We start from the raw sequence: 54475 nt of genomic DNA, 5'->3' as shown, positions 1-54475 counted from the left end.
TCCGCTGGTCGGTCGGCGGCTGGCCCGTCAACTCCGAACTTCCCGGTCCTTCCGGCTTCGCGGGCGCCACCCAGTTCGTCACCCGCGAGGACATGGCGAAGCAGGTCCCGTGCGGCGACGACGTCGACACCTTCGTGGACGCCGTACGCCCCTTCGTCGACGCGGGCTTCACGGAGGTCGCCCTCGTCCAGGTGGGCGGCGACCAGCAACGCCCGTTCATCGACTGGGCGGAGAAGAAGCTGCTTCCCGCGCTGCGCGACCTCTGAGCAGTTCGGGTGCCGCCACCGGCCGCCGTTCCGTCCCGGACAGCGGCCGCCACCCCAGATACCTGCCCTCACATCGGGTACCCGTGATCACACATCAGGCCCCGCGACCCCACTGGAGCACAGCGTGAACGACACACCCGACCCGGCAACCCCCACCGCACAGTCCGACTCCCCGGACCTGGTGCAAGTGGTACTCGGCGAGTGCTCCGCGGCCGACGCGGACGCCGTCTTCGGGGTGCTGCGCACCCACTTCCCCTCCGACCGCGGCGAGGACGCGCCCCACCGCACGGAGCAGCCCCGCCCCGCCGTCTGGACCGGCGGCTTCCTCGCCGCCGACAGTCCGGGACCGGTCCGCGGTGTGCTGCTCGCGGGGCCCGTCACCGCCGACCTGCAGGGCAGCCCGGTGGCGGTGGACCGGCTGCGGACCACGCTCGAATCGGCCTTCGTCGTCTCGCCGAAGGGCAACGTGTCGGGCGACCAGGAGGTACAGGTCCAACTGCGCCTGACGGGCGCCGAAGAGGGCGAGCCGCCGCTGCCTGGCCACTGAGCGGCGGCGCGGAGCTCGGCGGGGGCTACTCGCCTCCGTCGAACATGCTGACCAGGCCGTGCGGCGCGTCGGCGCCGAAGAGGAGCTCGTGGAGCTGCGCGCCGTCGGTGGCGGCTGCGGCGCTGCGGGGGAACATGGCCTGCTCGTACGAGGTGAGGGCGGCCTCGATGCCCTCCGGGTGCGTGGCGATGGCCGTGCCGAGTTCGGCGCCGTCGTACATCGCCAGGTTGGCGCCCTCGCCGTTCGGGGCCGCGAGATGGGCGGCGTCACCGAGCAGGGTCACGCCGGGCACGCGCTCCCAACGGTGCTCGGCGGGCAGGGCGTTGAGGGTGCGCAGAACCGGGGCGGTCTCCCCGTCGGTGATCAGTGCGGTGAGTTCGGGCGCCCAGCCGTCGAATTCCCGCGCGATGCGTGCGGCGGCCGACGCGGCGTCGGTGAAATCGATGGCGGCGAACCACTCCTTCGGTTCGGTGAGCGCCACGTAGGTGTGCAGGGTCCCGCCGCTTTCCCGGTGTGCCTGGATCCCCTTTCCCGGCGCGAGCGCGAACAGCGACCCGCCGCCCACCGCTTTCGCGGCGGCCGGGTGCCGGGCGTCGGCGTCGAAGAGGTACGTCTCGACGAAGGATCTGCCGATGTACTCGGGCCTGGCGTCGGAGAGCAGCGGCCGCACCCGCGACCAGGCGCCGTCCGCGCCGATCAGCAGCCTCGTGACGGCGGTGGTGCCGTCGGCGAAGGCCACTTCGTGGCGGCCCTCGCCGAGAGGGCGGACGCCGCTGACCTTGTGCCCCCACCGGACGGTGCCGGCGGGGAGGGAGTCGAGCAGCATCTGGCGGAGTGCCCCGCGCTGTACCTCCGGGCGTCCGCGTGCGCTGTCGTCGTCGTACAGGACGGTGCCGTCCGTGGCCAGGACCCGTGTTGCCTCGCGGCCCTCCAGGATGAGGCCGTGGAACTCGTCCATGAGGCCCGCGGCCCGGAGTGCCGGCTGTCCGGTGTCGTCGTGGATGTCGAGCATTCCGCCCTGTGGCCGGGCCGTGGGTGAGGCCTCCGCCTCGTAGACCGTGGCCGGGATGCCGTGGACGTGCAGGACGCGGGCGAGGGTCAGTCCGCCCAGGCCGGCGCCGATGATCGCGATGTCAGTGCTGTGCGTGTTCATGGTGGCTCCTCAGGTCATGCGCCTCCCGGGTGGGCCCGACGGGCCCCCTCTGGAATGGCGTTCCACAAACACACTGGAACCTCGTTCCAGCGATGTCAAGCTGGAACGAGGTTCCAGAGATATGCCAGGATGTGTGCATGGCAACGAGGACGCGTCGTGCGGAGCGACGAGAGGAACCGCTCTCCAGAGAGCGCATCGTCGAGGCGGCGATCGCCCTGCTCGACTCGGCGGGCGAGAGCGGGCTCACCTTCCGCGTGCTGGCCGAGCGCCTCGCCACGGGGCCCGGCGCGATCTACTGGCACGTCGCGGGCAAGGAGGAACTGCTCAACGCCGCCACCGACGCCGTGATCGCCGAAACCGTGGCCGCCGGCACCACCGACACCACGCCGCAGGAGGCGATCCGCGCCCTCGCGCTCGGCGTGTTCGACGCGATCGAGGCACACCCGTGGGTCGGCACCCAGCTCTCCCGCGCCCCCGGGCAGTCGCCCATGCTGCGGGTCTTCGAACACATCGGGCGCCAGGTCCAGGCGCTCGGAGTGCCCGGGCCGGCCCAGTTCACCGCCGCGTCGGCGTTCCTGAACTACATCCTCGGCGTGGGCGGCCAGAACGCGGCCGACGCCCGCGCACACCAGGCACGCCGACCCGACACGAGCCGCACCGACTTCCTCGACGCCGCCGCGGCAGCGTGGTCCGACCTCGACCCCGGCGAGTACGCGTTCCTCCGCAGTGTCGCGGACCAGCTACGCGATCACGACGACCGGACGGAGTTCCTCGCCGGGATCGATCTCATCCTGACCGGCATCACCGCCGGTCACTGATCGGTCGGGCCGTACCAGACCGTCGTGGCGTTGCAGAACTCGCGGATGCCGTGGCCCGCCAGCTCACGTCCGTAACCCGAGCGCTTGATGCCGCCGAAAGGCAGGCCGGGGTGCGAGGCGGTCATGCCGTTGAAGAAGACGCCGCCCGCCTGGAGGTCCCGTACGCAGCGTTCGATGTCGGCGTCATCGCGCGTCCACACATTCGAGCTGAGCCCGAACGGCGAGTCGTTGGCCAGGGACACGGCCTCGTCCAGATCCGCCACGCGGTAGAGCGTGGCCACCGGGCCGAACGCCTCCTCGCGGTGGATGCGCATCCGCTCGGTGACATCGGCGAGGACGGTGGGGGAGTAGTACCAGCCCCGCTCCTGCTCCTTGGGGCGCTGCCCGCCGCACAGCGCGGTGGCGCCGTTGGCGAGCGCGTCGTCGACGAGCTCCTCCAGATCGGTGCGGCCCTGTTCGGTGGCGAGCGGACCGACGTCCGTCTCCTCGCTCGTCGGGTCACCGACGGTCAACTCCCGCATGCCCGCGACGAAACGGTCCCGGAAGGCGTCATAGACGTCGGTGTGCACGATGAAGCGCTTGGCGGCGATGCAGGACTGGCCGTTGTTCTGCACCCGGGCGGTCACCGCGGTCGCGGCGGCACGCTCGACGTCGGCGCTCGGCAGCACCAGATAGGGGTCGCTGCCCCCCAGTTCCAGGACGGTCTTCTTGATCTCGTCGCCCGCGGTGGAAGCCACCGAGCGGCCCGCCGGTTCGCTGCCGGTGAGGGTCGCGGCGACCACCCGGTCGTCGCGCAGGACGGCCTCGACGGAGCCCGAGCCGATCAGGAGCGTCCGGAAGCAGCCCTCGGGGAACCCGGCTCGGCGGAAGAGATCCTCGAGGTACAGGGCGGTCTGCGGCACGTTCGAAGCGTGCTTGAGCAGGCCGACGTTGCCCGCCATGAGGGCGGGCGCGGCGAACCGTACGACCTGCCACAGCGGGAAGTTCCACGGCATCACGGCGAGCACGACGCCGAGCGGGCGGTAGCGGACGATCGCCCGGGTCGCCCCGGAGTCCGCCACGTCGTCCTGCGCGGGGTGCTCGTCGGCCAGCAGCCCCTCGGCGCGCTCGGCATACCAGCGCATGGCCTTCACGCACTTGGCCGCTTCGGCCCTGGCCGCCTTGATGGGCTTGCCCATCTCGGTGGTCATGGTCCGCGCGATGAACGCGTTGTCCTCTTCCAGCAGGTCCGCGGCCCGGTTCATGAGCCGGGCACGCTCGGAGAAGGCGCTGGTGCGGTATTCGCCGAACGCGGTTTGGGCCGCCGCCACCCGGCGCCGGACCTCCGCGTCCTCAAGCGGCTCGAAGGTTTCGAGCGTCTCGCCGGTGGCGGGATTGACCGTGGCGATGGGCATGCCGTTCCTCCTCGGGACGCCTAGCGCGACTGCGAGGGACCCTCGTGGGGTTCCTGCCAGGAATTCGCGCGCGGCTGGGGCTCCTGCGGTGGGTTGGGGCGTCGGGTGACCTGCCGCCGTCCGAACCAGAAGAGGGCGAGCAGTACGAGGACGATCACCACGCCGATGATCAGCAACAGTGACGAGGATCCGCCTGCGGCGAGGGTCATGTACGGCCTCCGAATTCACCCTAGAGCGACCTGCGCGGGGAAGCATGCGCAGGACTTGCGGGTGCCCTGACATGCGGAGCGCACACTTCCCCCGGCCGGGATGATCAGAGAATCTCCAGGGGCTCCTTGCGCACCGGCGCCGGGAACGCGGCGTCCAGAACCTTGAGGTCCGCATCGGTGAGGCTGACGTCGAGGGCGCCGTGGTTCTCCTCCACGTGCGCCGGGGCGGACGCCTTCGGGATGGCGATGACGTCGTCGTGCCGCAGCACCCAGGCGAGCGCCACCTGCATCGGTGTGCAGCCGTGCGCGGATGCCACGGACTCCAGGGCGCTCCGGCCGAGCAGGCGTCCCTGTTCCAGCGGCGAGTACGCCATCAGGGGCACCGCACGCTCACGGCACCAGGGGAAGAGGTCGTACTCGGGGCCGCGGCGGGTGAGGTTGTAGAGCACCTGGTCCGTCTGCGGAAGGGCGCCGGCGGGGAGTTCCGAGAGGTCGTCGACATCGAGGTTGCTCACGCCCCAGGCGCCGATGCTGCCGCGGCTCACCAGACCTTCGAGGGCCTCGACGGTCTCGGCGAGGGGCACCCCGCCCCGCCAGTGCAGCAGATACAGGTCGATCCGGTCGGTGCCCAGGCGGCGCAGGCTGGCCTCGCAGGCGTCGACGGTGCCGCGCGCGTCGGCGTTCGACGGCAGCACCTTGCTCACCAGGAACACCTCGTCCCGCCGCCCGCGAATCGCCTCGCCGACCAGCTCCTCCGAGGCGCCGCTGCCGTACATCTCGGCGGTGTCGATCAGCGTCATGCCCAGGTCCAGGCCCCTGCGGAGGGAGGCAAGCTCCTCGGCGCGGCGCGCGGGGTCGTCGCCCATGCGCCAGGTGCCCTGGCCCAGGGCGGGCACGCTCACACCGGAGGGGAACGTCACCGTCTTGGCCGCTGTCATCACATGTCCCTTCTCGTGTCCTCGCGTGTACGTCCGCGTGTGCGGACACGGACGTCACGCCGAGAACTTCACACGGCCGTACGCCGACACACAACCGCTCACCACCAGTACGCGGGATAACGCGGCGCGCCGGGCCGGGCGCACGAGGCGGCCCACCCCGCCAGGACGACCACCACGACCGCTCCGGCGAGCAGGGGCACGAAGGTCGCGGGCCGGGGGTGGTGCAGCACGATGACGACCGCGGTGGCGCAGGCCGGCGAGTGCGGGGTGCGTGCCACGGTCATCACGGCGAGGCCGATGCCCGCGGCCAGCGCCGCCGCCCATGGGGCGCTGCCAAGCGCCGCCAGGATCGCGTACCCGACACCGGCGCACAGCAGGTGGCCCGCGATCACGCTGCGCGGCTGGGCCAAGGGCAGCCCGGGGGCGCTGTGCACGATCGCCGCGGAGGCCGCGAGCGGGGGTATGAGCACCGGCTCGTGGACGACGGAACCGACCGCCACCAGGGCCAGCAGCACAGCGGTGACGGCGCTGATGTTGTGCAGGGTGGTGCCCGTCGGCGGCGGGGCGGGGGCGCGGCCCGCGAGGCGGGGCAGGATGCGGGGGCGGACAGGGAGCGTGGGGCTCGGTGGGACAGGCGCGGGCGGCGCCTCGATGATCTCGTCGGTACTCAAGTAAGGACGTTCCGGACTTCAGCCGGCGGGAGACCCCGGACGGCGGGATGACAAAGGGCAGGAGTGGCCACGGCCGCCCCTGCGGTCGGCAGGGGGCGCGGGCAGCATCGGCGGCCCGGGGTCGGGGCGTCCGCGTACTCACCCAAGATCCTACGAAGCCCGGTCACGGGACCTGCGGCCAGGTCCCGTGATCACCGTTCTGACCAGGTGCGACACGGCCTCCCGTGCCAACCGGCTCGGCGGATTCGGGCACAGCGTGCAGATCGCCCGGAAGCTCCGTTCGTCCCAGGCCCCGCAGCCGCGCGAAGGAGAAGAAGCCCGCAGCCGCCATGACGGTGGCCGCCCCGATCGCGGCGTAGCCCATCCCGTGGGTGAAGGCGTCGCGCGCGGCCGACAGCACGCCCTGCGCCGTCTCGGCCGGGAGGCGCGAGGCCACGGTCGTCGCACTGCCGAGGGTTTCGCGCACCGCGTCGGCCTGCGGGATGCCGGCCGGGAGGGCGTCGGCCATGTCGCGGCTGTAGACCGCCGCACCGATGGAGCCCAGGATCGCCATGCCCAGGGCCCCGCCCAGTTCCTGGCCCGACTCCAGGACGGCGGCGGCCGAGCCCGCACGCTCCGGCGGGGCGGCCCCCAGTGCGAGCTCGTTGGCGAGCGTCATGGCGGCGACCAGACCACCCGCGTAGACCGAGGCCGCGGCGAGGGTGACCCAGAGAGCCGTGTCGGTGTGCACCTGGGTCAGCCAGAGGAAGCCGCAGGCGGAGACGAGGAAGCCGCCGCCCATGACATACGCGCGGTCGACACGCTGCGCGAACACCGCCGCGGTCGGAGCCATGACGGCCATACCCGCGGCGGGCACCATGCTCCACAGCGCGGCCTCGAACGGGCTCATGCCGCGGACGGACTGCAGATACTGCGTGAGGAAGACGGCCATGCCCACCGTGGCGAACATGGCGAGGAGATTGGCGACCATCGGGCCGCCGAAGGCGCGGCGGCGCAGCAGACCGAGGTCGATCATCGGGTGCGCCAGGCGCTGCTGGCGGTGCACGAAGACGTAGCCGAGCACCAGCCCCGAGGTGATGCCGAGGGCGGGCAGGGGCTCGTAGCCGTGCTGGGCCGTCTCCTTGATGCCGTAGATGACCGGGAGCAGGGCGGCGAGCGAGAGCACCGCGCTCAGCACGTCGAAGCGGCCCTGCTGCGGCGACTTGAACTCCGGCACCAGGAACGGCACCAGGACGAGCAGCAGCACCATCGCGGGCAGATTGATCAGGAAGACCGAGCCCCACCAGAAGTGTTCCAGGAGCAGACCGCTGACCACCGGGCCGAGGGAGATGCCGGTGGTCATGACGGCCGTCCACACGGTCACCGCCTTGCCGCGCTGCTTCGTGTCCCAGAAGAGGTTGCGGATCAGGGCGAGCGTCGAGGGCATCAGGGCGGCGCCGCCGAGCCCGAGCAACGCCCGTACGGCGATGAGGAGTTCGGCCGAGTGTGCGTAGGCGGCGGCGGCCGAGGCGGCACCGAAGACGGCGGCGCCCGTGAGCACCAGCGTGCGCCGGCCGATCCGATCACCCAGGGAGCCCATGGTGATCAGCAGGCCGGCGAGGACGAAGCCGTACATGTCCAGGATCCACAGCTGCTGCGTGGCGCTGGGCTCCAGGTCCTGGCTGATGTAGGGAATCGCGAAGTAGAGGATCGAGACGTCCATCGAGACCAGCAGCAGCGGCAGCATGAGGACGCCGAGTGCGGACCATTCCTTGCGGCCCGCGCGGGGGCCGGGTGTGTTCTCCATGCCCGACACGGAATCGGGTCCCTGCGTACGCCGCAAACAATGGCCTAGTGCACCTCGTCCGGTGACGCTGCTGAGCTGGGGGAGTGGCGCGGCAGTGCACTAGTACAGTGAGGTCATGACCGCCGACCCGCCCTATCTCCGTATCGCGCGCGACATCCGCCACCGGATCGACTCCGGCGATCTCGCCCCGGGCGACCGTGTCCCCTCCACCCGGCACATCACCCAGGAATGGGGTGTCGCGATGGCGACCGCCACGAAGGCGCTCGCCGCGCTGAAGCAGGAGGGCCTGGTGCGCGCCGTGCCCGGTGTCGGCACGGTGGTGGCGGAGCCCGTACGGGAACACCGTGCCGCGCCGGGGCAGGGGCTGACGCGCGAGCGCATCATCCGCTCCGCTATCGCCTTCGCCGACGCCGAGGGCCTCGCGGCGCTGTCCATGCGCCGCGTCGCGGCCGAGTTCGGGGCCTCCACCATGGCGCTGTACCGGCATGTGCCGAGCAAGGGTGAGCTCGTGCGGCTGATGTCGGAGGCGGTGTTCAGCGAGGAACCGTCGGGTCCGCGGCCCGTCAGCTGGCGCGCCCAACTGGCCCAGGAGGCACGGTGGTTGTGGGGCCGGTATGAACGCCACCCCTGGCTGGGGCGGGCCATGGCCGGACTGACCCGGCCGATGGCCTCACCCCACGCGATGCGGTACACGGAGCGGGTCCTCGGCGCCCTGAGCGGGCTCGGCCTCTCGCCGTACCAGATGATCCATGTCCATCTCACGCTGCTGGGGTACGCCCAGGGCGTCACGCTGGCCATGGAGCTGGAGACCCAGGCGCGGCAGGACACCGGCATGACCCCCGAGGAGTGGATGGCGACGAACGAGCCCCGGATGGACGCGATCCAGTCCAGCGGGGCCTATCCGGTCCTCTTCCACCTTTTCGGCGACGACGACTTCGATCTCGAACTGGGCACGCTCTTCGAGTTCGGGCTCCAGCGCTTCCTGGACGGGGTCGAGGCGCTCATCGCGAAGAGCTGAGCCGTCAACGCACCAGGCAGGGCCGCTTGTTGTCGAACCGCCAGTCGGGGATGAGGTAGCGCATGCCGGTGGCGTCGTCGCGTGCGCCCAGGGCCTTCTCCTGGTAGAGGTCGTGGGCCGCCAGGAGCCGGTCCATGTCGAGCTCGATGCCGAGCCCGGGTGCTTCGGGCACGGCGATCTCCCCGCCGACGATGCGGGGCGGGGTGGTGGTGAGGCGTTCCAGGCCTTCCTGCCAGATCCAGTGGGTGTCCAGGGCGTTGTAGTCGCCGGGGGCCGCGGCACCGCAGTGGGTGACCATGGCCAGGGAGATGTCGAAGTGGTTGTTGGAGTGGCAGCCCCAGGTGAGACCCATCGCGTTGCACAGCTGCGCCACGCGCACGGAACCCTGCATGGTCCAGAAGTGCGGGTCGGCCAGGGGTATGGAGACCGACTGCAGGGCCAGGGCGTGGGTCAGTTGCCGCCAGTCGGTGGCGACCATGTTGGTGGCGGTCGCCAGCCCGGTGGCCCGGCGGAACTCGGCAAGCACTTCGCGTCCCGAGTAGCCGCCCTCGGCGCCGCAGGGGTCCTCGGCATAGGCGAGGGTGTCGGTCAGGGGAGCGCACAGCTCGATCGCCTCGCGCAGGGACCAGGCGCCGTTGGGATCGAGGGTGATGCGGGCCTGGGGGAAGCGGTCCTTCAGGGCGCGTACGGCCGCGACCTCCTGGGCGCCTTCCAGCACGCCGCCCTTGAGCTTGAAGTCGCGGAAGCCATACCGGTCGTAGGCGGCCTCGGCCTGCCGGACGATCGCCTCGGGGGTGAGGGCCTCCTCGTGCCGGATGCGGTGCCAGTCGACGGAGGCGTCGGGCTCGCGGACGTAGTCGAGGTCGGTGCGGTCGGGGTCGCCGACGTAGAAGAGGTAGCCGAGCACGCGGACGGAGTCGCGCTGTTGTCCGTCGCCGAGCAGCGCCGCCACGGGCACCTCCAGGTGCTGGCCCAGGAGGTCGAGCAGCGCGGACTCGACGGCGGTGACGGCGTGGACGGTGGTGCGCAGGTCGAAGGTCTGGGCGCCCCGGCCACCGGAGTCGCGGTCGGCGAAGCGGTCGCCGATCTCGCGCAGGACGCGCTTGTAGTCACCGACGCGGGCGCCGACGACGAGGGACTCGGCGTCGCGCAGGGTCTGGGTGATCTTCTCGCCGCCCGGTACCTCGCCCAGGCCGGTGCGACCGTCGGAGTCCTTGAGGACGACGATGTTGCGGGTGAAGTAGGGGCCGTGGGCGCCGGAGAGGTTGAGCTCCATGCAGTCCCGGCCGGCGACCGGATAGACGCTGAACGCGGTGACGGTCGGCTGCCTGTTCATGATGGGCGATTCCTCAGGTGTGAGAGCGGGTGTGGGATGCACGAGGGAGGTACAAGGGTCAGAGGCTCAGGACGTCCAGCGCCCACTCCACCGCGAGGACGCCGCCGAGGCCGAGGATCGCGAGAACCGTCGTATAGGTGGTGCGGACCTTGATCGCCTCGATGACCGAGAGGTTGAAGTACTCCTTGAACAGCCAGAACCCTGGGTCGTTGACATGGGAGAAGGCGATCGATCCGCAGGACACGGCGAGCACGAGCATCTCGGGGTGGACGCCGCTGCCCGCCAGGAGCGGCAGCACGACACCGGACGCGGTGACGACGGCGACCGTGGCGGAGCCCAGGGCGATGCGCAGGATCACCGCGATCAGCCACGCGAGGATGAGCGGCGAGATGGACCAGCCGTCGGTGGTGTCCTTGATGTGGTCGGAGATGCCCCCTTCGACGAGGACGTTCTTGAAGGCGCCGCCCGCTCCGATCACCAGGAGGATCATGGCCATGGCCTTGGCCGCCGACGCACAGGAATCGCTGACGTCGGAGAGACTGCGGCCGATGCGCGGCCCGAACGCCCAGATCGCCAGCAGCAGGGTCAGGAGCAGGGCGATCGGTGCCGAGCCGATGAAGGTGACGGAGTGCAGGAGCGGGCTCTCGGAGGAGGTGGCCATCTCGGTGACCGAGGCGCCCGCGATCAGCACGACGGGAAAGAGGGCCACGGTCAGCGACCACCCGAGGCCGGGCATCTCCTCGTCGGTGAACTCGTGCTCGCTGACCAGGCCCTTGGGGATGGTGGGGTTCATCGCCCTGACGAACGGAAGCCGGGGCCACGTCAGCGCGATCAGCGCGCCGGCGGGTATCGCGATGAACAGGCCGTAGACCAGGGTCAGTCCGACGGAGGCGTGGAACGTGGCTGCCACGGCGGTGGGGCCGGGGTGCGGCGGCAGGAAGCTGTGCATCGTGGAGAGCGTGATCGACATCGGAAGCCCGATCCACAGCAGCTTCGCGCCGGTGACGCGTACGAGGGTGAACGCGATGGGCACGATGATGATGAAGGCGACCTCGTAGAACATGGTCACGCCGATGAGCATGGACGTGACCACCATGGCCACCTGGACCCAGCGCGGTCCGAACGCGTCCAGCATCTTGTTGGCGATGCGCTGGGCGGCGCCGGAGTCCCCCATGACGCGGCCGACCATGGCGCCGAGCCCGATGACCAGCATCGTGTCGCCGATCTGGCCGCCGATGCCCTCCGAGAGGACGTCCGGGATCGTGGCCACCGGTATGCCCTGCACCAGCGCGACACCGACGGCCACGAGGAGGAGGGCGGCGAAGCCGTTCAGTTTCAGGCGGGTCATGAGGAACAACAGGATCAAGACACTGACCCCGACTACGACGAGCGGCATTTCAGTTCCCCTTTGAACTGTGGGTCAAGTCGGTGTGGGGGGTGGGGAGGTCGGGAAGGGCAGAGCGCTCAGGCCCTGCTGCGAGGGGCCGAGACCAGATCCAGTCCGGCGTTCAGCACCTTCTCCAGGTCGGCGATGTCGGCCGGAGCGGGGTCGGTGAGGGGCGCGCGCACCGGGCCGACCGGCAGGCCGCGCAGCCGGGCGGCGGCCTTGACCAGCGCGACGGCGTATCCCGGCGCGCGGTCGCGCAGTTCGACGAGCGGGACGTAGAACTCCCGCAGCAGCCGGTCCACCGCGGCGTCGTCCCGCTGCCGCAGCGCGGCGAAGAACGCGTCGGCGATCTCGGGGGCGAAGGCGTGCACGGCGGACGAGTAGGCGGGTACGCCGACGGTGCTGTAGGCGCGGGCCTGGATCTCCGCGGTGGCGGCGCCGTTGAAGAAGAGGAAGTCGCCGGGGGCGGCGAGCGTCAGGCGCTGCAGCCGGTCGAGGTCGCTGTGTCCGTCCTTGAGGCCGATGACGGTGGGGATGCCGGCGATCTCGCGCAGGGCGTCGGCGGTGAAGGTGACCTGGCCGCGCTGATAGGCGATGAGGGGCAGCCGGGTGCCGGCGGCGATACGGCGCAACTGCTCCACCAGGCCGTCCTGCGAGGCCTCCACCAGGTAGTGGGGCATCACCAGGAGGGCGTCCGCGCCCTCTTCCTCGGCGATCCGGGCGAACCGCAGCGACTGGGCCCACCCGTATCCGGTGCCCGCAACCACCGGCAGGCGGCCGTCGACGACCTCGACGGTGACCCTGACGACTGTGCGGTACTCCTCCTCGTCGAGTGAGAAGAACTCGCCGGTGCCGCATGCGGGGAACACCGCGCCGGGCTCCGTCGCCAACTGGGCCGTCAGATAAGCCCGGTAGGCCTCCGCGTCGAGGCTGCCGTCGCTGCCCATGCTCGTGAGCGGGAAGGACAGCACGCCACGTGCCATGCCTTCCCGCAGCCGGTGGGCGATGTTCTGGGGCGTCGTACTGAGCTTGTTCATGCGGAGCTCGCTCACGAATCTCATCTCTATATGCAGATGGCGTCCACGTATGAGAATGGAGGCTAGAGTCATGAACGATCGGGGTCAATGGTCAGATCACGCGGATCTACGATGGGCGCATGTCGCAGAGCGAGACGGACCCCGGGAGGGGCCCTGGGGTGGACTCCGGGGCGGGCGCGGGCGTTCGCGGGGTGAAGTCGGCGCTGCGCACCGTGGCGCTCCTGGAGCTGCTCGCCGAGCGCGCCGACCGGCCCGCCCGCCTGGACGAGCTCGCCGAGGAGTTGGGCGTGCCGCGCAGCAGCATGTACCAACTGCTGCGGACCCTCGTCGACTGCGGCTGGGTGCGCACGGACACCACCGGATCCCTGTACGGCATCGGGATCCGCACCCTGCTCACCGGCACGAGTTACCTGGACGGTGACACGCGCGTGCAAGCCATCCGCCCGTATCTGGACGAGGCGTCGGACGCCCTGGGTGAGACGATCCACCTGGCGCGGCTGGACGGCCCGCACGTCGTGTACCTCGCCACCCGTGAGTCGCACGAGTATCTGCGCACCATCAGCCGGGTCGGCCGCCGCGTTCCCGCGCACGCCGGAGCCCTGGGGAAGGCGCTTCTCGCCGAACGCCCGGACGGTGAACTCCCGCTCCCCGAAGGCCTCTTGGAGTCCCGCACCCCGAGCACGCACACCGACCGCGCCGCCCTGCTCGCCGACCTGGGGCGGGTGCGTGAGCGGGGCTACGCCATCGACCGCGAGGAGACGGTGACCGGCATCGCCGGCTTCGGCTTCGCCCTGCGGTACGACGTCCCGGCCGTCGACGCCATCAGCTGTTCGGTGCCCGTGGCCCGGCTCACCGACGTACACCAGAGCCGCGTCGTGTCCGTCATGCGGGAGATCCAGACGAAGGTCGAAAGTCTGCTGTCCCCCGTTTCGGGCGCTCCCGACTGGCGCTGATCGCCCGCCGAGGTCCGTTGGGCGACCGCGGGGATCCGACTTGATAGGCAAGTCGTCACTTGCCTATGGTGGTGGTCATGTCGGAGGATGTGTTCAAGGCGCTGGCCGACCCCACCCGTCGGCGCATCCTTGACGAGCTGGTGGAACGGGACGGCCAGACCCTGTTCGAGATATGCGCCAGGCTGATCAACAAGCACGGTCTCGGGCTGTCGCGGCAGGCGGTCAGCCAGCATCTGGCCGTACTGGAGTCCGCGGGCCTGGTCCGCTCGCGACGCGAGGGCCGCTACAAGTTCCACGATCTGAACACCGAACCGCTTGAGCACATCGTGACCCGATGGCTCAGGCCAAAACCACCGGAGCGCACGCCATGAGGATCCACCTGACCAGCGTTTTCGTCGATGACCAGGAGAAGGCCGCCCGCTTCTACACCGACGTGCTCGGCTTCGTGAAGAAGCACGACGTCCCCGTCGGCGAGGACCGGTGGCTGACCGTGGTCTCGCCGGAGGACCCGCACGGCACCGAACTGCTCCTCGAGCCCTCCGGCCACCCCGCGGTGCAGCCGTACAAGACGGCGCTGGTCGCGGACGGCATCCCGGTGACCTCCTTCGCCGTCCAGGACGTGGCCGCCGAGTTCGACCGGCTGCGTGGGCTCGGCGTGAAGTTCACCCAGGAGCCGCTGGAGATGGGCCCGATCACCACCGCGGTGTTCGACGACACCTGTGGCAACCTGATCCAGATCCAGCACGGCGAGTAAGTCGGTGGCGCGCCGGGCCCGTGCGGACGACCATGTCCCGCATGAGTGACCAACCCGAACGCTGGAGCCAGGCAACCACCTACCCCGACATGTGGGCGGACCCGGAGGACGACCCCCGCAACAGCGACGGGGTCAGCCCGGACGGTGAGCTGGCGACACTGCAGGACTTCCTGACGAGTTACCGCATGACCCTGAAGATGAAGTGCGAGGGCCTTGACGCGGAGCAACTGGCCCGGCGCTCGGTCCCGCCGTCGACGCTCTCGCTGCTCGGCCTGCTGCGGCACCTCGCCGAGGTGGAGCGGGACTGGCGCAACTGGATCAGGGACGGCGAGCCGCTGCCGAAGCTGTACGGCGAGCGCGACGCCGATTTCCACGGTGCCGTCGGCGAGCAGGCCGTGGTCGATGCCGCGTACGCCGATCTGGCGCGCGAGCAGGCCGCACTGGACGCCGAACTGGCCGAGCACCCCGACCTGGGCGAACGGCTGGGGAAGGACGGCTTCGCCGTTCGCGAACTGATGGTGCACAGGATCGAGGAGTACGCCCGCCACTGCGGGCAGGCCGACCTGCTGCGCGAGTGCATCGACGGCAGGGTGGGTCAGTGACGGAATTGCCCTGCCCGTAGGGGTTCGCGGCTTCCGCGCTTTCTGCTGGCTTCTGCCCACATTTCGCCCGCATTCGCCGCTCGGTGGAGGTCCTCGTCCTTGACGGTCGGCTACCGAGCTGTGTGGGCATTGTGCGAAGATCCGGAGACCGTTTGACGGCCGTTGCGGCATAGTCAATGTGAAAGTGCCGACGGCAACGGCCGCATGGCCAGGCGAACTTACCGGGTGGGAAGGGCGGGAGAATAGCGGTGGCGTCACAGCCATGTACTTCCGGCGTGCGTGCGGTCGGTGAAAGTGATGCCGCGGCGACCCGGCAGTTGGCGCCGCCGCTGGTCCTGCTGGTGGAGGACGATCCCGGCGACGCACTCCTTGTCGAGGAGCTCGTCGCCGACAGTGCCTTGAAGATGCGGCTGCAGTGGGTGCGTTCCATGGCCGAGGCGCGCGAGTCGCTCACCATGGAGATGCCGGACTGCGTGCTGCTCGACCTGCATCTGCCGGACGCCCAGGGCCTTGAGGCCGTCTCCATGGTCCGGTCCCGCGCCGAGCAGGTCGCGGTCGTCGTGCTCACGGGCCTCGCCGAGGAGGAAACCGGCTCCGCCGCCGTGGCCGCCGGAGCCCAGGACTACCTCGTCAAGGGCCGCGTCGAACCGGAGCTTTTCGGCCGCGCCGTGCGCTACGCGATCCAGCGCAAGCAGGCCGAGCAGGCGGCCGTCGCCCTGCAGGCCAGCCAGATGCAGGCACAGGAGAACGCCCGCCTGGAGCGCGGACTGCTGCCCAGGCCGCTCCTGAACAGCGCGGGCGTGGACGTCGTGGCCCGCTACCGGCCCGGCCGCGCCCAGGCTCTGCTGGGCGGCGACTTCTACGACATCGTCCAGGGCGCGGACGGCACCGTCCACACCCTCATAGGAGACGTCTCCGGCCACGGGCCCGATGAGGCCGCCCTCGGTGTGGCACTGCGCATCGCCTGGCGCACCCTGGTGCTCAGCGGCGTCACCGGCGCCGAACAGGTGGGCCGGCTCGAGGAGATCATGCTGGCCGAGCGGGTGAAGCCGTACGTCTTCGCCACGCTGACGAGCCTCTCCGTACCGGTCGGGGCAGCGCACGCGCACGTGACGCGCGCGGGCCACCCCGGGATGCTGCTGCGCACCGCGCAGGGCGGCGTCGAGTGGGTGGAGACGTCCGGCGGGCCGGCCCTGGGCGTCGCGCCCGGTGTGTCGCTGTGGCCGGTCGAGCAGCTGCCCCTGCCCGCGGGGTCGGCACTGGTGCTGTTCACCGACGGGCTTTTCGAGGGGCACATAGGAAACGGACGCGAGCGCCTGGGCGAAGAAGGGCTGCTGGGCATCGCGCGCGAGCTGGGCGACCTGGCACCCGAGGCCTTCGTCGACACGCTGATCCAGCGGGCCGAGGACCTCGCCGAGGAGCAGGGCGGCCTGGCCGACGACGTGGCCGTGGTGCACCTGCACTGGCACGGGAACGAAGATGGCCCGACGAGATCTGTCGTCGAGGGCCGGTACAAGAGCAGCATCGGAGAACAACGCCGTGGTTGAGACGACGAGCAGAACGCGGATCGGCCGTCGGCTGACCGTGCAGGGCTGGTTCCAGCTGGTGCTGGCCCTGATGGTGCTCCTGGTGGTGGCCGGCACCGTGATCGGCGCCCGCCTGCTGGGGCAGACCGCGGACGTCACCGACGAACTGGTCGACCGCCTGCAGCCGGCCGGCACGCAGACCTACCGTCTGCAGGCCGCCCTGGTGAACCAGGAGACCGGCGTCCGGGGCTACGCCATCACCGCCGACCGTCAGTTCCTGCAGCCCTACACCCAGGGCAAGCGGGACGAGGCCCGCGCCGCCGCCGAACTCCGCGACCTCCTCGCGGACCGGCCCCGGCTCCTTGCGGACCTCGAGGAGGTCCAGCGGGAGGCGGCGGCCTGGCGGCGCGCGTACGCACAGCCTCTGGTGGACAAGGTCACACCCGGGCAGCCACGCGACCTCTCCGAGACGGACGCCGAGCGCGGCAAGGAGGTCTTCGACCGGATCCGCACCGCCTGGGCCACGCAGAACGCCGACCTGGCCGAAGCCGTCGACGACGGCAAGGACGAGCTGGACAGCTCGCGCACGGTGCGCACCGTCATCCTCGGCGCCATGGTCGTGGTCTTCCTGCTGGCCGGGATCGTCCTGGCGTTCCTGGTGCGCGCGCTGGTGGCCCGGCCCCTGGACGCGCTGCGGGTGTCCTCCCGCCAAGTGGCGCGCGGTGACTTCGACCACGTCATCGCGATCGACGGCCCGGCGGACCTCAGGGCGGTGGCGGCGGACGTCGAGGGCATGCGGCAGCAGATAGTGGAGGAACTGGAAGCCTCGCGCAGCCGGCGGGACGCGCTGACCCAGCAGGCGGCCGAACTGGACGCCCAGGCGGTGGAACTGCGCCGCTCCAACGCCGAACTGGAGCAGTTCGCCTACGTCGCCTCCCACGACCTGCAGGAGCCCCTGCGCAAGGTCGCCTCCTTCTGCCAGCTTCTGGAGAAGCGGTACGGGGACACGCTCGACGACCGCGGCAAGCAGTACATCGACTTCGCGGTCGACGGCGCCAAGCGCATGCAGGTCCTCATCAACGACCTGCTCACCTTCTCGCGCGTCGGGCGTCTCAACGACGCCAGTGTGCCCGTCGACCTCGACCAGGCCCTCGGCAAGGCGCTGGCCAACCTGGAGACCTCCGTCCGTGACACCGGCGCGATCGTCGAGCGCCCCGACCATCTCCCCGAGATCGTCGGCGACCCGACGCTCCTGACGATGCTCTGGCAGAATCTCGTCGGCAACGCCGTGAAGTTCCACCACCCCGAACGCACCCCGCGGATCCGGATCACGTGCGAGGAGGACGAGGACTCCGGCAACTGGAGCTTCAGCGTCACCGACAACGGCATCGGCATCCCCGAGGAGTTCGCGGAGAAGGTCTTCGTGATCTTCCAGCGCCTGCACGGCCGGGATGCCTACGGGGGCACCGGCATCGGCCTGGCGCTGTGCAAGAAGATCGTCGAGCATCACGGCGGACACATCTGGATCGACAGCGGTCAGGACGAGGGAACCCGCCTCTGCTTCACCCTGCCGTCCGATGCCGCGACCGATGCCGGCGCCACCGAGGACGCCACCGAGAACACCGCCGAGAACACCGCATCCCGCAACGAGGAAAAGGCCCTGACATGACCACCCCTGATGCCGCGCCGATCGACGTGCTCCTCGTGGAGGACGACCCGGGCGACGAGCTGATGACGCGCGAGGCGTTCGAGGACAACAAGATCCGGAACAACCTGCATGTGGTCAGGGACGGCGAGGCGGCGCTCGACTTCCTCTACCGGCGCGGCGAGCACGCGTCGGCGCCGCGTCCCGATCTCATCCTGCTCGACCTCAACCTCCCCAAGTACGACGGGCGCCAGGTCCTGGAGAAGATCAAGTCGGACCCGGACCTGCAGGACATCCCGGTGGTGGTGCTCACCACGTCGGCAGCGGAGGAGGACATCCTGCGCAGCTACAAGCTGCACGCCAACGCCTACGTCACCAAGCCGGTCGACCTGGACCAGTTCATCGCCGCGGTACGGCAGATCGACGACTTCTTCGTCCAGGTGGTACGCCTGCCGCGTCGCCAGTAGATTCCTCGTTCATGACTGAGACCTCCCCCTCCTACCTCGCCACGACGGCGGACGCGTACGGGTCCATCGCCCCCCTCTACGACAAGCTCGCCCGCGGCGCGCTCGACGCCTTCCCGCTGGATCGCGCGGTGCTCGCCGCGTTCGCCGAACTCGCGTCCGCCGGCGCCGGGCCGGTCGCCGAACTGGGCTGCGGCCCTGGGCGTACGACGGCGCATCTGAGGGATCTGGGCCTTGACGTCTTCGGCATCGACCTGTCGCCGGTGATGATCGACCTCGCCCGCGAGAACCACCCGGACCTGAGGTTCGAGGTCGGCTCCATGGACGCCCTGGACCTGGCCGACGGCAAGCTGAGCGGCATCGTGTCCTGGTACTCGGTCATCCACACCCCGCCGAAGGACCTGCCTCCGTACTTCGCCGAGTTCCGGCGGGTCCTCGCCCCCGGCGGCCACCTGTTGCTCGGGTTCTTCGAGGCGGAGGGCGGGCCGGTCACGGCGTTCGACCACAAGGTCACGACCGCCTACCGCTGGCCCGTCGACGGCCTCGCGGAACTGGCCCGCGAGGCCGGATTCGTGGAAGTCGGACGGATGCTGCGCGAGCCGGGCGAGGACGAACGCTTCCGCCGCGGCCACCTCCTGATGCGCGCGGGGGACTAGCTCGGACGCCGGCCAGGGTCGCGAGGCTCGCGCCGCATGGACCACAACGTCGGTCCGCCGCCCGGCAGTTGCACCTCACCGAGCACCGTGAAGCCGAAGTGCTCGTAGACGGGGAGGTTCGAGGGCTTGGACGATTCCAGGTAGGCGGGCAGACCGTCCGCGTCGGCCTTGGCGAGGCCCGAGCGCAGGAGTGCGGCGCCGTGCCCCTGCCCCTGGGCGGCCGGGTCGGCGCCGACCACCGCCAGGTACCAGTGCGGCTCCTGGGGGCCGTGCTCGGCGGCGGCGGCCGCGGCCTCCTGGAACAGCGCGGCGCGGTCGCCCAGTATCTCCACGAGCTCCTGGATCGTCTCCGCGTCGGGGACGGCCTTGTCCTGCGCGTGCGGCGGCACCCAGTACGCGGCCGCCGACGCGGTGTGCTCGCAGACACCGTGGTGGACGTACTGGCGGGTGAAGAGTGTCGAGAAATAGCGGCCGAGCCCCGTCTCGCGCGTCGTGTCGTCGGGGAAGAACCAGCGCATCATCGGGTCGTCGTCGAAGGCGCGGGCCAGGGTCCCGCCGATGTGCGAAGCATCGTCGATGGTGGTCGTCTTGGGCGTAGTCGTCATTGACATACGGGTCATTCTGCACCCGATGATCTTGGACTGCGGAGCCGGGTCCGCCGCGAAAATCGACTCGCTCCCGCCGCGCGCCGAACCTATCCTCGGCGAAGCGGGACCGCGCGGTCCCGCAGGTTGCGGCACCGTGGCAGAGCGGCCCAATGCGATCGGCGTGCGGGAAGCCCCCCGCACGTCGACTGAGGGGGAGCCGGGCGGGCCTTGCCTCTCCCCTCCGCGGGTTCGAATCCCGCCGGTGCCGCAGCCGACTCGTACGAGAGCCGTAGGTCCGCCCCCGCTGACTGGAGTCCGCATGAGCACGCCCGTCCCCGCCGCCGCGGTGTTCGTCGGACCGGAGCAGACCGCGGCCGTCGGGCGGGGGCAGATCAGCCTCCTGTGGTCGCTCGGCGAGCGGACGAGGGATCTGGACGCCTCCGTCGTCCGGCTGGCCCCGGGGGCGAGCCTCGGAGAGCACACGGAGGAGTACGGGGTCCTTCTCGGCGTGCTGACCGGTACGGGTGAACTCCGCACGCCTGACGACGCCTGGCCGCTCGCACCGGGCGCCCTGGCCTGGCTCCCCGCGAGCCTCACCCGTTGCGTGGACGCGGGGGACGAGGGGCTCGTCTACACGATCGCCCATCGCCGACGCCCGGCCGCCGGTGCCGGACCGGGCGGTGGCGCCGACGCGGGCGAGCCGGTCTGCCTGCTCGGCCGCGTCTGCCCCGACTGCGGCCGACTCGCCACCGAAGGCGACGCCCGGTACTGCGCCCGCTGCGGCACGCCGCTGGCGGCCTGACCGATGTCACGGGCGAAGGCGGGACAGGCGGGGCAGCCCGGTACGCAGGACGTGCTGACCGGCGACCACCGCTCCGCGCACCTCCTCGCCGAGAACGTGCACTGCGTCCTCGGCGACCGCATGGTTCTGCGGGATGTCTCCCTGAAGGTGTCCCGCGGCGAGCGCGTGGGCCTGATCGGCGAGAACGGCCGGGGCAAGTCGACGTTGCTGCGCGCACTCGCCGGTGACCTTGTGCCGCAGCGCGGCCAGGTCGTACGGGCGGTCGCGGGCCAAGTGGGATTCCTGCCGCAGCAGCCCGGCTTCCCGGCCGGGGCGAGCATCGAGGCCGTCATCGCGCGGGCGACCGCCGCGTTCGCCGAGCTGGCCGAACGGATGCGGGCCGCCGAGGAGTTGATGTCGTCCGGCCCGCAAGACCTGGGCGATGTGCTCGGTGAGTACGGCCGTCTCCAGGACGAGTTCGCCCGACGCGGCGGCTGGGAGCTCGACGCCCGCGTCGGCGAGGTCCTCGATGCCTTCGGCCTCGGCGGCCTGGACCGGCGCCGGCCCACCGAGACGCTGTCGGGAGGCGAGCGATCCCGTCTGGCGCTCGCCGAGCTGGTTCTCGCCGAACCCGCCGGGCTGCTCCTCGACGAGCCGACCAACCATCTCGACGACCGTGCGGTGGACTGGCTCGTCCAGTGGCTGGTCCAGTACCAGGGGCCGTGCCTCATCGCGTCGCACGACCGGCTGCTGCTGGACACCGCCGTCACCGCCATCGTCGACCTGGACGGCTCCCGCGGCTCGACCGTGCGCTACGGCGGCGGGTACCGCGACTATCTCGACGAACGCGCCGCGGCCCAGGCGCGCTGGTGGCAGCAGTACCGCGACTGGCGCCAGGAACTGGCCGAGGCGCGGCGCAGGCTCGACAGGGCGGGTCGGTCCGGCCGCACCTTCGGCGCCATGCGGGACAGCGACAAGCTGTCGTACAACCTCGCCGGAGGCGGCGCCCAGGCCGCCGCGTCGCGCGCCACCCGCGCGGCCCGGCAGCAACTGGGGCGGCTGCTGGACGAGGAAGTGCGACGCCCGCCCGAGCCGCTGTCCTTCCGGCCGCCCTTCCCGGCGGCGGGCCAGGCGCCGGGCCAGGCGCCGGATCAGCCGCCGGTTCAGGTTTCGGAGCGCGAGGGCCCGCCCGATGGTGTGCTGCTGCGGGCCGAGGGCCTGGTCGTCGGCGATGTGCTGCGGGGCGTGGACCTGGAGCTCGCTCCCGGTGCGCTGCACGTGATCACCGGAGCGAACGGCGCGGGCAAGAGCACCCTCCTGACCGTCCTGGCAGGCCTACGGGAGCCCGAGGCGGGCGTGGTGGTCCGTGAACCGGGCCTGCGTGTCGGCTACTTGCCGCAGGAGAGTGACTTCTCCCGGGAGGAGCGCGGCGTGCTGGCCACCTTTGCGGCGCACCGCGCGGCTTATGTCGACGACGCGGCGCGGGAGTTGACGAGGTTCGGTCTGTTCACGGCCGCGGAGTTCGATGTCCCGGTCAACCGGCTGTCCGTGGGCCAGTTGCGACGCCTCGAACTCGCGCTGCTCTTCTCGCGGCGCCCGCACCTCCTGTTGCTGGACGAGCCGACCAACCACCTCAGCCTGGCGCTGGTCGAGCAAGTCCAGGAGGCGGTCGCGCTGTTCACGGGGCCGGTCGTGATGGTCACCCACGACCGGGCCCTGCGCGAACGCCATCGGGACAGCCTGCTGGAGCTGTCCCGGGGACGGCTGGTCCAGCAGGCCTGAAGCCGGTCGGCCGGCGCCTCCCTCAGTTGTCCACGTCTCCGTAAGTCGTGCCGACCTTGAGGCCGTCGATCCAATTGATGACGCGCTTGTCCTTGACCTCGGAGCCGTACGAGCCGAATCGGGTGTCGTTGCCCAGGTCGTCCCAGGTGCGGCCGGAGAACTCGGTGACCTTGGTGCCGTTGTAGAAGGCCGACACCCACCCGGCGGAGGCGTCGGAGGAGGTGTGGATGCCGAGCACGATGCGCTTGTACGTGCTGGTGGTGACGGGCGTGGACCACTTCAGGGTCCACTTCTCGCCGGCCTCGATGTGGAACAGCTTGAGGACTCCGCCCTCGACCTTCATCAACACCGGGTAGTTCTGCTGGTGTTGGTCGTTGGTGCCGTACGACTTCCACTGGAAGATCGTGCCCGCGTCCGGGGTGTTGGTGGAGGTGTCCCAGCCGATCCAGTACGTCGAGTTGTTCTTGAAGGTGTACCGCGAGCCGCCGACGCTGATCCCGTGTGCCTCGCAACGTTCGAGGCCGAGCGGCTTGTTGAACTTGAAGACCTGTCCGCGGCCGTCGTCGTTGTCCTGCGCGGTGACGCTGCCGGGCGAGTCGCACAAGGTCGAGGAGAACACGCCGGTCCCGCCCGAGGCGTCGCCGTCCCAGATGACGGAGGCGTCGGCGGGTGCGGCGGTGAGCAGGACCAGGGAGGACGCGGCGGCCGTGAGCGTGCCGGTTCGCTTACGCATGGGGCTCCTTGCGAGTGGGGGGGGGAGGGGCTCGCGTGGTAAGCGGTTTCTAGCACGGCCGTGTCCGAACGCTCAAGGGTGTGGCGCCAGTTGGGGACCTCGGCGCAGAAAACGGTATCTGGTGCCCGGTGGGAGCTCGCCGCACGATCCCGTTCGCCGGGGCGGTGATCAGCAGCCGCTCGCCGGGGCGTTGATCAGCCCAGGACGAGCGGGAGCCTCCCGCCCAGGTCACCCAGTGCGGACTTCTCCGCGTCGCTCGGGGCGCGCCGCCCGGTGCCGACCAGCAGCGCGTCCGCGTCGGAGAACGACGCGGGGAAGGCGGCGCCGGCGATCTGCTCCAGCATCTCGCGGCTGCGGGCGAGCCCTTCGGCGGGCGGCCCGGCCACGTTCGGGAGGTGGGCGATCAGGTCGAGGTGGTGCAGGGTCCATTCCATGACGTACGTGGTGAGGTAGTCGCCCGTGGTCAGGATCTCGTCGCGGGTGCTCACCCGGGCGTCGGGGTCGGCGAGTGCGGCGGCGCGGCCGGCGGCCGACCCCAGGTCGTCGAGGTGGAACTTGAGCAGCCACGGCTCCTCGTACGCGGCGGCCAGCCGGACGGTCAACGCGTCGAGCGGGTCCTCGCCGGTGGGCGGCGTCGCGGAGACGTCCCAGTAGGTCAACGCGTCGCGGGTCGGCTCCGCTTCGGCGGGCGTCACCAGGGTGATCAGGACGTCCTGCGCGTCGACGACCAGATGGCACACCAAGTCCCGCACGAGCCAGCCCGTGCAGCCGGACGGCCGGGCGAAGGCGTCGTCGGGGAGTTCGGCGACCGCCGTGCGCAAGGCCGTCCATGAGCGCGAGAAGAGATCCACGGCGTCACGGTAGTGCGGCGCGGCGAAAGGGGACAAGGCTGCCATGCGGGCGGGCCCGCTCATACGGGCGGGCCTCTCCCGCGCTTTCCTTGCCCTCCGCCGCCGCGTCCTCCTTGGCGGCGGAGGGCTGACTGAGCGATGCAGGGTCAACTCAGCGGCGTGGCCCGGATCGCGGAGATGTCGAACTGCAGCCGGACCTTCTCGCTCACCATGGCGCCGCCCGTCTCCAGGCGCTGGTTGTAGACGAGGCCCCAGTCGGTGCGGTCGATGGTGGTGGTGCCGTCGAAGCCGGCCCGCTCGAAGCCGAAGGGGTCCACGACCGAACCGAGGTAGTCGAGCTGCAGCTCGACGGGCCGGGCGACGCCGCGGATGGTCAGCTCTCCGGCCATCCGGAAGGTCTCCCCGCCCTCGTGGACCGTGGAGGTGCTGCGGAAGGACATCTCCGGGTGGCGGCGCGCGTCGAAGAAGTCGCCGCCCACGAGGTGCGCGTCCCGCTGCTCCACGCCCGTGTCGACGCTGCCGACCCGGATGACGATCTCGGCCCGCGACTCGGCGGGCCGGGCACCGTCGAAGTACAGCGTGCTGTCGTAGTCACCGAAGGCGCCTCGCACCGTCGTCACCATCGCGTGGCGCACGGAGAATCCGATGCGGCTGTGCGGACGGTCGATGGTCCACTCCCCGGTCAGCGCGCGAAGCGCCGGGTCGAGTGCGGCGCCGGAGGATGCCGAGAAGGGCGTGTTGGGGCCGACCGCCGGTATCGGCTCGAGGGTCGGGGTCTGGCGACGGCTGAAGATACCCATGATGTCGCGTCGTCTCCTTCGGATTTGATCACTCCGTGTTATCACGCCGACGGCAAACACCACTCAGCAAGATGGGAGGTCTCGTCCGGGTTCGACGCCTGGGACTGGAAAGATGCACAAGATCGACACGGATGTGAATGCACGAATGGATGGTCCGGCATCACACACCGTCACATCGGTGTCCGAATGGTCTGCGAGTCGCGGATTGTTCCACCGCCCGGCGGCGCCGGCGCCGAACTGTCATCGGCATTCAGAAGGTGCATACTTGAAATAATTCTGAGGGTCGGAGGCGCAATGATCGCACTCGGAATCATCCTGCTCATCATCGGTCTAGTGGCAGGCATCTCCATCCTGTGGACCATCGGTGTCATTCTTCTCGTCATCGGTGTGGTCCTGTGGATTCTCGGATCTGTCGGCCACGCGGTGGGCGGGCGAAAGCATTACTGGTAGGCGCATCCTCGATGTGCCGTGCGGGCCCCACGGCCCGAAGTGCGCATGCGGACGGCTCCTCCGGGTAGCAGGCTGAACTCGATCAACCTGTTGGACGGAATGGAGTCGGTGCATGGCCGGCAAGGGCGGAGGGCAGCGGACGCAGTCCGCGGCCCAGGGGTGGTTGGACCGTGTGCGCCACTGGTGGCAGCGAGCCTGGGACACACCGGGCCATGAACGCCACACCCTGCTCCTCGTCCTGAAGAGCACGCTGGCCGCGACGCTCTCCTGGGTGGTCTCCTACTACCTGCTCGACGCACCGTCACCGGCGTTCGCACCGTTCTCCGCGGTGCTGATCATGCAGGTGACGGTGTACCAATCCCTGCTGCAGTCGCTGCGCTACCTCGGCGCGGTGGCCGTCGGTGTGGCCATGGTGGCGGCCCTGGGATTCCTGGGCGGCCCCGACCTGCTGACGTTCGTCCTGGTCGCGCTGGTGGGCCTGTCCATCGGACGCTGGCCCACGCTCGGTGCGCAAGGTTCACAGGTCGCCACGGCGGCCTTCTTCGCCTTCTCCACGTATGCCGCCGCCACGTCCGCCTCGCAGAAGATCACCCAGCTCGGGGAGATCATCCTGCTGGTCCTCATCGGCTGCGGCATCGGTGTCGTCGTCAACGTCACGGTGGCACCGCCGATGCGCTACCGCAGCGCCGAATACGGAATCCGAACGCTGTCCATCGCTCTGACCGAGCTGGTGAGCGACATGTATCCGGCGCTGCGCGAGGGGGAGGTGGACGAGGAGAGCTGTCGGCAGTGGCGCCGGCGGGCCGAGCAGACCGGAGGTCAGATCACGCAGGCCAAAGAGGGGCTGCGTACGGCGGAGGAGAGCCTCTACTTCAACCCTCGGCGGCTGCTGCGCAGGCATCGGGGCCGGGCCTCGTTCGAGGGGTACGGCTCGGTGCTCGGAGCCCTCGAACGCTCGCTGTACCAGGTGGCGTCGCTGACGCGGGGCCTGCATCAGTGGCAGGAGGACGAAGGGGGCCGGCACGACGACCGGGCCTTTCTCGACGATTACGCCGGCTTCCTCGAATCCCTCGCGAGGATCGGCGAGGTGCTCTCCCAGCTGGACGAGGACTCCCTCACGGAGCAGTCCCGGCAGCTGTGTCAGCTGGCCGACGAGGCCCAGGAATGCTGCCGGAAGGTGCGGGACGGAGCGAGCCGGGCCGGCCTTCCGCTGGCCGACCCGGCTCGTCCGTACGGGGTCCTTGTCGTGGAGTCCACCCGGCTGATGGAGGAGTTCCAGTACGCCTGCGACGTGCTTCAGCGGTACGTCGGTCAGGAGGCGTGACGCCGGGCCGCGAGGTCACCGGTGACCTTGCGGTCAGTGGTGGCCGTGGGCGCTGGAGGAGGCACCGCCGAAAAGCCGCGCGACGGCGCGGAAGGGAAGGGTGACCACCGTGGCAATGGCGCCACCGATGGCGCGGAGTACATCTGCAATGGCCTTCAGCATGAGGGACCTCCAAAGAACGTCTTTACTTGCTCGTCTTGCCGTGTGTTGCGCTTCTTGCCCGCCGTCGGTTCGTTAACTGCCGTACGGCTTGTCCACTACCGGCTGCCCTGCGAATGACGGCGAAAACATGAGCCGCTTTGAACGGGGGCCGCAGGTCGCGGCGGATCCGTTCTTTAAAGCCCGTTTGATTAGGGCTGATCCGATCGGGAACGCCTCCATGGATACCCCCGCCCCCGGCACCGAAGAATGGAGCATCACATGCGCGCGCTGTCCCTGGTATGCACGCTGAATTCCTCGCCCACCGCGTCCAGCAGCCACACACTGTCCGATCAGGTCATGGCCGAATTCGACAAGCTGGGGGTCGAGGTGGAGACCGTCCGGGTGGCCGACCACGACATCCACCCCGGCATCGCGGCCGACCTGGGCAACGGCGACGGCTGGCCGGCCCTGCGCGAGAAGGTGCTGGCGGCCGACATCGTGCTCCTTGCCACGCCCATCTGGCTGGGCCACCCGTCGAGCGTCTGCCAGCGCGTCCTGGAGCGGCTGAACGCGGACATGTCGGAGACCGACGACGACGGCCGCCCCCTGATGTACGGGAAGGTCGCGGCGGTGGCCGTGGTCGGCAACGAGGACGGCGCCCACAAGGTGAGCGCGGACGTCTTCCAGGGCTTCAACGACCTCGGCTTCTCGCTGGCGCCCTACGCCGTCACGTACTGGGTGGGCGAGGCGAAGCAGGGCACCGACTACCAGGATCTGGACGAGACCCCCGAGTCCGTCGCCTCCGCCACACATGCCCTCGCCGTCAACGCCTTCCACCTGGCCGAGCTGCTCGCCGGCAAGCCCTACCCGGCGCCCTGACCCCCCTCGCCGGGCGGCCTTCGGCCAGAACTAGGACCAGAGCACCAGGCGCGACGGAAGGACGGGAGATGACCACGAAGGCGGGCGCCGGCAGATGGACGTGACTGCTGCGGACATCGGATACGCCTGCATGGGCATCGGTGCCCTGCTCGCCGCGGTGCTGCCCCGGCTGGTGGCGCGACAGCCCATGTCGATGCCGATGGTCTTTCTCGCCGTCGGCTTCCTCGTCTATCTGCTGCCGACAGGGCTGCCCGAGCTCGACCCCTATGAGCACCGGGTGTGGTTGGAGCACCTCACCGAGGTGTGCGTCATCGTGGCCCTGATGGGCGCGGGTCTGGCGATCAACCGGCCGTTCGGCCGTCGGTCCTGGTCCACGGCATGGCGTCTGATCGGCATCACGATGCCCCTGACCGTCGTGGTCACCGCGCTCGTCGCCTGGGGTCTGGTGGGCTGGCCGCCGGCCGTCGCCCTGCTCCTGGGCGCGGTGCTCGCTCCCACCGACCCGGTGCTCGCGGCGGAGGTTCGGGTCGGTGAGCCGACCGACGCCGAGAACGACGAGGACGAGGTGCGCTTCGCCCTCACCGGGGAAGCGGGCCTCAACGACGGTCTCGCCTTCCCGCTGGTCATGGCCGCCATGGCGATGTTCGCCGCGTCGGAGACGGGCTGGTCCGGCGAGTGGGTGGGCCACTGGCTGTGGAGCGACGTGATCGTACGCGTCACGGTCGGCGTGGTGGTGGGCCTGCTGGTCGGCCGGCTGCTGGGCTGGATGTTCTTCCGGGCCGGCTGGGAAGCGCTGCGGCTGTCCGAGCACCGGGAGGGATTCGTTGCGCTGGCGGCGACCTTCATCTCGTACGGCCTCACGGAAGTACTGCACGGCTACGGATTCCTCGCGGTGTTCACGACGGCCTGCGCGATCCGGGCCGCCGAGCGCGCCCACGGCTACCAACTGGTGATGCACACCTTCATGGAACAGGTGGAGCGGCTCCTCACGGCCGGTGTGCTGCTCCTCATCGGAGGGTTCATCGCCTGCGGCGGACTCTCCGCGCTCTCCTGGGGCAGCGCGGTGACGGCCGTCCTGGTGCTGCTCGTGATCCGTCCGCTCACCGGCTGGATCGCCCAGCTGCGGGGGCGGACGACCTTCGGGGAGCGCGCGGTGACCTCCTTCTTCGGCATCCGGGGGATCGGGTCCGTCTTCTATCTCGCGTACGCGCTGGGGGAGGGGGATCTCCAGGCGTACCAGGAGGAGCTGTGGGCGGTGGTGACGTTCATCGTCCTGCTGTCGGTGGTGCTGCACGGAACCGCGGCCTCACCCGTGCTCAGGCGCCTGGACAAGGTCGTCGACCGCGGACGATGAGAGGGCGGCGGGGAAGCGGGGCCTATCCGTCCGGCCCAGGGGCACTCGGTTGGCGACCGGACGCCAACCAAGGGGAAATCATGGAGATTTCGGGTCTCATCAGCGCTGTGGTGATCGGAATCGTCATCGGGATACTGGGGCGACTCGTCGTTCCCGGACGTCAGCGCATCGGCATTCTCTGGACGCTGGTCGTCGGCATCGTGGCGGCGTTGATCGGCACGGCTGTCGCGGCGGGTCTGGACGTGGCGAACACCGACGGCGTGGACTGGATCGAATGGCTCATCCAGATCGGTCTCGCGGCGCTGGGCGTTGCCGCGCTGAGCAAGGTGAAGCTGCGCTGAGCGGAGCAGCCGACCTGGCGGCAGCAGGTCGGCGGCGGCGAAGCCCGCAGTGCGAACAAGCAGCCCGGCGAGCTTCTCCCCGTCCGGTCAGACCTCGACGCCCGCTGTCTCCCAGGGGCTTGGACCGGTGCCGTCGAGCCAGGCCCGCAGGTCTTCGCCGTTCACGCACACGATGCCGCACTGCTGCGCGTAATCCAGCGCGGGGGCGGTGAAGTCGCTCGTCGTGACGAGCGCCGCTATGTCGGCCTCGTGGACGGTGAAACACGTCCCGCCGAAACGCTGCAGGTCCTGCGAGCCGACCTTGTTGTCGTCGCCGTAGCGCTTGCACTGGATGACGACGCGGAGCCCGTCAGGGGTGATCGCCAGGACATCGGCGCCCAAGTCGCAGGCGCCGCCGACCACTTCCACCTCGCGGCAGTCGTCACGGGCGCACAGCTCGGCTATGGCGTCTTCGAAGCCGTCGGGATCGAGGTCCGCGAAGTCGTCCGGAGCGTCGAGGACGACCGTGGCCTCTTCCCCGTCCCACACCTCTGCCACGGGGGCGGGTCGGGGCACGTCGAGCGGGATCTCCCGCTCCGGAGGGTCCGCCGGTATCGCTTCGGGCCGCGCCTCCTCGGCCGTGGCCGTGGCTTCAAGGCACTCGGAGGCTCGCTCGGCCGCCTCCTCCAGCGCCTTGGCCGCGCGGCGCGCGTATCGCGCGGCGGAGAAGCGCCGCCACCTGGAACGGCACAGGTGCGCGGCCGCGATGCCCACCACGATGATCGCGCCTGCCCACAGCGGGCGGCTTTCGACGATGTCCGCCGCGGTGCGGACCACGAACGCCAGAACGCACAGGATGATCGCGAGCAGGGCGAAGAACAGGGCGGTCGCCCGCAGGTTGAAGCGCCGCTCACGGTCGACACGTCGAACCGGGCGCGTGGGTACGGTCACTGTTCTCCCTTACGGAGGACGACAACGAAGATCACTTGTCTCCGTGTGCCCAAGATCAACGACCTGAAGATCCCTCGACGTGATGCCTGTGGGCGCGCTCCACGTGCCGCCCGCCGGAGTCGCTCCTAGGCTGGTGCCCTCGGGGCTGTCACGGAGGTACCGCATGCCCCGACCCGTCTGGTCAGGCGCGATCTCGTTCGGCCTGGTCACGATCCCGATCAAGGTTCTGCCCGCCACCGAGAACCACAGCATCAGCTTCCACCAGTACCACCTGGAGGACATGGGCCGGGTCCGTACGCGGAAGATCTGCGACCTCGACGGCAAGCAGCTCACGAACGCCGAGATCGGCAAGGGCTTCGAGGTCAGCAAGGACACGATCGTCGCGGTCACCGACGACGAGCTCGACGAGATGCCGCTCCCGACCGCGAAGGCGATCGAGATCGCCGGTTTCGTGCCTTATGAATCGATCGATCCGATCCGGATCGGCGAGGGGTACTACCTGCAGGCCGACGGGCAGGTGGCGAACAAGCCCTACACGCTCCTGCGCAAGGCCCTGGAGCGCAACAGCAAGGCCGGCGTCGCCAAGTTCGCGTGGCACGGGCGTGAGCGACTCGGCCTGCTGCGCGTGCAGGACGACGTGATCCTGCTGCACGCCATGAAGTGGGACGACGAGGTCCGTGACCCCCAGGAGCTGGCCCCCAAGGCGATGGACCTGGACGACGACGAGATCGACCGGGCGATCCTCCTCATCGACTCGATGACCACGGACGGCATCGCGGACCAGGAATGGGCCACCGACCGCTACACCGAAGCCCTGGAACAGGTCATCCAGGCGAAGGCCGACGGGAAGAAGCCGCCCAAGCCGGACGAGGAGGACGCACCGGCCGGGAAGGTTCTCGACCTGATGTCCGCGCTCCAGGAGTCCGTGCAGAAGGCTCAGTCGTCCCGGGGCGAGACCGGCAAGGACGCCACCGTCCACGAGATGCCCAAGATGAAGAAGGCGGCCGCCAAGAAGGCCGCGAAGAAGACGACGGCCAAGACCTCCGGGGCCAAGTCTTCGGCGGCCAAGGGCTCAACGGCGAAGAAGAGCGTCGGCAAGAAGACGACTGGTACGAAAGCGACCGCCAAGAAGGCCACCGCCAAGAAAACGACCGCCCAGAAGTCCGCCGCGAGAAAGCCGAGGCGCACCGCCTGAGCCGCCGGCCCCGCGCGGGCCGTCGGGTCGACAGGGCCGAGGCGGTCAGTGGCCGGACGGTGCCAGGTGCGCGCGCTCACCCTGCGGGCCGAAGAGGGCGAGCAGCTCCGCGGGACGGCTGTCGGCACTGCCGATCCAGTGCGGCACACGGGTGTCGAACTCCGCGGCCTCGCCCTCGGCGAGCTGGAACTCCTGCTCGCCGAGCACGAATCTGACGCGCCCGTTGAGGACGTAGAACCACTCGTACCCCTCGTGGGTCTGGAGGCTCGAGGTGGGCGCCCGGCCGGCGGGCGGGTAGATGACCTTGTACGCCTGGATGCCCCCGGCCCTCCTGGTCAGCGGCACCATCACGAGGCCGGAGTGCCGCACCGGCCGCAGATGGACGCGGGGATCGCCGGTGGGTGGCGCCGCGACGAGATCGTCGAGCGGGACGCTGTGCGCCCGCGCCAGGGGCAGCAACTGCTCCAGGGTGGGGCGCAGCTTGCCGTTCTCCAGGCGGGACAGGGTGCTCGCCGTGAGGCCGGTCTCGTCCGCCAGCGCCGCCAGGGTGGCGCCCCGCGCCTGGCGCAGGGCGCGCAGTCGTGGCCCGACCCCGGCCAAGACGTCTTGTGCGGGGCTGCTCCCGCCGTCCGTGGAATCCATGCCCCGATCATGCGGATCCGCAACTCTTCTTGCAAGAGTGGAACGGCGGTGCCGATGCTGTCGGTACATCACCGGCGTCAAGGCGCATCGCATCGCGCCCGGCACGTCGGCCGACGAAGGGGTACCGAGATGGGTTCCACCGAAGACCGCCGGGCCGTGGCCGACACAGCCGCCGGGGGTGACCACGGCGCGGCGGACGACAACGCCGAACTGTTCTGGGAGCGGCACTACCGCTCCAGGCGTCCCGGGGCCGCACGCGTCAACCCGCTGCTCGCCGAGACCGCCTCACCACTGGACCCCGGCGCCGCCCTGGACCTGGGCTGCGGCGCGGGCGGTGACGCCATCTGGCTCGCCCGCCAGGGCTGGCAGGTCACCGCCGTGGACATCTCCACCACCGCCGTCGAACGCGTGCGGGAACAGGCCCGGGAGCTCGGCGTCGCGGACCGGGTCACCGCCCAACAGCACGACCTGGCGGAGAGCTTCCCGGCCGGGCGCTTCGACCTCGTCTCCGCCCAGTACTTCCACACCCCGCTCCAACTGCCCCGCGCCCGGGTCCTGCGCACCGCGGCCAGGGCCCTGCGGCCGGGTGGGCTCCTGCTGATCGTCGATCACGGCTCCACCGCGCCCTGGTCCTGGAACCAGGACCCCGACGTCCACTACCCCACCCCCGCCGAGATCGCCGCCGAACTCGATCTCGACCCGGTGCGCTGGTCCGTCCTGCGCGCCGACATGCCCCGGCGCCGGGCCACCGGACCCGCCGGTGAGAGCGCCACCGTCACCGACAACGTGCTGCTCGTACGGCACGCCCTCGTACAGCCCGTCGGAACGGAGTGACCTGATGCCCGGAAACAGCGCACGGCGAGCAGGTACGCGGACGAGGGACACCGGGCCCCCGCGGACCGGCGCCGGCGAGAAGGACACCCTGCGGGGCTTCCTCGACCATCTGCGGGACTCGGTCGCGGACAAGGTGGCGGGTGTGCCGGAGCCGCAGGTCAGGACGGCCCAAGTGCCCTCGGGCACCAGTCTTCTCGGGCTGCTCAAGCACCTGGCGTGCGTCGAGCGCTTCTACTTCCTCGGTGAGGATGCCGGCGACTGGCCCGCGACCCTGCGGCCGTCGCCGCAGGACTCCGTCGACGGCCTGCTCGCCGACTACCGGCAGACGGTCGAGCGGGCCAACCAGGTCATCGACGCCTGCCCGGACCTGGCGGAGCCTGCCCCACGAGCCCCGCGCCGCGGGGCGGCGCCGTCCATGCGATGGGTCCTGGTGCACATGATCGAAGAGACCGGCAGGCACGCCGGTCACGCCGACATCCTCCGCGAACAGATCGACGGGTCCACCGGCCGGTGACCGTGCTCGGCCCAGGACCCGTCGACCAACCGCCCGCGGCCTGACTCAGGCCGGTTCGGGCTGGGGTTCCGGTTGCTGTGCCGGCACGACCTTCGGCTCCCACAGCTTGGTGGTCCGCACATAGCCCTGGACCACCGAGATCATCGCCAGGACGAGAAGCGGACCGGCTATCCACGGGTGTTCGGCCATCTGCATCGGCAAAAAGCGATAGGAGACCAGGAGCAGCGCGAACACCGTTGTGCCGTACGCGACGAGCTGGATTCCCGCCCGGTCCCAGCCGCGGGCGAGCGAGCGCAGCGCCGCGTCGATCGTGAACGCGAACACCACACCGGCGATGATGTCCACGCCGTAGTGGTAGCCGAATCCCAGCGTCGCGCCGAGCGTGGCGACCAGCCAGAAGACGCCCGCGTAGCGCAGCGCCCGTGGGCCCTTGCGGGAATGGATGAAGATCGTGGTGGCCCACGCCGTGTGCAGACTGGGCATGCAGTTGCGCGGCGTGATCTCGTCGAACGGCATCGATTGCGGGGTGGCGAGCGGCGGCGGCGTGTGCGGCCACAGGTTGGCCAGGGCCCATTGCTCGCCACCGGTGCCGAACGCGCCGTCGCCGTAGGTGAAGATCGGTCCGACCACCGGGAAGATCATGTAGATGGCCGGTCCGAGCAGGCCGATGACCAGGAACGTACGCACCAGATGATGGGCCGGGAAGCGGCGCTCGACCGACACATTGCGCAGTTGGTACAGCGCGACGATGACCGCGGCCACCGCGAGCTGGATGTAGACGTAGTCGAGCACGTGGGCGCCGACGGACCCGGTGGCCGAGACCATCCGGCCCACCAGCCACGAGGGGTTGCCCAGTGCGTGGTCCGCGGTGGCCACGTACTGGTCGAGCACCGCGGGGCGGGTCTTCGACGTGATGAGCAGCCAGGTGTCGCCCGTCTTGCGGCCGGCCACGAGGAGCAGGCTCAGCCCGATGCCCTTCAGCAGCAGGACACGCTCCTGGCCGGTGCGGCGCGTGAAGGCGATGACCGCACAGCCCAGGATCACCCACAACGCGCCGTTGCCGAACATCATCTTGGCGTCGACAGCCCAGCGCACGAGGAAGAAGACGACGTCGATGCCGACCGCGACACCCAGCGCGACGAACCGCTGACGCCAGGTGAACACCACCATCATCAACGCCATGCCCGCGTACAGCAGTGGCCCTGACTTGGGGGCGAAGATCACCTCGCGCGCCTGGTTGGTGATCGGCCCGGCCACGCCGTAATGGCGCGCGGCGATCTCCAGCGCGACGAGGAACCCGAGGGCCACCACGGTCGCCGCGGTCCACAGCATCGCGCGTGGTCGGCGCCACGCCGCGAGCACTGCCCTGTAATCGATGCGCGAAGCGATTCGCGATTCTCTAGATATCAATTGTTTTGGCCGTTTTGTTAGTTGCGGGTAATAACTCACTCTTCGTGCTGGAAGGTGATGTTTCCTGGTGAAGTATGGGCGATCAGGGCACTCGTCGTGAGTTCGATCATGTTAGCGGAGCAGTACGGAAGACGGACCAGAAGAGTTTCCCCCTGCTTCAACTCCGCCTTCAACATCCGCCCCCAGAAGGCTACTTCTTGGTCTATACCAGCAAGCGTTGTCCCAGTATCCTCATGCGTGCCAGTGGCACACCCCCCCCACCCAGGTTGCGTGCTGGCGCGGGCGAACACCCACCGAACTCTGCCCCCAGCAGCCGGGTGACCTCCCCCTTCGCCGCCTCCAGGAGGATCACGGTGAAAGTTCGCAAAGTTCGCACCAGAAGCTCGGCGATCATCGGCACCCTCTGCCTCGTCGCCTCCCTCGCCTTGGCCAATGCGTCCGCCGACGAGCCCACCTCACCACAGGCCCCGACCGTCACGCTCAAGAAGGTGACCACCGCCACGAACCCGACCGCGGGCACCGCCGGTCCCGGCGGCACGGTGTGGTTGGCCGAACGCGCGGGCACCGTACGGGCCTTGGACCGCAATGGGCTGGGGAAACCCGTCCTCGACATATCCAAGGAGACGACCACCGACGGCGAACGCGGCCTGCTGGGCATCGCGTTCGACAAGAAGTTCGCGCACTTCTACATCTCGTACACGAACCTCGAAGGCACCAGCACGGTGGACGAGTTCGCCGTCCGGCACGGCAAGATCCGGCCCGACACCCGGCGCACCGTCCTCACGCAGACTCAGCCCTACCCGAACCACAACGGCGGCGACATCAAGATCGGCCCCGACGGTTACCTCTACGTCGCGTTCGGTGATGGCGGCGCGGGCGGCGACCCGCACGGCAACGGCCAGAACCTCGACACACTGCTCGGCAAGCTGCTGCGCATCGACCCCAGAGGCGGCGAACCGTACGCGATCCCGCCGGACAACCCGTTCGTCGACGACCCGAAGGCGAGGGATGAGATCTGGGCGTACGGGCTGCGCAACCCGTGGCGGTTCTCCTTCGACGCCGGCACCGGCGACCTGCTGATCGGTGACGTCGGCCAGAGCGCGTGGGAGGAGATCGACTGGGCGCCTGCCAATAGCAAGGGCGGCGAGAACTACGGCTGGTCCCAGATGGAGGGCACCCACCCCTTCCGCGGAGGCACCGAGCCCGCCGACCACGTGCCGCCGGTCCACGAGTACGACCGCACCGGCCTGGGCTGCTCGGTCACCGGGGGATACGTCTACCGGGGCAAGGCCATCCCGGAACTCAGGGGGCAGTACGTGTTCAGCGACTACTGCGACGGCACCATCCGCTCCCTGCGGATGCAGAACGGCAAGGTGACCGGCGTGCACGATCTAGGAGTCAGCGCCGGGGAAGTCGTCTCGTTCGTACAAGGAGGCAACGGCGAGCTGTACGTGCTCGACATCGGCGGCAGCGTCTACCGCATCGCTCGCGGGTAGATCCTGCCTCGCATTGCGGCCGAGCCGTCCGGGAGGGTGTGAGCAAGCCCGCCCGGACGGCAGAACGGGCGTGGTGCCGTGACGCCGGATTTCGGTGGCAGAGTGGAAGAGCTTGTTCCGTCGCCGCCCAGGGAAGGTAGTCCCCGCATGCGCCTGCTGCTCATACGCCATGGCCAGACCCCGTCCAACCTCAAGCACCTCCTGGACACCGAGGTCCCGGGCCCGGCGCTGACGCCGCTGGGGCAGGAGCAGGCGGCCGCACTGCCGGAGGCATTGGCGGCGGAGAAGATCGAAGCCCTGTACGTCTCCACGCTGCTGCGCACCCAGGTGACGGCCGCGCCGCTCGCCGCCGCGACGGGTCTTGAGCCGCGGATCAGGGACGGCATCCGGGAGCTGTCCGCCGGGGACCTGGAGATGCGGGGTGACCACGAGGCCGCCGCCGTCTACATGTCCACCGCGTTCGCCTGGTCCGCGGGCGACGTCGAGCGCCGGATGCCCGGCGCCGAGAACGGCCTGGAGGCTCTGGGACGCTTCGACGCCGTCGTCGCGGAGGCTGCCGCGACGGGAGCCGAGACGGTGGCGCTGGTCAGCCACGGTGCCGTGATCCGTACGTGGGTGGCGGCCCGGGCGGTCAACGTCGACGTGGAGTACGCGGCGAATCACCCGCTGGCCAACACGGGCGTGGTGATCCTCGACGGCTCACCCGACGAGGGCTGGCAGGCCCTGGTGTGGGAGGGGCGCCCGCTGGGCCCGGAAGGAGAGTGCCCCGAGGACAGCGGTCCGACGGGAGAAGCACCCGTGCCGGTGGCCTGACACAGCGGAGGGCCGCGAGTGATCGTACGGTGGCCGAAGGCGTTCCCGAGGACGCTGTGGGGTGGGCCCGTTTCCGTTCGCACGTGACGGGCCCGCCCTTTTTGCGTGTGGGTGCTCGGCTCAGGCGCGGCGTGCGGCCCATACGGTGCGCTCGGTGCGCAGCGCGAGGTCGCCGCGGCGCAGGACGCCGAGCGGGCCGTCGGTGTCGAGCAGTTGGTCGAGAGCGGCGACGTCCTCGGCGGCCAGGGCACGGGCGCCGGCCCGCAGACGCTTCAGGCTGCTCAGCGCGTACCGGCCGACCGCCGCGCTGCGGGAGCCGTCGACGTGCACGCTGATCGTGCGCTCGCCCTCGACGGTGAACCCGGCGGCCGCCAGCTTGGGACCCCAGTCCGCGCCGCGGTGCGGCATGTGCTCGGCTTCGTGATGATCGAGCGCGGCGTGGCAGCGCTCCTCGAGTCCGGGCCGGTCCGCCGGAGCGTCGGCGGGCAGGAAACGCGGGAAGCCGGCCAGCTCGACGACGGCGAACAGGCCACCGGGCGCGAGCAGGCCGTGGGCCATGCGCAGGGCGCGGTCGGGGTCGGCCATGTGGTGCATCGACGCCGAGGCCCACACCAGCTCGGGCCGGCCGAGGTCGGGCCAGTCCGCGTCGAGATCGGCCGCCACCGTGCGCACCCGGTCGGCCGTCCCCAGCTCCTCCGCCTTCGCTCGCAGGCGTCGCAGGTGATCGGCCGACGCGTCGACGGCGGTCACCTCCGCCTCGGGAAAACGGGCCAGCAGTGCGAAGGTGCCCGCCCCGGTCCCGCACCCCAGGTCCACGATGTTTCTCGGCGCTTTCCCGACGGGCAGCCATGCGGTGATGGACGCGATGTGCTCGGCGAGCACCTCCGCGTCGAGATCGAGGATCTCGGCCTGGCTGTCGGTGTCCGGTGCGTGGTGGGAGTGGAGGTCGGCGCCGTGGTGGCCTGTGTGTGAGGGAGTGTGGTTCATGCCCACGACGCTAGGCCGCTCATGCGTTCTGAGCATCAAGCATCCCGGAGTACGCAAGAAGATGGCGCGCTGCGCTGCCGTACGCGCAATCGACCGGCCCTCGCGTCTCGACGCGGGCCGAGAGGTTGGGGCCGTCGCTCGATGCGTCATCGGCCTGGGCGGTCGCCGTCGTCCTTGCCGGCCTCGTCCGCCTTGTCCGCGCGCTGATGGCCTCGGCGGGCGTCGCGGTCGAAGATGCCCAGGATCTCGCACGGTCCGCCTTCGGCGCCGATGGCGTGCGGAAGCATCGTGGGGAACTCCGCGGCCTGGTTGGTCTCGATGCGGAAGCGCCGGTTGCCCAGCAGCAGGACCGCCGTACCGGACAGCACGACGAGCCATTCGCGGCCGGGATGCGCGCGCATGCGTGCGGGGTTGTCGGGCGGCGGGTTCGTCATCCGCTGACGTACGACACTCATGCCCGGTTCTGCCTTGATCGGCCAGCGCATCTGCCCGTGGGCCGCGTCGATGGTCGGGCTCGTGATGACGTCGTCGGTGGCGGTCTCGACGAGTTGGTCCAGGGAGGTGTCCAGGGCGCGGGCGAGGGTGACGAGCTGGTCCAGGGCCAGGCGGCGCTGACCGTTCTCGATGCGGCTGAGCGTGGACTGGCTGATCGAGGCGCGGGTGGCCAGTTCCTCCAGGGACCAGCCCTGCGCCACGCGCAGGGCGCGGATCCGTTTGCGCACCAGACTGTCCATCTCGCCATCGCCTTGCGTCATGGGCAATACTGTATGCCCTGACCGCAAGTCGTGCGTCATGCCGTGAGAGGGCCGCAGCGCCGGGAAGTCGAGCGAGGACGGCGGCGTGAGAGGGGTCAACACGGTGCCTGCGCGCCGAACTCAAGGGCGGGAGCGGGGCCGCATCGCGGAAATCCCAACTGAAGGAGTGATCTATGCGCTCGCAGGAGTGACGCTCCTTGCTGGGGCGCCGACAGTGTTGTGACCATCGCCGGATGAACGGACAGAAGCGGAAGGCCGAGTTGGATGGCGTCGCCGAGACGACGCTATGGACGTTGCACCACCGCGCTCTGGCCGCGAAGGACCCCGGCTCGGCACTGCGGGACCCGAAGGCGATCGAGGTGATCGACGCCGTCGACTACCCCTTCGAGGGCCGATTCGGCACCGGCAACTGGGGCTACGCGCAAGGAATGGCCGTACGGGCCCGCTGTTATGACCGTGAGGTGGGACGTTTCCTCAGGGACCACCCGGACGGCACGGTCGTCTCGCTCGGGGAGGGCCTGGAGACGCAGTTCTGGCGGGTGGACAACGGCAGGGTGCGCTGGCTCGGCGTGGACCTGCCCGAGGTCGCCGAGCTGCGCCAAAGGCTGCTGCCGGACGCGCCCCGCCACCGCACGCTGCCCTGTTCGGCCACCGACACACGGTGGATGGACGAAGTGGATGCCTCACGCGGGGTGTTGATCATCGCCCAGGGGATGCTCATGTACCTCCCGCGGGATGTGGTCCACCGGCTCATCGAGGCCTGCGCCGCCCGATTCCCTGGAGCGGAGCTGGTGTTCGACACTCCGCCTGCCTGGATGGCGGCCCGCACCGAACGCGGCCGCTGGAAGTACCCCGCCGGGTACCGCCCGCCGCCCATGGTCTGGGGGATGACACCGGCGGAACAGCGCAAGCTGCGCACGGTCCACCCGAACATCACCGCCGTGCGGGCGGTCCGCGAACCACGGGGCCGGGGTTTCCTCTGCGGATGGCTCCTGCCGCTGGCCAACTTCCTTCCTGCCATCCGTACGCGAAAACCACTCTGGGTCACGCGCGTGTCGTTCGGCCCGACGAATCAGCCCCAAGGAGTCAACCGATGACCGAACGCCTGGAAGCCGCGCGGGAGCAGGCCCACCTGTGGCCTCCGCGAACATCGCCCCAGGCGCGCGTCGACGAGCGGCCGCCGCCGGTGCCGGAGCAGCGTGCGGTGCTCGTGGAAGGCAGCACGCTGCGCCTGCGGGAGTTCCTGCCCAGTGACGTCGAGGGCGTGCTCGGCATCTTCGGCGACCCCCGCACGACCCGGGAGTTCGGCATGCCGCCCTTCCGGCACGCCGACGCCGCGGCGCTGGTCGAGCAGGCCAGGGCGGGTGCCCGCCGCACTCCCCGCACGCACTACCGCCTGGGAGTCAGCGAGATCGCCACGGGTGAACTGATCGGCTCGGCGAAGCTGATCGTGGAGGACCAGTCGGGCGAGGGCGGGATGGTCCGCGTCGGCTACCGCAGCGCGGAGGTGGGCCTGGCCCTGCGCGCCGACCGGGTGAGCGTGGGCCACAGCGTCGAGATCGGTTTCCTGCTGGGCGTCCTCGGCTTCGACCGCCTCAAACTGCACCGCGTCTGGTCGGGCTTCATGCCGTCGAACGTCGCCGCGCAGCGGGCCATCGAGAAGGCCGGCATGGTCCGTGAGGGGCGACTGCGCCACTACGGCCATGTGGACGGGGTGTGGCACGACATCGTCCAGTACTCGATTCTCGAGGACGACTGGAAGGCTCTGCGCGGCCGCTGAGCGCGTGGTTTCGTACGTGGCGACGAACGCACCGCGCTGACTTGTGTCGCCACACGAACGTCAGCGATAGTCACCCTCTTAGCCTGAGGTGGTGACTCCTGACGTGCCCGCGAACCTTCGCACCAGTCTTGCCCGCGTGCTCGAGGACTTCAGCCCCGCCCTGCTCGACCTCGTGCACGGCAGCCCCGGTCCGGCCGACGAGGTCGGCGGGGTCGTCATCCACGACCCGGGAGACGCGGTCGTGTACCCGCCGCGTGCCATCGTGCTCGGCGTCGGGGTCTACGGGGCGGAGGAGATCGCCCGGCTCCTGCGCGAGCTGGGCGGACACGGTGCGGCGGCGTTGGTGGTGCGCGGCCCGGTGGAAAGGGACCAGGTGCTTGCCGAGGCGTCGGCGGCCTCGTCGGTGGTCCTGATCAGCCTGACGCAGGGCGCCTCGTGGTCGCAGCTGACGGAGCTCCTGCGGACGCTGCTCACCGAAGGGGACGTTGGTGACGCGGGGGGCGAGTCGCTCGGGGGAGTTCCTTCCGGTGATCTGTTCGCGCTGGCCAACGCCGTCGCGACCCTGCTGGACGCGCCGATCACGATCGAGGACCGGCGCCAGCGCATCCTGGCCTTCTCGGGCCGACAGGACGAGGCCGACCAGTCGCGCGTCGCCACGATCCTGGCCCGCCAGGTGCCGGACGGATATCTGCGGATCCTGGAGAGCCGGGGCGTCTTCAGCGAGCTGTACCGCAGCGACCGCCCGGTGCACATCGCCCCGGCGACGGTCGAGGAGGGGGAGACGGCCATCCCGCGGGTCGCCGTCGCGGTGCGCGCCGGTGACGAGTTCCTCGGGTCGGTGTGGGCCGCGGTCGAGGAGCCGCTGACCCCCGACCGCGAGCAGGCGTTCCAGGACGCGGCGAAGCTTGTCGCCCTGCACCTGCTGCGCCACCGCGCGGGCGCCGACGCGCGGAACCGGCTGCGGGCCGACCTCGTGAGCACGGTGCTCGAAGGCGGCACGGGCGCGGTGGACGCCCTGGACCGGCTCGGCCTGGTGAAGGAGCCCACGGTGGTGATGGCCATGGGCCTGGCCGGCGAGCAGGGTGATCACGCCCAGCTCGCGGCGGAACGCCAGCGGCTGACCAGCGCCCTGGGCATCCACCTCAACGCGGTGCAGCCACGGTCGGCGCTCGCGCTCCTCGGTGACGTGGCCTACGCCGTGGTTCCGGTGCCGGCGGACCCGGAGGCGGGCCGGGAGCGAGCGGAGCAGATCGCGGGCAACTTCCTGGAGCGGGCCGGCAAGCGGTCGCAGGTGGTGATCGGCATCGGCTCGGTGGCGACCGACCCGTCGGCGCTGGGCCGCTCACGCACCAGGGCGGACCGTGCGCTGCGTGTGCTCATGAGCGACCTGGGCAGCAGGCGGGTCGCCTCGATCGGCGACGTGTACATCGACGCGCTGCTCCTCGACCTGCGGGATCTGGCCGCGGTGCAGGGGGACGAGCTGCTGAGCCCGGTGGCCCGGTTGGTGGAGTACGACCTCAGGCATCGCTCACACCTGGTCGAGACGCTGCGCGCGTGGTTGGACGCCTTCGGCGACGTCATCGCCGCGTCGGCGAGCGTGTTCGTGCACCCCAACACCTTCCGCTACCGCATCCGGCGGGTCGCCGAGGTGGCGGAGATCGACCTGCAGGACCCCTCGGTGCGGTTCGCGCTCATGCTGCAGCTGCGGTTGACGCACCCCTTGGGCACGGACACACGGGAGTAGGGCCACCGCTGAAACCGTGCCCAACACAGCGGCCCCTGGGGCGAATCCGCGAAGGATCCGCCCCAGGGGCCGTCACCGTACGGGCCGGGCGGTCGCCGTCACAGCTGGATCCATTCCTTGGCCGTGGTCACCCGCTCAAGGATCTCCTCGAGCGGTTCGACGCCGAGCCCCGGCCCGGTGGGAACGTCGAGATGGCCGTCGGCCAGTTCGAAGGGCTCGGTGATGTCGGTGGCGAAGTAGCGGCTCGAGCCGGAGGTGTCGCCGGGGAGGGTGAAGCCGGGCAGCGCGGCCAGCGCGACGTTGGCGGCGCGGCCGATCCCGGTCTCCAGCATGCCTCCGCACCACACCGGGACGCCGTGGGCCACGCACAGGTCGTGGATGGCCTTGGCCTCGAGGTAGCCGCCGACCCGGCCGGGCTTGACGTTGATGATCGATCCCGCTCCGAGCGTGATCGCCGCGGCGGCGTCCTCGGCGGACTCGATGGACTCGTCCAGGCACACCGGCGTACGCAGCTGCTTGGCGAGCGCGGCGTGCTGGACCAGGTCGTCGTCCGCCAGCGGCTGCTCGATGAGCAGGAGGTCGAAGGCGTCGAGCTTGGCGAGCTGACGTGCGTCGGCCAGGGTGTAGGCGGCGTTGGCGTCCACCTGGAGCAGCAGGTCGTCGCCGAAGCGTTCGCGCACCGCGCGGACCGGTGCCACGTCCCAGCCGGGCTCGATCTTGAGCTTGATGCGTACGTAGCCCTCGTCGATGAAACCGGCGACGGCGTCGAGGAGTTCGGGGATCGAGTCCATGATGCCGACCGAGACGCCGCACGGCACGCGCTCGCGCTCGGCGCCGAGGAAGGATCCGAAGGACTGCCCCGTGGCCCGCAGTTGGGCGTCGAGAACGGCCGTCTCCAGTGCCGCCTTGGCCATCTTGTGGCCTTTGAAGGGCTTCATGGCGCGCTTGACCGCGTGGGCGTCGGCCGCGGCGGGCAGCGCCGGGATCAGGAAGCGGCGCAGTACGTCGGCCGCCCCGTCGACGTACTCGGAGCAGTAGCGCGGTTCGGACATGGCGACGCACTCGCCCCAGCCGTCGCCGTCGGGCGTGACCACGCGGACGAGCAGGACGTCACGTGCGGTCTCGACACCGAAGGAGGTCCGGAAGGGTGCCCGCAGGGGCATCGCGATCCGGCGCAGTTCAATTCCGTTGATCTTCATGCTGTTTGGCTCCTGGAGGAATGGTGCGGGCGTCACGCGGTGGTGGCGCGCGTGACGACGTAGAAACGGCGGTCGTGGAAGCCGGTCACGCGGGCGCCGTCGGCAAGGAGACCGCCGAGCACGTCGCGCATCGCGAGACGCCAGGCCTTGGCCGCGCCGGGGTCGGTGCGGCGCAGCCCCTCGATGTCCGGCGGAACCTCGACCAACAGGGTCGCGGCGTCACCGCGGCCGATGACGGGCAGGCCGTCGCGCACGGACAGCGCGGTCGCGGCGTCGCCCGGGATCGTCGGCACGGGCACGGGGTGTGAGGCGGCTGCGGCGATCGCCGCCGCATCGTTCAACTCCCAGGCGACGAGCGCCCGGTCGGTGTCGTCACCGCCGTTGATCACGTCGTCCATCGGCCCGTAGAAGCTGGTGAGGTACTCCACCGGCCGCCCGCCCAGCTTGGTCAGGTTGAAGTGGGCGTTGCGCCGCACCAGCGGGTCGTAGGTCCATGTGATGCGTCGCAGCCCACGGTCCATGGCCCACTCGCGCTGGTGGAATTTGAGGGCCAGGCCCGCCCGGCGGCCGGGAAGGGCGCCGGTGACGTGCGAGTGCAGGGCCTCGCCGACCGGGGCGGCGAAGAAGGCGACGGACGCGCCGACCAGTTGGCCGCCGTCGAAGGCCCCGGCGACGTAGTTGCCCGCGTGGGAGAGCGCCCGCATCTGCTCGACGCCCATGGGGGAGGCGCCGGGGGAGCTGCCCCAGATCTCCTCGAACAGCGCGTTCGCACCCTCCAGTTCAGGCAGGTCGTGCAGTTCCCGTACGACGAGATCGTGCGCCGTGGGCGGCTCGTTCGCGTTGCCGGCGCTCACCGGGTGACCTCCTCGACGAGAGCGGCCAGCAGGCGGGCGCGGGGAACCATCTCGGCGACGATCAGGTGCTCGTGGTCGGCGTGCGCCCCACCGCCCACCGCGCCCAGGCCGTCGAGGGTGGGGCAGCCGAGCCCGGCGGTGAAGTTCCCGTCGGACGCTCCGCCCACCGCCGCCGACGACAGCGGCTCAAGGCCGAGCCGCTCGGCGAGGCGATGGGCCCGCTCGAACAGTTCGGCGGAGGAAGACAGCTCCAGGGGTGGCCGATTGGGGCCACCGAGTACGTCGAGACGCGCTCCGGGCACGGTGGGCTTCAGCGCACGCATCGCCGCATCCACCCGTTCCTGCGCCCTGAGGGTCGGGACGCGCACGTCCACCGAGACGCGTGCCTCCGCGGGCACCGTGTTGGTCGTCGTGCCGGCGCCGACCACCGTGGGGACCACGGTGGTGCGCCAGTCCTGCGGGGCGCCGACGTTGACCTCCTCGGTCAGTCCCTCGAGGGCGAGGATCAGATGCGCCGCCTCCACCGCCGCGTTGATGCCCTTCTCCGGCTCCAGGCCGGAGTGGGCCGCCTTGCCGTGAACCACCAACTCGTAGGCGGAGGTGCCCTTGCGGGCCGTCTTCAGCGCGCCGCCGTCGGCCGCGGCCTCAAGGACAAAGGTCGCGGCGCACTGCCGCGCCACCTCCTCGATCAGCGGCCGTGACGCGTCCGAACCGACTTCCTCGTCACCGGTGACCAGGACACAGACCCCCTCCAGGGAGGGCAGCGAGGCCAGCGCGTGGAACATCTGCACGAGCCCGGCCTTCATGTCGAAGATCCCCGGACCGCGCGCGATGCCGTCGGTCACCGACCACGGGTGGGTGGCCAGCGAGCCCATCGGCCACACCGTGTCGTGATGCCCCAGCAGCAGTACCCGGGGTGTGCCGAACATCCACCGCAGGTGCGTGACGCCGTCGACGACGATGCGTTCGGGCGGGACGCCCAGGTGACGCGTTCCCTGCTCGGCCACGACGTCCGCGCTGCGTGCCACCGCGTCCAGGTCGGAGGAGAAGGACTCGCACACCACCAGTTCCTCGAGGTCCGCGAGCATCGCCGTGAGGTCGGGCGCCTGCTGTCCTTGCGTCGTGCCGTTCATCGTGCCCTCCCGAGCTGCTCGCGGAAGAGGCGGCGGACGTTGCCGCCGAGGACCGCGCGGATGGTGTTCTCGTCGAGACCCCGCTCGACCATGACCTCGGTGAGCGCGGGGAGCTGCGCCGGTCCGTCCAGGCCCGGGAGCGAGGCGTCGAGGGCGATCCCGTCGTAGGCGCCGGCGTCGCAGCACGGCGGGGTGATGTCCTTGGCCACCTCCCGCAGGAAGTCCGGGCCGATGCCGACATGGTCGACGCCGACCAGCTCGATGACGTACTCGATGTGGTCGACGACCCGCTCGATGGTCTGCGACTCCGTATCCGGGGCCAGGAAGGCGGGGACGAAGTTGACGCAGACGACTCCGCCGGTGGCCGCGACGCCGCGGATCTGCTCGTCGGTCAGGTTGCGGTGGTGGTCGCACAGCGCGCGTACCGCGGAGTGCGAGGCGATCAGTGGCCGGGTGGAGAGCTCAAGGACGTGTGCCACACCGGCCGCCCCCAGATGGGAGATGTCGAACACGATGCCGAGGCGCTGCAGTTCACGCAGCGCCTCGACGCCGTCGAGGGTGAGTCTGGACCCGGTGGCGTCCTCCCCGCTGCCGTCCCCGAGCGCGGACCGCCCCCAGTGGGCGATCGAGACCATCCGTACGCCGAGACGGTGCAGGGTCCGGAACAGCTCCACGTCGGCGTCCACGCCGGGCGCGCTCTCCAGGGCGAGCACCAGGGCGATCCGGTCCGCGGCGAGGGCGGCGTCGATGTCGTCGCCATCCAGGCACAGGCGTACGTGCCCGGGATTCCCCTCGGCGACGGCGTGCGCGCACTCGATCATGCGCAGGGTGCGGCGCAGCGCGCCTTCCGGCCGGAACTGGTCGTCGACGAACACCGGCAGGACCTGGATGTTCACGCCGCCCTGGCGCAGCTGCGGGAGCCAGCGCTCGCGGAAGAACTCCGCCCATCGGTGCGGTGGCCGCTCGACCACGGACATGAGCAGATCGTTGTGCGTGTCGGCGACGACCGTTCGGCTGTGCAGATCTTCGGTCACCTTCGACTCCTCCTCAGATGCATGCGTGCGACGCTATGCGACTTTGGAGGAGCACGGTTGGTGGCGGAGAACCAACATCAACACCGTTCTCGGTATCCCCGGACAATCCCAGCCTGGTGTCAAGCGATCCTGATGGCCACCGCCCGGACTCTAGTGACCGATCGCCTTGGCGTTGCGCCGGAAGTCCGACCAGGCCGGCGAGGCGCAAGCGCCGCAGTCCGCGCCGAAGAATTCGGCGCGCGCCTGCTGGTCGCCCATCAGGAAGTAGCGGAACCAGGCGGTGATCGGGCCGCGGAATCCGCCGCCGTCCCCCGCGGGCGTCACATGTGAGGCGCCCGCCAACTCGCCGTAGACGGCGGGGACATGCTCGGCGCTGTGGTAGCGGGGGATCACCAGGAGCTCGGGGACGACCACCAGATCGTGCTCACCGCCCAGGATGAACATGGGCCCCTTGAGGTCGCCGATCCTGCCCTGGGGGCCCGGCTCGACGGGGACGGTCACGTCGACGCGCGGGTCCGCTCCGGCGTTGATCGCTCCGCCGCCGCCCTGCGAGTGCCCCGACGCTCCGACCTTGTCCAGGTCGACCTTGCCGTAGTAGGGGCTTCGCGGGTCGGCGACGGTCTTCCTCAGCACGTCGATCCCGTCGAGCATGGCGGTGCCGGACCCCGACTGCGTGGTGTTCGCGGCGACCACGATGAACCCATGTGACGCCAAGTGCTTCAGGAGCCCGTCGTAGATGACCGGCGTCACGAACGAGCCATTGCCCCAGATGATCACCGGGTGCTTCGCGCAGCCCTGGCTGCCGAGCTCGGCGGGGCGCAGGATGGTGTGACTCAGCCCGGCGCGCTCCTTGGTCACGGCGAAGGGGCCGTCGTCGGCCCAGTGGCCGCCGACCGACGGACAGCTGCCGGCCGCGCGGGTGGCAGCTGCCGGGCCGCTGTCGTCCGGCCGCGCCAGGCCCTGTCCGGTGAGCGCGACGGACAGCAGGAGCGAGGCGGCCAGCACGGTGGCACACCGCCGCACTCCGGACATGGCCGATACGGCGGGCGACCGCCGCATCCTGTTGTTCATCGGCATGGGGTTCTCCCGCCCCGGGACGCGGGCCGTCACGGGCGCGCCGCCTTCGCGATGGCCTCACCGAAGGCGGCCATGCCCCGGGCGTTGGGGTGCAGCGGCGCCGCGACGCTCGTGGGGACCAGGCCCTCGATGTAGCGCTCGGACGGTGCGGCGCAGGTGTCGTGCCCGGCGCTGACGGCAGCGGTGTCGACGTATGTGGCGCCGTGGGCCTTGCTCTGCTCGGCGAGCACGCCGTTGAGCTGGTTCACGCGTGCCTGGAGGTAGTTGCCGTCCTTGCCCCAGATGGGCTGGGTGGGCCAGCAGCCGTCCTTGCGGATGTAGGTGGCGTACCCCGCGACGACGACCCGGGCGTTCGGGGCGCGCCGGTGGATCTCGTCGAGGGCCTGGCCGAACGAGGCGCGCCAGGCCTCGATGGCCTTGGCGGTGGGATCGCCCTTGGCCGCGGCGGTGTCGGCGCAGGAAATGCCGGCGGGCTTCGGCAGGAGGTTGACGCAGCCGAGCGCGGTGGTGACGAGGCTGACGTCGTTGCCGCCGATGGTCAGGGTCACCAGGTCGGTGCTCGGCTTGAGGGCGTTGTACTGGGGCGGCAGCAGGCCGAACTGGCGGCCGGAGAAGTCACCGACCTTCGCGCCCGAGCAGCTGACGTCGGTGAGCCGCGCGCCCAGCGCCTCGGCGACGACGGCCGGGTAGTTCCGTGCGGAGCGCAGACAGGACCACTGGCTCTGATCGGGGATGAGGGGTCCCGCCGCGAAGGAATCGCCGATGGCGACGTACTCCAAGGGCTCCTCGGCTCGCGAAGACGTGGCGCCGGCCGGGGACACGCCGAGGGCGCAGGCGGACAGGGCGGCGGCCATGACCGCGGTGGTGCGGGCGCGTGTGGGGCGCACGGGCTCTCCTGAGTGGGGTGTACCGGGGGTAACGGACGCCCTTATGATCCGGGCCATCGACGCCTTGGTGTTCTAGGCGCGCAACCAGACTTTCCGAGGGGTCAGTTGTGACCGGTGACAAAAGCGTGGGCCGCTTCCTGATCGCCGACGTACCGGGGCTGGCCGCGACCGTCACCCGGCGCCTCGCGGACGACCTGCCGGTCTACGGGCGGATGCCCGCCGAGGAACTGCACGGGGACGTCCGCGCCATCGTCGACAGGACGATCCGCGTCTTCGCCGACGTGCTGCGCACCGAGCGCATGCCGCCCCCGGAGTTCCTCGGGACGGTGCGCCGCTCGGCGGCCAGGCGCGCGGAGGAACGCATCCCCGTGGAGGCGGTCGTCAGCGCCTACTACTACGGGGCCCGCATCTGCGTGGAGGAGGTGACGGCCAAGGCCGAACCGCAGGACCTGATCGAGGCCCACCGGCTGCTTCTCGACTGCCTGCGGGAGATCACGGCCGCCGTCACGTCGGGATACGTGGAGGAGAGCCAGTCGCTGATCGGGGAGCGCGACGCTGCCCGCCACACCGTCCTGTCCGCCCTGCTCGACGGCGAAGGCCCGCAACTCGACTCCGCCCAGCTGGGGATACGCCTGCCGCCGTGCTATCTGGTGCTCGCCTTCACCATCGGCCGCCACCCCGACGAGGACCGAGCGGACGTCGACACCGCCGTGGCCTCCCGGCGCAAGATCAGACGCCTGCGTACGGAACTCGACCGCGCCCTCGGCCACCCCGTCCTCTCCCGCCTGTCCGCCGACGAGGGACTCGCGCTCATCCCGTCCGACCTCGCGCCGGACCGGGCGGCCGACGGCGACCGGGCCCGTCTGGAGAGGCTGACGGCATCCCTCATCACCGCCGGTGGCGTGCCCCTGGTCGCAGGTGTCGCCGCGAGCACCCCGGCCGAAGTCCCGCACGCCGTCCGCCTGGCCACCGAGCTGCGCGACACCGCCACGGGCACCGGGCGGCCACCGGGCGTCTACCCCCTGACCGCGCTGCTCCTCGACTACCAGCTCACCCGCGCCAGCCCCGCCCGCGCGCACCTGGCCGCACTGCTGACCCCCTTGGCGGACGGCCCGGACCTGACGGTGACCCTGCGGACGTACTTCGCGTCGAACCTGGAGCGCCGCGAGACGGCGGCTCGTCTGCACGTGCACCCCAACACCGTCGACTACCGCCTGCGCCGCATCGCCGCCCTGACGGGCCTGGACCTCGCCGCGCACACCGACCTGCTGACACTGCGGGCCGCGCTGAGCGCGTATGACGCGGGGGTGCGGGAAGGGCAGAATCCTTCACCGTGACGATCACCGCGCGCGAACTGAACCGGGCCACCCTCAGCCGTCAACTGCTCCTTGAACGTGAGCCATTGACCGTCCAGGAGGGCATGCGGCGCGTGGTCGCGCTCCAGGCGCAGCAGCCTGCCTCTCCGTACGTCGCCCTGTGGAACCGGCTCACCGGTTTCACCGCGGCGGACCTCGACGCGGCGTTCACCGGGCGTTCGCTGGTCAAGGCGACCCTGATGCGGATCACGCTGCACGCCGTGCACGCCGAGGACTACCCCGTCTTCCGTGCCGCGTTGCAGCCCACGCTGTACGCCTCCCGGCTCGGCTCCCGCTTCGCCGCCTCGGGGCTGAGCCCGCAGGACGCCGACGAACTGGTGCCGGAGCTCCTTGACTTCGCCGAACGGCCGCGGACCTCGGCACAGATGCAGGCGTGGGTCGAGGAGCGCCTCGACGCGGAGAAGAAGGAGGGAGCGTGGTGGGGGCTGAAGGCGTACGCGCCGTTGCACCACGCCCCCACGGAGCATCCCTGGTCCTTCGGCCACCGGCCGTCCTTCGTCGCCGCCCGCAACGGACCCGTGCCCACGGGCCGAGCCGCGGACCCGCAGGCGCTGCGGACCTTGATCCTGCGCTATCTGGCCGGGTTCGGGCCCGCGTCGGTCGCGGACGTGGCGCAGTTCGCCATGGTGCGGAGGGCGCCCGTCCGCGCGGCGTTCCTCGCGATGGGCGACACCGTCGAGCAGCTCCGGGGGCCGGACGGGGACGTACTCTTCGACATCCCGGGCGCTTCCCGGCCACCGGCCGAAACCCCCGCCCCTGCCCGCCTCATGGCCATGTGGGACAGCGTCCTGCTGGCGTACTCCGACCGTGGCCGGGTGATACCTCCGGCCTACCGGCCATGGGTCATCCGGCGCAACGGCGACGTTCTGCCCACGTTGCTGGTCGACGGTCATGTCGCCGGTGTGTGGCGCCCGCTGGACGACGGTATCGAGGCCACGGCCTTCCGCCCGCTGCCATCGAAGACGTGGGACCAACTCGCCGCGGAAGCACAGTCCTTGGCCGCCCTCCTCGCTGAGCGCGAGGTGGCGGTCTACAGCAGATACCACCACTGGTGGGCCAAGCTTCCGGAGGGCGCGGGCGAGGTGCGGATGCTGTAGTCGGCGATCCCGCGCGGGCCCGTGTCGCTCACCGGGTCCTGCGGGTGTTCCACAGCGGCAGTTGCTCGAAGAGGGCGACGGCCTCGCCGTTCCAGTGCCGGTGCCAGGAGGCGGCCTCGGCTGCCGCGGCGTGGGCGTGACGGTCGATGACCGCCTGGAGACGGGTGTGGACGTCGTGGCGGAGGGCGATGTCCCGGACGCGGTCGACGGTCTCCGGGGTGCAGCGGGGGTCGGCGAGGGCGGCTCTGACCGTGTCGTGATCGTCGCCGTCGGTGCCGGCGAGGAGTTCGCGGGTCAGATAGGTGTGGCGGCCTGCCCGCAGGTCGGCGCCGCTGGGCTTGCCGGTGAGGCCGGGGTCGCCGAAGAGGTCGAGGTAGTCGTCGCGCATCTGACCGCTGAGACCGGCCGCCCGGGCATAGCGGCGCAGGCTCTCCTCGTGTTCCGCCAGGTCCTGGCCGGCGGCCAGCAGGCCCAGGCGCATGGGGGCGAGGATGGTGTAGCGCGAGGTCTTGTACTCGCACACTGTCTCCAGCAGCGTCTCGTCGCCGCCCTCACCCTCTCTGTCCTGTTCACCCCCGATGCCTTCGCCGGCTGAGGGGCGCACGTCGCGTTCGAGGTCGAGGACCTGGCCGATGACGGTGTCGGTCGTCACCCCGAGTTGGACGTCGAGCATGGCCTGCTTGCGGTCGGCGGGCAGATCGGCGTCGAGCAGGACGCGCAGCGCCAGGAACCCGGCGAGGTCGCCCGCCATCATGGCGAGGCCCAGCGCGGCCTGTGGGTGGTCGGGGAGATCCTCGCGGCATGCGTAGTACGTCGAGGGGCCACCACGTCGCATCGGCGAGTCGTCCATGATGTCGTCGAGGATGAGCGCGTGGCTGTGGAGCAGTTCGAGACTCAGTGCGGCTTCCGTGAGCCCCGGTAGCTCGTCCCGGGTGACGAGGGCGGCAGCCTCGTAGAGCAGCGTGGTGCGGACCCGCTTCCCGCCGCGCAGTGACAACTGGGCCAGGAGTTCCAGACAGCGTGCCGGGAAGCGGCCCAGATGCGCGCCGTTGAGGTCACCCGCGAGCTCGGCGAAGTACTTCTCGAAGGACGCGTCGAACCGCTGCCGGTGACCTGTGGCACGCTCGAAGGCGCTGACGGTGCTGCTGTTCATGGTTGTTCGGGCCGACCTTCCTGTACGGGTGCGGTGCCCAGCCTGCCATTCGGCGTGAAAGGGCCCGCCGCCGGCACCGGGGTGGTCGTCAACAGGCCTCGATGCGCCTTATTCCTGGCGGTAATTGGAGTGCGTTGTTCCTGGAAACAAGGATTGCTGGCCGATGCCCGTTCCGATAACGTGCCCGCACCATCGGAGGCGTGAGGAGAGTGCCATGCCATTCGTCCTGTGCTCGGACTTCACGATCTTTCCCGACGACCTGCAACTCGGTCCGGTCTTCACCCTGTCGGGAATGGACTTCCAGGATGCCCCGAGCAGTAAGTTCACCTCCTTCGTCAACCGCACCGCCGGGCTGAACGGCCTGCAGTTCGGTGACGTCGGGATCGAGGTCACGCTGCCCACCACCGTCCCCTGGGCGCGTATGCACGTGGGTCAATTCAACACCGCGTTCACCATCGAAGCCATCGACCCGAACGGCACCACCGTGCACACCTATTCCGCCAACAAACCCAACTCCTATTACTTCGCGAACTTCACCAAGGGGGATATCGCGTCATTCCGTTGCACCGGTGGCGGAAACGAAGGCGTCATCGTCTCGCTCTGCGTATTCGTGCCCTGAGGCAGTCCGGCGCGGCGCCGCGGGCACGTAGGGCGCCGACCCTCCTCGGGATGGACGGTTTCTCCATCGACACTCCGTGAGGCCGGAGATTTTCTCCCTGTGCCTTGCACGACCGCCTGCCTACGGTGAGCGGGCTCACCTGGCGAGACGGTCGTACACCCGGCACAGGGACCTGAGGAGTCGTCGATGACGGAAGCCGAGACGCTGCGCCGCAGCGCGCTGCGCAAGATCGCCCGGAGGCTCATCCCGTTCCTGGGGCTCGTGTACTTCGTGAACTACCTGGACCGCACGAACATCGGCTTCGCCAAGCTGACGATGAGCGAGGACCTCGGGCTCACGGAGACCATGTTCGGGCTCGCGTCGGGGCTGTTCTTCATCGGCTACCTGCTGTTCGAGGTGCCGAGCAACCTCGCCCTGCACCGCTTCGGCGCGCGGCGCTGGATCGCCCGCATCATGGTGACGTGGGGCCTGTGCGCGATGCTGCTGGCCTTCGTGCAGTCCGCCGGGCAGCTGTACGCGGTGCGTGTGCTGCTCGGCGTCGCGGAGGCGGGCTTCTTCCCCGGGATCATGCTGTACCTGACGTGGTGGCTGCCGAGGGCCGAACGGGTGCGGCTGATCGGCACGTTCCTGGTCGCCATCCCCTTGTCCAGTGCCCTGGGCGCGCCGCTGTCCACGGCGATCATCACCTACCTCGACGGGTTCCTCGGACTTGAGGGCTGGCGCGTGATGTTCCTGCTGGAGGGCGTGCCCGCCGTGGTGCTCGGCGTGGTCTGCTGGTTCTACCTCACCGACCGGCCCGAGTCCGCCGGCTGGCTCACCCCGGGTGAACGCCGGGCACTCACCGCCGCGCTGGAAGCCGAGCGTGCCGAGCTCGCGCCCGCCGCGGAGGGCTCCGCCTGGCGGGCCCTGCTCAGCGGCAAGGTACTCGCACTCGGCGGCATCTACTTCGGGGTCGTCTACGGCCTCTACGCTCTGTCGTTCTTCGGGCCGACACTGGTGGCGGGCTTCTCCGAGCGCTTCGACACCGACTTCAGCCTGGTGCAGACCGGGGCCGTCGTCGCCGTGCCCTTCGTGGCCGGAGCGATCGCGATGGTCTGGTGGAGCCGTCATTCCGACCGCACCGGGGAGCGGCGCTGGCACCTGGCCGGACCTGCCGTCGTCGGCGGCCTGACGATCCCGGTCGCCCTCTACCTGGACTCGCCGTACGCGGTCATGCTCATGGTCACCATCACGGCGATGGGCATCTTCTGCGCGCTGCCGGTCTTCTGGCATTTCCCGCCCACCGTCCTGACGAGCGCCGGTGCGGCGGCGGGCATCGCCCTGATCAACACCCTCGGCAACGCATCGGGTTTCCTCGCGCCGTACGTGACGGGGTGGGCCCGCGACGCGACCGGGGACATCGACACCGGACTGTGGATCGTCGGCATCGTGATGGTCGCCGCCGGGGTGGGGGCGGCCGTGCTGCGCGAGGGGCCCCGGGCCAAGGGCGGCCAGGCGGCGGCCCGCACGGGTTCGGCCACGGAAGGGGGCAGGGGAGCGGCGTCCGTCAGGTAGGGGGCCGGTTGCTGCCGCTGGGCGCACGGCTCAGGTCGACGACGCAGAAGAGGTTGCCGTCGGGGTCGGCGAGAACGACGAAGTCGGGGTCGGGCGGGTACAGGTCCCAGTCCACGGCTTGCGCACCCAGCGAGATCAGCCGCCGGACCTCTGTCCGTTGTTCCCCGGTGGTGTCGGCGAACAGGTCCAGGTGCAGACGCGGCCGGGGC

Annotated in this window: 58 protein-coding genes and 1 tRNA gene (2 of these 59 only partly in view); 32 read left to right on the top strand and 27 right to left on the bottom strand. The window is 70.4% G+C overall.

What is annotated here, in order from left to right:
* Together ACWD02_RS11680 and ACWD02_RS11675 are read left to right on the top strand one after the other, a co-directional pair.
* Positions 1 to 266 carry the final stretch of an LLM class F420-dependent oxidoreductase gene (locus tag ACWD02_RS11680; RefSeq protein WP_451207814.1) on the top strand. Its footprint begins 700 nt before the window's first position, so only the last 266 of its 966 coding nucleotides appear in the window; the start codon falls outside the window, past its left edge; it ends in the stop codon at positions 264 to 266.
* Between the two features lie 124 nt (positions 267 to 390).
* On the top strand, positions 391 to 813 hold the full coding sequence (locus ACWD02_RS11675; protein ID WP_451207811.1) for a hypothetical protein: 423 nt from the start codon (positions 391 to 393) through the stop codon (positions 811 to 813).
* Positions 814 to 838: 25 nt separating this feature from the next.
* On the opposite strand, the gene ACWD02_RS11670 is transcribed toward ACWD02_RS11675, so the two are convergent.
* Positions 839 to 1966, bottom strand: coding sequence for an FAD-dependent oxidoreductase (locus ACWD02_RS11670; protein ID WP_451207808.1), 1128 nt, complete (start codon positions 1964 to 1966; stop codon positions 839 to 841).
* Positions 1967 to 2103: 137 nt separating this feature from the next.
* Here ACWD02_RS11670 and ACWD02_RS11665 point away from each other — a divergent pair, with 137 nt between their 5' ends.
* Entirely contained in the window at positions 2104 to 2784 is a 681-nt protein-coding gene (locus ACWD02_RS11665) for a TetR/AcrR family transcriptional regulator (RefSeq protein ID WP_451207805.1), read from the top strand.
* Here ACWD02_RS11665 and ACWD02_RS11660 read toward each other — a convergent pair.
* The 5 genes from ACWD02_RS11660 to ACWD02_RS11640 form a co-directional block, all read right to left on the bottom strand.
* Entirely contained in the window at positions 2778 to 4178 is a 1401-nt protein-coding gene (locus tag ACWD02_RS11660) for an NADP-dependent succinic semialdehyde dehydrogenase (RefSeq protein ID WP_451207802.1), read from the bottom strand. The genes ACWD02_RS11665 and ACWD02_RS11660 overlap by 7 nt on opposite strands.
* Positions 4179 to 4198: 20 nt before the next feature.
* Positions 4199 to 4387 (bottom strand): DUF6479 family protein, encoded by a 189-nt coding sequence (locus ACWD02_RS11655; RefSeq protein WP_451207799.1) that lies wholly within the window; start codon positions 4385 to 4387, stop codon positions 4199 to 4201.
* Positions 4388 to 4491: 104 nt separating this feature from the next.
* On the bottom strand, positions 4492 to 5325 hold the full coding sequence (locus ACWD02_RS11650) for an aldo/keto reductase (RefSeq protein ID WP_451207797.1): 834 nt from the start codon (positions 5323 to 5325) through the stop codon (positions 4492 to 4494).
* A 98-nt stretch (positions 5326 to 5423) separates the two neighbouring features.
* Positions 5424 to 5996 carry an HPP family protein gene (locus tag ACWD02_RS11645; RefSeq protein ID WP_451207794.1) on the bottom strand — a complete coding sequence of 191 codons (573 nt, stop codon included), beginning with the start codon at positions 5994 to 5996 and terminating at the stop codon, positions 5424 to 5426.
* A gap of 163 nt (positions 5997 to 6159) precedes the next feature.
* Positions 6160 to 7782, bottom strand: a complete 1623-nt coding sequence (locus ACWD02_RS11640) for an MFS transporter (RefSeq protein ID WP_451207792.1) — start codon at positions 7780 to 7782, stop codon at positions 6160 to 6162.
* A 115-nt stretch (positions 7783 to 7897) separates the two neighbouring features.
* Here ACWD02_RS11640 and ACWD02_RS11635 point away from each other — a divergent pair, with 115 nt between their 5' ends.
* A complete protein-coding gene (locus ACWD02_RS11635; RefSeq protein ID WP_451207789.1) occupies positions 7898 to 8800 on the top strand; it encodes a TetR/AcrR family transcriptional regulator C-terminal domain-containing protein in 903 nt (300 codons plus the stop codon).
* Positions 8801 to 8804: 4 nt separating this feature from the next.
* Here the strand turns inward: ACWD02_RS11635 and ACWD02_RS11630 are convergent, their stop codons facing one another.
* From ACWD02_RS11630 to ACWD02_RS11620, 3 genes are all read right to left on the bottom strand, one after another.
* On the bottom strand, positions 8805 to 10136 hold the full coding sequence (locus tag ACWD02_RS11630; protein WP_451207787.1) for an enolase C-terminal domain-like protein: 1332 nt from the start codon (positions 10134 to 10136) through the stop codon (positions 8805 to 8807).
* Positions 10137 to 10194: 58 nt separating this feature from the next.
* Positions 10195 to 11532 (bottom strand): gluconate:H+ symporter, encoded by a 1338-nt coding sequence (locus ACWD02_RS11625; RefSeq protein WP_451207784.1) that lies wholly within the window; start codon positions 11530 to 11532, stop codon positions 10195 to 10197.
* A 68-nt stretch (positions 11533 to 11600) separates the two neighbouring features.
* Entirely contained in the window at positions 11601 to 12560 is a 960-nt protein-coding gene (locus tag ACWD02_RS11620; RefSeq protein WP_451209151.1) for a 5-dehydro-4-deoxyglucarate dehydratase, read from the bottom strand.
* 119 nt (positions 12561 to 12679) lie between these two features.
* On the opposite strand from ACWD02_RS11620, the gene ACWD02_RS11615 reads away from it, so the two are divergent.
* The 8 genes from ACWD02_RS11615 to ACWD02_RS11580 all read left to right on the top strand — a co-directional run bounded on the left by ACWD02_RS11615 (position 12680) and on the right by ACWD02_RS11580 (position 19160).
* Positions 12680 to 13513 (top strand): IclR family transcriptional regulator, encoded by an 834-nt coding sequence (locus tag ACWD02_RS11615; RefSeq protein ID WP_451207782.1) that lies wholly within the window; start codon positions 12680 to 12682, stop codon positions 13511 to 13513.
* A gap of 77 nt (positions 13514 to 13590) precedes the next feature.
* Positions 13591 to 13884, top strand: coding sequence for an ArsR/SmtB family transcription factor (locus tag ACWD02_RS11610; RefSeq protein WP_451207779.1), 294 nt, complete (start codon positions 13591 to 13593; stop codon positions 13882 to 13884).
* A complete protein-coding gene (locus tag ACWD02_RS11605; RefSeq protein ID WP_451209148.1) occupies positions 13881 to 14267 on the top strand; it encodes a VOC family protein in 387 nt (128 codons plus the stop codon). Before ACWD02_RS11610 ends, ACWD02_RS11605 begins: the two co-directional genes overlap by 4 nt.
* A 32-nt stretch (positions 14268 to 14299) precedes the next feature.
* A complete protein-coding gene (locus ACWD02_RS11600) occupies positions 14300 to 14869 on the top strand; it encodes a mycothiol transferase (protein ID WP_451207777.1) in 570 nt (189 codons plus the stop codon).
* A 275-nt stretch (positions 14870 to 15144) separates the two neighbouring features.
* The gene (locus ACWD02_RS11595; RefSeq protein ID WP_451207774.1) at positions 15145 to 16416 is read left to right on the top strand and encodes a PP2C family protein-serine/threonine phosphatase; all 1272 of its coding nucleotides are present in this window, start codon (positions 15145 to 15147) and stop codon (positions 16414 to 16416) included.
* A gap of 70 nt (positions 16417 to 16486) precedes the next feature.
* On the top strand, positions 16487 to 18064 hold the full coding sequence (locus ACWD02_RS11590; RefSeq protein ID WP_451209145.1) for a sensor histidine kinase: 1578 nt from the start codon (positions 16487 to 16489) through the stop codon (positions 18062 to 18064).
* Entirely contained in the window at positions 18061 to 18507 is a 447-nt protein-coding gene (locus tag ACWD02_RS11585; RefSeq protein WP_451207772.1) for a response regulator, read from the top strand. The genes ACWD02_RS11590 and ACWD02_RS11585 overlap by 4 nt, the downstream gene beginning before the upstream one ends.
* Positions 18508 to 18518: 11 nt before the next feature.
* Complete coding sequence (locus ACWD02_RS11580) at positions 18519 to 19160, top strand: class I SAM-dependent DNA methyltransferase (protein ID WP_451207769.1); 642 nt, start codon at positions 18519 to 18521, stop codon at positions 19158 to 19160.
* Here the strand turns inward: ACWD02_RS11580 and ACWD02_RS11575 are convergent.
* Positions 19157 to 19780, bottom strand: coding sequence for a GNAT family N-acetyltransferase (locus ACWD02_RS11575; protein WP_451207766.1), 624 nt, complete (start codon positions 19778 to 19780; stop codon positions 19157 to 19159). The two genes, ACWD02_RS11580 and ACWD02_RS11575, sit on opposite strands and share 4 nt — an antisense overlap.
* 115 nt (positions 19781 to 19895) lie before the next feature.
* Here ACWD02_RS11575 and ACWD02_RS11570 point away from each other — a divergent pair.
* The 3 genes from ACWD02_RS11570 to ACWD02_RS11560 all read left to right on the top strand — a co-directional run bounded on the left by ACWD02_RS11570 (position 19896) and on the right by ACWD02_RS11560 (position 22310).
* Positions 19896 to 20015 (top strand) — tRNA-OTHER (locus tag ACWD02_RS11570).
* A gap of 51 nt (positions 20016 to 20066) precedes the next feature.
* Complete coding sequence (locus ACWD02_RS11565; protein WP_451207763.1) at positions 20067 to 20549, top strand: hypothetical protein; 483 nt, start codon at positions 20067 to 20069, stop codon at positions 20547 to 20549.
* Between the two features lie 3 nt (positions 20550 to 20552).
* A complete protein-coding gene (locus tag ACWD02_RS11560; RefSeq protein ID WP_451207761.1) occupies positions 20553 to 22310 on the top strand; it encodes an ABC-F family ATP-binding cassette domain-containing protein in 1758 nt (585 codons plus the stop codon).
* 22 nt (positions 22311 to 22332) lie between these two features.
* Here ACWD02_RS11560 and ACWD02_RS11555 read toward each other — a convergent pair whose 3' ends face one another.
* From ACWD02_RS11555 to ACWD02_RS11545, 3 genes are all read right to left on the bottom strand, one after another.
* Positions 22333 to 23043, bottom strand: a complete 711-nt coding sequence (locus ACWD02_RS11555; RefSeq protein ID WP_451207758.1) for a heparin lyase I family protein — start codon at positions 23041 to 23043, stop codon at positions 22333 to 22335.
* A 194-nt stretch (positions 23044 to 23237) separates the two neighbouring features.
* Positions 23238 to 23894: a maleylpyruvate isomerase N-terminal domain-containing protein gene (locus ACWD02_RS11550; RefSeq protein ID WP_451207756.1), complete on the bottom strand. Its 657-nt coding sequence runs from the start codon at positions 23892 to 23894 to the stop codon at positions 23238 to 23240.
* A gap of 146 nt (positions 23895 to 24040) precedes the next feature.
* Positions 24041 to 24694, bottom strand: coding sequence for a YceI family protein (locus tag ACWD02_RS11545; RefSeq protein WP_451207753.1), 654 nt, complete (start codon positions 24692 to 24694; stop codon positions 24041 to 24043).
* 294 nt (positions 24695 to 24988) lie between these two features.
* Between ACWD02_RS11545 and ACWD02_RS11540 the strand changes: the two genes are divergently transcribed.
* Positions 24989 to 25144 (top strand): DUF6131 family protein, encoded by a 156-nt coding sequence (locus tag ACWD02_RS11540; protein WP_363206802.1) that lies wholly within the window; start codon positions 24989 to 24991, stop codon positions 25142 to 25144.
* A 112-nt stretch (positions 25145 to 25256) separates the two neighbouring features.
* Positions 25257 to 26468, top strand: coding sequence for an FUSC family protein (locus ACWD02_RS11535; protein WP_451207750.1), 1212 nt, complete (start codon positions 25257 to 25259; stop codon positions 26466 to 26468).
* 33 nt (positions 26469 to 26501) lie between these two features.
* Here ACWD02_RS11535 and ACWD02_RS11530 read toward each other — a convergent pair whose 3' ends face one another.
* Positions 26502 to 26630: an LPFR motif small protein gene (locus tag ACWD02_RS11530; RefSeq protein ID WP_351165998.1), complete on the bottom strand. Its 129-nt coding sequence runs from the start codon at positions 26628 to 26630 to the stop codon at positions 26502 to 26504.
* Between the two features lie 258 nt (positions 26631 to 26888).
* On the opposite strand from ACWD02_RS11530, the gene ACWD02_RS11525 reads away from it, so the two are divergent.
* From ACWD02_RS11525 to ACWD02_RS11515, 3 genes are all read left to right on the top strand, one after another.
* Complete coding sequence (locus ACWD02_RS11525) at positions 26889 to 27488, top strand: flavodoxin family protein (RefSeq protein ID WP_451207747.1); 600 nt, start codon at positions 26889 to 26891, stop codon at positions 27486 to 27488.
* A gap of 94 nt (positions 27489 to 27582) precedes the next feature.
* On the top strand, positions 27583 to 28842 hold the full coding sequence (locus ACWD02_RS11520) for a cation:proton antiporter (protein ID WP_451207744.1): 1260 nt from the start codon (positions 27583 to 27585) through the stop codon (positions 28840 to 28842).
* Between the two features lie 80 nt (positions 28843 to 28922).
* Positions 28923 to 29183, top strand: coding sequence for a GlsB/YeaQ/YmgE family stress response membrane protein (locus ACWD02_RS11515; RefSeq protein WP_451207741.1), 261 nt, complete (start codon positions 28923 to 28925; stop codon positions 29181 to 29183).
* A gap of 87 nt (positions 29184 to 29270) precedes the next feature.
* Here the strand turns inward: ACWD02_RS11515 and ACWD02_RS11510 are convergent, their stop codons facing one another.
* Complete coding sequence (locus ACWD02_RS11510) at positions 29271 to 30113, bottom strand: restriction endonuclease (protein ID WP_451207738.1); 843 nt, start codon at positions 30111 to 30113, stop codon at positions 29271 to 29273.
* A gap of 163 nt (positions 30114 to 30276) precedes the next feature.
* Between ACWD02_RS11510 and ku the strand changes: the two genes are divergently transcribed.
* The gene (ku, locus tag ACWD02_RS11505; RefSeq protein ID WP_451207735.1) at positions 30277 to 31308 is read left to right on the top strand and encodes a non-homologous end joining protein Ku; all 1032 of its coding nucleotides are present in this window, start codon (positions 30277 to 30279) and stop codon (positions 31306 to 31308) included.
* Positions 31309 to 31353: 45 nt separating this feature from the next.
* Here the strand turns inward: ku and ACWD02_RS11500 are convergent, their stop codons facing one another.
* On the bottom strand, positions 31354 to 31950 hold the full coding sequence (locus ACWD02_RS11500; RefSeq protein ID WP_451207732.1) for a helix-turn-helix domain-containing protein: 597 nt from the start codon (positions 31948 to 31950) through the stop codon (positions 31354 to 31356).
* A gap of 129 nt (positions 31951 to 32079) precedes the next feature.
* Here ACWD02_RS11500 and ACWD02_RS11495 point away from each other — a divergent pair, with 129 nt between their 5' ends.
* Positions 32080 to 32784 carry an SAM-dependent methyltransferase gene (locus ACWD02_RS11495; protein ID WP_451207729.1) on the top strand — a complete coding sequence of 235 codons (705 nt, stop codon included), beginning with the start codon at positions 32080 to 32082 and terminating at the stop codon, positions 32782 to 32784.
* Between the two features lie 4 nt (positions 32785 to 32788).
* The gene (locus ACWD02_RS11490; protein ID WP_451207727.1) at positions 32789 to 33298 is read left to right on the top strand and encodes a DinB family protein; all 510 of its coding nucleotides are present in this window, start codon (positions 32789 to 32791) and stop codon (positions 33296 to 33298) included.
* A 45-nt stretch (positions 33299 to 33343) separates the two neighbouring features.
* Here the strand turns inward: ACWD02_RS11490 and ACWD02_RS11485 are convergent, their stop codons facing one another.
* Positions 33344 to 34630, bottom strand: a complete 1287-nt coding sequence (locus ACWD02_RS11485) for a phosphatase PAP2 family protein (protein WP_451207724.1) — start codon at positions 34628 to 34630, stop codon at positions 33344 to 33346.
* 431 nt (positions 34631 to 35061) lie between these two features.
* Between ACWD02_RS11485 and ACWD02_RS11480 the strand changes: the two genes are divergently transcribed.
* Both ACWD02_RS11480 and ACWD02_RS11475 read left to right on the top strand, forming a co-directional pair.
* Positions 35062 to 36204: a PQQ-dependent sugar dehydrogenase gene (locus ACWD02_RS11480; RefSeq protein ID WP_451207722.1), complete on the top strand. Its 1143-nt coding sequence runs from the start codon at positions 35062 to 35064 to the stop codon at positions 36202 to 36204.
* A gap of 147 nt (positions 36205 to 36351) precedes the next feature.
* Positions 36352 to 37017: a histidine phosphatase family protein gene (locus tag ACWD02_RS11475; protein WP_451207720.1), complete on the top strand. Its 666-nt coding sequence runs from the start codon at positions 36352 to 36354 to the stop codon at positions 37015 to 37017.
* A gap of 120 nt (positions 37018 to 37137) precedes the next feature.
* On the opposite strand, the gene ACWD02_RS11470 is transcribed toward ACWD02_RS11475, so the two are convergent.
* Both ACWD02_RS11470 and ACWD02_RS11465 read right to left on the bottom strand, forming a co-directional pair.
* A complete protein-coding gene (locus ACWD02_RS11470; RefSeq protein WP_451207717.1) occupies positions 37138 to 38004 on the bottom strand; it encodes a class I SAM-dependent methyltransferase in 867 nt (288 codons plus the stop codon).
* Positions 38005 to 38150: 146 nt separating this feature from the next.
* Positions 38151 to 38759, bottom strand: a complete 609-nt coding sequence (locus ACWD02_RS11465; RefSeq protein WP_451207715.1) for a helix-turn-helix domain-containing protein — start codon at positions 38757 to 38759, stop codon at positions 38151 to 38153.
* 233 nt (positions 38760 to 38992) lie between these two features.
* Between ACWD02_RS11465 and ACWD02_RS11460 the strand changes: the two genes are divergently transcribed.
* From ACWD02_RS11460 to ACWD02_RS11450, 3 genes are all read left to right on the top strand, one after another.
* Complete coding sequence (locus tag ACWD02_RS11460) at positions 38993 to 39856, top strand: class I SAM-dependent methyltransferase (RefSeq protein ID WP_451207713.1); 864 nt, start codon at positions 38993 to 38995, stop codon at positions 39854 to 39856.
* Entirely contained in the window at positions 39853 to 40539 is a 687-nt protein-coding gene (locus tag ACWD02_RS11455) for a GNAT family N-acetyltransferase (RefSeq protein ID WP_451207710.1), read from the top strand. Before ACWD02_RS11460 ends, ACWD02_RS11455 begins: the two co-directional genes overlap by 4 nt.
* Positions 40540 to 40630: 91 nt before the next feature.
* Complete coding sequence (locus ACWD02_RS11450; RefSeq protein ID WP_451207707.1) at positions 40631 to 42283, top strand: PucR family transcriptional regulator; 1653 nt, start codon at positions 40631 to 40633, stop codon at positions 42281 to 42283.
* A gap of 98 nt (positions 42284 to 42381) precedes the next feature.
* Here ACWD02_RS11450 and menC read toward each other — a convergent pair whose 3' ends face one another.
* The 6 genes from menC to ACWD02_RS11420 form a co-directional block, all read right to left on the bottom strand.
* Entirely contained in the window at positions 42382 to 43482 is a 1101-nt protein-coding gene (gene menC, locus ACWD02_RS11445) for an o-succinylbenzoate synthase (RefSeq protein ID WP_451207704.1), read from the bottom strand.
* A gap of 32 nt (positions 43483 to 43514) precedes the next feature.
* On the bottom strand, positions 43515 to 44336 hold the full coding sequence (locus tag ACWD02_RS11440; RefSeq protein WP_451207701.1) for a GNAT family N-acetyltransferase: 822 nt from the start codon (positions 44334 to 44336) through the stop codon (positions 43515 to 43517).
* A complete protein-coding gene (locus ACWD02_RS11435; RefSeq protein ID WP_451209143.1) occupies positions 44333 to 45424 on the bottom strand; it encodes a M20 family metallopeptidase in 1092 nt (363 codons plus the stop codon). The genes ACWD02_RS11440 and ACWD02_RS11435 overlap by 4 nt, the downstream gene beginning before the upstream one ends.
* A gap of 41 nt (positions 45425 to 45465) precedes the next feature.
* Positions 45466 to 46503: a dipeptidase gene (locus ACWD02_RS11430; RefSeq protein WP_451207698.1), complete on the bottom strand. Its 1038-nt coding sequence runs from the start codon at positions 46501 to 46503 to the stop codon at positions 45466 to 45468.
* Positions 46504 to 46653: 150 nt separating this feature from the next.
* The gene (locus ACWD02_RS11425; protein WP_451207695.1) at positions 46654 to 47580 is read right to left on the bottom strand and encodes a poly(ethylene terephthalate) hydrolase family protein; all 927 of its coding nucleotides are present in this window, start codon (positions 47578 to 47580) and stop codon (positions 46654 to 46656) included.
* Positions 47581 to 47609: 29 nt separating this feature from the next.
* Complete coding sequence (locus ACWD02_RS11420) at positions 47610 to 48467, bottom strand: SGNH/GDSL hydrolase family protein (protein ID WP_451207692.1); 858 nt, start codon at positions 48465 to 48467, stop codon at positions 47610 to 47612.
* 107 nt (positions 48468 to 48574) lie between these two features.
* Here ACWD02_RS11420 and ACWD02_RS11415 point away from each other — a divergent pair, with 107 nt between their 5' ends.
* Both ACWD02_RS11415 and ACWD02_RS11410 read left to right on the top strand, forming a co-directional pair.
* Positions 48575 to 49804 (top strand): PucR family transcriptional regulator, encoded by a 1230-nt coding sequence (locus ACWD02_RS11415; protein WP_451207690.1) that lies wholly within the window; start codon positions 48575 to 48577, stop codon positions 49802 to 49804.
* On the top strand, positions 49801 to 50940 hold the full coding sequence (locus ACWD02_RS11410; RefSeq protein ID WP_451207687.1) for a winged helix DNA-binding domain-containing protein: 1140 nt from the start codon (positions 49801 to 49803) through the stop codon (positions 50938 to 50940). The genes ACWD02_RS11415 and ACWD02_RS11410 overlap by 4 nt, the downstream gene beginning before the upstream one ends.
* A 28-nt stretch (positions 50941 to 50968) precedes the next feature.
* On the opposite strand, the gene ACWD02_RS11405 is transcribed toward ACWD02_RS11410, so the two are convergent.
* Positions 50969 to 52093: a polyprenyl synthetase family protein gene (locus ACWD02_RS11405; protein ID WP_451207684.1), complete on the bottom strand. Its 1125-nt coding sequence runs from the start codon at positions 52091 to 52093 to the stop codon at positions 50969 to 50971.
* A 214-nt stretch (positions 52094 to 52307) separates the two neighbouring features.
* On the opposite strand from ACWD02_RS11405, the gene ACWD02_RS11400 reads away from it, so the two are divergent.
* Together ACWD02_RS11400 and ACWD02_RS11395 are read left to right on the top strand one after the other, a co-directional pair.
* The gene (locus ACWD02_RS11400) at positions 52308 to 52712 is read left to right on the top strand and encodes a hypothetical protein (RefSeq protein ID WP_451207682.1); all 405 of its coding nucleotides are present in this window, start codon (positions 52308 to 52310) and stop codon (positions 52710 to 52712) included.
* A 186-nt stretch (positions 52713 to 52898) separates the two neighbouring features.
* Positions 52899 to 54266, top strand: coding sequence for an MFS transporter (locus ACWD02_RS11395; protein WP_451207679.1), 1368 nt, complete (start codon positions 52899 to 52901; stop codon positions 54264 to 54266).
* Here ACWD02_RS11395 and ACWD02_RS11390 read toward each other — a convergent pair.
* Positions 54259 to 54475 carry the 3' portion of a VOC family protein gene (locus tag ACWD02_RS11390; RefSeq protein ID WP_451207676.1) on the bottom strand. The gene runs 182 nt beyond the window's last position, so only the last 217 of its 399 coding nucleotides appear in the window; its start codon lies beyond the right edge, outside the window; it ends in the stop codon at positions 54259 to 54261. The two genes, ACWD02_RS11395 and ACWD02_RS11390, sit on opposite strands and share 8 nt — an antisense overlap.

The organism is Streptomyces sp. NPDC002853 (assembly GCF_053591915.1).
The sequence above is the reverse complement of the archived record's forward strand: the minus strand, read 5'-3'. Positions and strand labels throughout refer to the sequence as shown.

Bases quoted from the DNA above. Each gene is read 5' to 3' on its own strand.
- ACWD02_RS11455 (WP_451207710.1), top strand. From the start codon at position 39,853: ATGACCGAACGCCTGGAAGCCGCGCGGGAGCAGGCCCACCTGTGGCCT.
- ACWD02_RS11485 (WP_451207724.1), bottom strand. From the start codon at position 34,630: ATGCTGTGGACCGCGGCGACCGTGGTGGCCCTCGGGTTCCTCGTCGCG.
- ACWD02_RS11660 (WP_451207802.1), bottom strand. From the start codon at position 4,178: ATGCCCATCGCCACGGTCAATCCCGCCACCGGCGAGACGCTCGAAACC.
- ACWD02_RS11600 (WP_451207777.1), top strand. From the start codon at position 14,300: ATGTCCCGCATGAGTGACCAACCCGAACGCTGGAGCCAGGCAACCACC.
- ACWD02_RS11650 (WP_451207797.1), bottom strand. From the start codon at position 5,325: ATGACAGCGGCCAAGACGGTGACGTTCCCCTCCGGTGTGAGCGTGCCC.
- ACWD02_RS11530 (WP_351165998.1), bottom strand. From the start codon at position 26,630: ATGCTGAAGGCCATTGCAGATGTACTCCGCGCCATCGGTGGCGCCATT.
- ACWD02_RS11435 (WP_451209143.1), bottom strand. From the start codon at position 45,424: ATGCTCGCGGACCTCGAGGAACTGGTGGTGTGCGAGTCCTTCTCCTCC.
- ACWD02_RS11425 (WP_451207695.1), bottom strand. From the start codon at position 47,580: ATGCCGATGAACAACAGGATGCGGCGGTCGCCCGCCGTATCGGCCATG.
- ACWD02_RS11515 (WP_451207741.1), top strand. From the start codon at position 28,923: ATGGAGATTTCGGGTCTCATCAGCGCTGTGGTGATCGGAATCGTCATC.
- ACWD02_RS11670 (WP_451207808.1), bottom strand. From the start codon at position 1,966: ATGAACACGCACAGCACTGACATCGCGATCATCGGCGCCGGCCTGGGC.
- ACWD02_RS11665 (WP_451207805.1), top strand. From the start codon at position 2,104: ATGGCAACGAGGACGCGTCGTGCGGAGCGACGAGAGGAACCGCTCTCC.
- ACWD02_RS11465 (WP_451207715.1), bottom strand. From the start codon at position 38,759: ATGACGCAAGGCGATGGCGAGATGGACAGTCTGGTGCGCAAACGGATC.
- ACWD02_RS11540 (WP_363206802.1), top strand. From the start codon at position 24,989: ATGATCGCACTCGGAATCATCCTGCTCATCATCGGTCTAGTGGCAGGC.
- ku (WP_451207735.1), top strand. From the start codon at position 30,277: ATGCCCCGACCCGTCTGGTCAGGCGCGATCTCGTTCGGCCTGGTCACG.
- ACWD02_RS11520 (WP_451207744.1), top strand. From the start codon at position 27,583: ATGGACGTGACTGCTGCGGACATCGGATACGCCTGCATGGGCATCGGT.
- ACWD02_RS11460 (WP_451207713.1), top strand. From the start codon at position 38,993: ATGAACGGACAGAAGCGGAAGGCCGAGTTGGATGGCGTCGCCGAGACG.
- ACWD02_RS11525 (WP_451207747.1), top strand. From the start codon at position 26,889: ATGCGCGCGCTGTCCCTGGTATGCACGCTGAATTCCTCGCCCACCGCG.
- ACWD02_RS11585 (WP_451207772.1), top strand. From the start codon at position 18,061: ATGACCACCCCTGATGCCGCGCCGATCGACGTGCTCCTCGTGGAGGAC.
- ACWD02_RS11580 (WP_451207769.1), top strand. From the start codon at position 18,519: ATGACTGAGACCTCCCCCTCCTACCTCGCCACGACGGCGGACGCGTAC.
- ACWD02_RS11605 (WP_451209148.1), top strand. From the start codon at position 13,881: ATGAGGATCCACCTGACCAGCGTTTTCGTCGATGACCAGGAGAAGGCC.
- ACWD02_RS11555 (WP_451207758.1), bottom strand. From the start codon at position 23,043: ATGCGTAAGCGAACCGGCACGCTCACGGCCGCCGCGTCCTCCCTGGTC.
- ACWD02_RS11640 (WP_451207792.1), bottom strand. From the start codon at position 7,782: ATGGAGAACACACCCGGCCCCCGCGCGGGCCGCAAGGAATGGTCCGCA.
- ACWD02_RS11500 (WP_451207732.1), bottom strand. From the start codon at position 31,950: ATGGATTCCACGGACGGCGGGAGCAGCCCCGCACAAGACGTCTTGGCC.
- ACWD02_RS11615 (WP_451207782.1), top strand. From the start codon at position 12,680: ATGTCGCAGAGCGAGACGGACCCCGGGAGGGGCCCTGGGGTGGACTCC.
- ACWD02_RS11545 (WP_451207753.1), bottom strand. From the start codon at position 24,694: ATGGGTATCTTCAGCCGTCGCCAGACCCCGACCCTCGAGCCGATACCG.
- ACWD02_RS11405 (WP_451207684.1), bottom strand. From the start codon at position 52,093: ATGAACAGCAGCACCGTCAGCGCCTTCGAGCGTGCCACAGGTCACCGG.
- ACWD02_RS11475 (WP_451207720.1), top strand. From the start codon at position 36,352: ATGCGCCTGCTGCTCATACGCCATGGCCAGACCCCGTCCAACCTCAAG.
- ACWD02_RS11395 (WP_451207679.1), top strand. From the start codon at position 52,899: ATGACGGAAGCCGAGACGCTGCGCCGCAGCGCGCTGCGCAAGATCGCC.
- ACWD02_RS11400 (WP_451207682.1), top strand. From the start codon at position 52,308: ATGCCATTCGTCCTGTGCTCGGACTTCACGATCTTTCCCGACGACCTG.
- ACWD02_RS11575 (WP_451207766.1), bottom strand. From the start codon at position 19,780: ATGACCCGTATGTCAATGACGACTACGCCCAAGACGACCACCATCGAC.
- ACWD02_RS11625 (WP_451207784.1), bottom strand. From the start codon at position 11,532: ATGCCGCTCGTCGTAGTCGGGGTCAGTGTCTTGATCCTGTTGTTCCTC.
- ACWD02_RS11535 (WP_451207750.1), top strand. From the start codon at position 25,257: ATGGCCGGCAAGGGCGGAGGGCAGCGGACGCAGTCCGCGGCCCAGGGG.
- ACWD02_RS11470 (WP_451207717.1), bottom strand. From the start codon at position 38,004: ATGAACCACACTCCCTCACACACAGGCCACCACGGCGCCGACCTCCAC.
- ACWD02_RS11635 (WP_451207789.1), top strand. From the start codon at position 7,898: ATGACCGCCGACCCGCCCTATCTCCGTATCGCGCGCGACATCCGCCAC.
- ACWD02_RS11560 (WP_451207761.1), top strand. From the start codon at position 20,553: ATGTCACGGGCGAAGGCGGGACAGGCGGGGCAGCCCGGTACGCAGGAC.
- ACWD02_RS11610 (WP_451207779.1), top strand. From the start codon at position 13,591: ATGTCGGAGGATGTGTTCAAGGCGCTGGCCGACCCCACCCGTCGGCGC.
- ACWD02_RS11565 (WP_451207763.1), top strand. From the start codon at position 20,067: ATGAGCACGCCCGTCCCCGCCGCCGCGGTGTTCGTCGGACCGGAGCAG.
- ACWD02_RS11490 (WP_451207727.1), top strand. From the start codon at position 32,789: ATGCCCGGAAACAGCGCACGGCGAGCAGGTACGCGGACGAGGGACACC.
- menC (WP_451207704.1), bottom strand. From the start codon at position 43,482: ATGAAGATCAACGGAATTGAACTGCGCCGGATCGCGATGCCCCTGCGG.
- ACWD02_RS11630 (WP_451207787.1), bottom strand. From the start codon at position 10,136: ATGAACAGGCAGCCGACCGTCACCGCGTTCAGCGTCTATCCGGTCGCC.
- ACWD02_RS11620 (WP_451209151.1), bottom strand. From the start codon at position 12,560: ATGAACAAGCTCAGTACGACGCCCCAGAACATCGCCCACCGGCTGCGG.
- ACWD02_RS11495 (WP_451207729.1), top strand. From the start codon at position 32,080: ATGGGTTCCACCGAAGACCGCCGGGCCGTGGCCGACACAGCCGCCGGG.
- ACWD02_RS11590 (WP_451209145.1), top strand. From the start codon at position 16,487: ATGGTGCTCCTGGTGGTGGCCGGCACCGTGATCGGCGCCCGCCTGCTG.
- ACWD02_RS11655 (WP_451207799.1), bottom strand. From the start codon at position 4,387: ATGACCCTCGCCGCAGGCGGATCCTCGTCACTGTTGCTGATCATCGGC.